A 54,581-nucleotide genomic window follows, 5' to 3' on the forward strand; every position below is an offset into this window, starting at 1 on the left:
CGGCTGCAAAGCGGCCGCGCCGGTCCATTTTTCACCGGCTTTTTGCCCCATAGCTACGGCTATGAGGCTGCAAACCCGGCAAAAACTGTCCTCGCCGGGGCCACTTTTCGCTTCGACGCCTTCTGCCGCCCAGACTCCTAGAGGGGCTGCTGGCGGCTGTGGGCCAGCAGCGATAATCACGCCTTATCTTTTGGAGCGTGCGTGGACATCACATTGCTGATCAAGGCGGCCATCATGGGCATCGTCGAGGGCCTGACCGAGTTTTTGCCGATTTCTTCCACCGGCCACCTGATCCTGGCCGGCGCGCTGCTCGGTTTTGACGACGCCAAGGCCAAGGTCTTCGACATCGCGATCCAGACCGGCGCCATTTTTGCCGTGATCCTGGTCTACTGGCAGAAAATCCGCGACACGCTGGTGGCCTTGCCCACCGAAAAACAGGCGCAGCAGTTCGCGCTCAACGTCTTCGTGGCTTTTGTGCCGGCGGTACTGCTTGGCCTGCTGTTCGGAAAAGCCATCAAGGCCAACCTGTTCACGCCGGTGGTGGTGGCGACCACCTTCATCATCGGCGGCTTCATCATTTTGTGGGCCGAGCGTCGTCAGCAGAACAACCCGGCAGCGGCGCGTATTCAGGAAGTAGAAGCCATGACGCTGATGGATGCGCTCAAGGTCGGCCTGGTGCAGTGCCTGGCCATGATTCCCGGCACCAGCCGCAGCGGCGCCACCATCATTGGCGGCATGCTGCTGGGCCTGTCGCGCAAGGCAGCGACTGATTTTTCGTTTTACCTGGCGATCCCCACGCTGATAGGCGCGGGGGTCTACAGCCTGTACAAAGACCGCGCGCTGCTGTCGCTGGCCGACGTTCCGATGTTTGCCGTCGGACTGCTGTTTTCCTTCATCAGCGCCTGGCTCTGCATACGCTGGCTGCTGCGCTACATCGCGACGCACAGCTTTGTGCCCTTTGCCTGGTACCGCATCGTGTTCGGCATCGTGGTGCTGGTCACGGCGCAGATGGGTTGGGTACGCTGGGCGGGCTGAAGCCTGCGCCTTCACTAACGCCTGACTTACGCCATCAAATTGCGCAGCGAGGCCTCGATGGCGGCCGCCGTGGCCAGCGGTTTTTCCATGGGGAACAGGTGGCTGCCGTCCAGCATCATGATGCGGCCTTTGGTGACCTTTTCAGTCATCGCCATGCCGACCTGCTTCATCTCGGCCGACTGGCGCCCGCCGATGAAGGCCACCGGGCATTTGAGTGGGTGCCGCTTGAGGATGCCTTCGAGGTTGTGCGGCAAGGTGTTGTAGATGGCGGTTTCCACATCGCGGTCAAAACTGAGCATGCGCTGGTTGTCGCCTTCACCCTGCGCGTCGTGCGTGCCGTGTTCGATGTAGTCGAGCAGCACCTGTTCGTCCCACTGCGCAAACGCCTTCTTGCTGCGAAAGTGCGCCAGCACCTCGGCCTGACCCAGCCACTGGTGTTTGCGCTTGCGGCTGATGGCGCCGGGTGAGATCGAGCCCACGAGCTGCGCGCGCTTGGCGACGCTGAGCGCTGCGGCGCGCCAGCCGCCCAGAATCGGCGAGTCGATCAGCAACACCCCGCGCACCGGCTGGCCGCCGAGTTCGGGGTTGCGCGCTGCGCACATCAGGCTCAAAAAACCGCCCAGCGAGTGACCGACCAGGAACACCGGCTGGCCGGTTTTTTCCACCGCATCAGCGCTGAAGTCGGCCAGTTGCTGCACCAGGTGCGGCCAGTTGCTGGTGACTGGGTAGCGCGGGTCGTGACCGAATTTTTCAATCGCCCGCACCTGGAAGCCGCGCGCCTTCAGGCTCTGGAACAAGACGCCGTAGGTGCTTGCAGGAAAGCTGTTGCCGTGGGAGAAAACGATGATGGGTTTGGCGGAAGACGGCACTAAATCAGCTTTTCTTCAGGCGAGGTGATCTTCTTGAGCGGCTGGTTGCGCGTCAGCGGCGTCAGCAGCGGCACCTGGGTTTCGCCGCCGGTCCACATCGGGTCCTCGATGCTGTCGAAAACCTCGCGCAATTTTTTGCCCCAGTTGTTGTGCAGCATGCGGAAGTAGGGGTTTTCGTGGTCGATACACACCACCTTGTCGGTCTGCAGCGAATTGGCTTCATAGACCACCATGTCCAGCGGCAGGCCGACCGACAGGTTGGACTTGAGCGTCGAGTCCATGGACACCAGCGCGCACTTGGCGGCTTCGTCCAGAGGGGTCTCGGGTGTGATCACGCGGTCCAGCACCGGCTTGCCGTACTTGGACTCGCCGACCTGGAAGTAGGGCGTTTCGGGCGTGGCTTCAATGAAGTTGCCGGCCGAATAGACCTGGAACAAACGCATGCCTTCGCCGCGTATCTGGCCGCCGAAAATCAGTGAGACATTGAACTCGACACCGGCGTGTTTGAGGTCGTCAGCATCGCGCTCGTGCACGCGGCGGATCGCTGCGCCCAGCACACGCGCCGCGTCGAACATGCTTTTGGCGTTCCAGATCGTGATTGGCAGGCCGCCATCTGGATCCTTGAGCTGCTCGACTTGCAAAATCTCGCGCACCGACTGCGAGATCGACAAATTGCCGGCTGACAGCAGCACCATGAAGCGGTCTTCCGGCTTTTCATAAATGATCATCTTGCGGAAGGTGCTGATCTGGTCCAGCCCGGCGTTGGTGCGGGAGTCCGAGAGAAACACCAGTCCGGCGTTCAGTTTGATGGCGACGCAATAAGTCATGGAGAACAATAATCTGTAGATCAGCTTGCAGCAAGCTTTTTGAGTTGGTAAAGGGCGTCCAGTGCTTCACGCGGACTCAGCAGGTCGGGGTTAATGCCGCCCAGCGCTTTCTCGACGCGGCTGACTTCGGGCGCGGCTTGCTCGGGCGGCGGGGCAAACAGGTCGACCTGGGCGCGTGTCGCATCCTGCTGGGTCTCCAGCGCGGCCAGTGCATGGCGCGCATGGTTGACGACGCCGGCCGGCACCCCGGCGAGTTTGGCCACGGCGATGCCGTAACTCTTGCTGGCCGGGCCGGGCTCAATATGGTGCAAAAAAACGATGTCGGCGCCGGACTCGACCGCGCTGACGTGCACGTTGACAGCGGCATGGTGGCGCGCCGGAAATTCGGTGAGCTCGAAGTAATGCGTGGCAAACAGCGTGAAGGCCTGGGTCTTGTTGTGCAGGTGGGCAGCGATGCCGCCGGCCAGCGCCAGGCCGTCGAAGGTCGAAGTGCCGCGGCCGATTTCGTCCATCAACACCAGCGAGTGCGGTGTGGCAGCGTGCAGAATCTGCGCGGCTTCCAGCATTTCGAGCATGAAGGTGGACTGGGCGTTGGCCACATCGTCGGCAGCGCCTATGCGGGTCAGGATGGCGTCGATGGGGCCGAGCCGGCAACTCGCGGCTGGCACATACGAGCCCATGCCCGCCAGCAACACGATCAGCGCCACCTGGCGCATATAGGTCGATTTGCCGCCCATGTTGGGGCCGGTGATGATCTGCATGCGGGTCTTGCTGCCCATGTCACAGTCGTTGGCGATGAAGGCGCCACCGCCGGTTTCACCGAGCCGGGCCTCGACCACCGGATGCCGGCCGCCACGGATGGCTATGCAGGGCTCCTTCACAAACACCGGCGCTGCCCAGTTCAAAGTCAGTGAACGCTCGGCCAGCGCGCACAGCGCGTCCAGGTTGGCCAGCGCGCGCGCCAGCCGGCTCAGCGCCGGCACAAAGCGCTGGAGTTCGTCGAGCAGTTGTTCGTACAGCCATTTTTCGCGCGCTAATGCGCGTTCCTGCGCTGACAGGGCCTTGTCTTCAAAGGCCTTGAGTTCGGGCGTGATGTAACGCTCGGCGTTTTTCAGGGTCTGGCGGCGCCGGTAGTCGTCGGGTACCTTGCTGGCCTGGCCCTGCGTGACCTCGATGTAAAAGCCATGCACCTTGTTGAACTGCACACGCAGGTTGGTGATGCCGGTACGGGCGCGTTCGCGGCCTTCAAGGTCGAGCAAAAAATCGTCGCAGTGGGTCTGGATGCTGCGCAGCTCGTCGAGGTCGGCGTCGCAGCCGTGGTTGATCACGCCGCCGTCGCGAATCAGCGCGGCGGGCTCCTCCAGCACGTATTTGCCCAACAACGCCTCGCAGTCGGGTGGTGCCTGCAGGTCTTCGAAAATAGTGGTCAAAAGTGCATCCAGCCCTTGCTGGACGGGGGTTAGCTGCTCTGTTTTTTGTAGCGTCTGGCGCAGCGCCACGAGTTCACGCGGGCGTACCTGGCGCAGGGCGATGCGCGCGGTGATGCGTTCGACGTCGCTGCTGCCGCGCAATCCAGCGCGCAGTTTGTGGTGCAGGCCACCGCGCAGTGCCGTGATGGCGTCCTGCCGCGCCTGCGCCTGGCTGCGGTCACGGCGCGGACTCAGCAGCCAGCTTTTGAGGGCGCGGCTGCCCATGCCGGTGATGCAGGTGTCGAGCAGTGAAAACAGCGTGGGTGAGTCTTCGCCGCGCAAGGTTTGTATCAGTTCGAGGTTGCGGCGCGTGGTTTGCGGCAGCTCGATCAGCTCGCCCGAGCGCACGACCTGCAAGCTGTGCACATGCGGCAAGGTGCGGCCCTGCGTGTGTTCCGCATACCCGAGCAGGGCCGAGGCCGCTGCGTGGGCGTCTGGCAAAGCGTCGGCGTTCCATGAGGCGAGCGAAGCGACCTGCAACTGCGCCAGCAGACGACGCGCACCGAGGGCGGCATCAAACTGCCAGGCCGGCCGCGCACTGACGGCGCAGCGCTGGGTTTTCAGGCGCTGCTCGAAGATCGGCGTGACCTCGACGTTGTACAACAGCTCGCTGGGCGCGATGCGCGCCACCCAGGCTTCAAGCTCGTCGGCCGGGCAGTGCGCCAGGTGAATCACACCCTGGGTCACGCTGAGCCAGGCCAGGCCGCAGCTGTTGCGCAGGCCCTGATGCACTGCCAGCAGGATGGCTTCGCTTTTGTCGCTGAGCAGCTCGGTGTCGGTCAGCGTGCCAGGCGTGACGACGCGCACCACCTTGCGTTCGACCGGCCCCTTGGCCGTGGCGACATCGCCGACCTGCTCACAAATCGCCACCGATTCACCGAGCTTGATCAGTTTGGCCAGGTAGCCTTCCAGCGAATGGAAGGGCACACCGGCCATCACCACCGGCTCGCCGGCCGACTGGCCGCGCCGGGTCAGCGTGATGTCGAGCAGGCGCGCTGCTTTTTCGGCATCGGCATAAAACAGCTCATAGAAGTCGCCCATGCGGTACAGCAGCAGCGTGTTCGGGTAGTCGGCCTTCAACCCCAGGTACTGGACCATCATGGGCGTGTGTTTTCCGCCCGCAGCGGGGGCGGTGTCGGCAATCTCCGCAGGCGCGTCGGAAGGGGAAAGATTCACGGAAGGTTCAGGCGTGGGTTCAGGCTGGGACGGAGGGGCCGGCAAGGCGGCGCGGCGGCAGCGCGACCAGTGAAAATAATAGCACTTGCGCTGAAGCGGATGCTCCGCTTGCGCCCCAGAGCCGGGGTTTACAGGCGAGACGGGGCTGTGTAAAGCGACATTTCACTACAAATATTTGCCCTCGGTGGCGCTTAAACTCATTGGAGGCTACCGCACACAGGCGCGATAGCTGCCGTTTTCAACCAAGGACCTGTCCATGCCCGAGCCCCACTCGCCGACTTCCTCCAGCAGCGTAGCGCATGCCGAATGTGATGTGCTGGTCATAGGCGGCGGGCCCGCTGGCGCGACGGCAGGTGCCCTGCTGGCTCAATGCGGCCACAAGGTGGTGCTGCTTGAAAAAGAGCATCATCCGCGTTTTCACATCGGCGAGTCGCTGCTTCCGGCCAATTTGCCCTTGCTTGAAAAACTCGGTGTCGCCGACGCCGTCAAAGCCATTGGCATGGAAAAGTGGGGCGCCGAATTTGTCTCGCCCTGGCATGCGGTCAAAAGCCAGACCTTTGAATTTGCCGACGCCTGGGACAAGTCCATGCCCTTTTCCTACCAGGTGAGGCGTTCCGAGTTCGATGAAATTTTGATCCGCAATGCGGCCCGGCTCGGTGCCGAGGTGATTGAAGGTTGCCGCGTCAAGGGCGTGGATTTTTCGCCTGACGGAAGCGGCACCACGGTGCTGGCGCAGCACGAGGACGGCCGCACCGCAAACTGGCGCACGCGCTTTGTGGTTGATGCCTCGGGGCGCGACACCGTACTGGGCAAGCAATTCGACATGAAGCGCCGCAATCCCAGACACAACAGCTCGGCGCTGTACGGCCACTTCACTGGCGCGACGCGGCACCCCGGCCAGGCCGAGGGCAACATCACGATTTTCTGGTTCGACCACGGCTGGTTTTGGTTGATCCCGCTGGCCGACGGCTTCACCAGCATAGGCGCGGTGGTCTGGCCGCATTACCTCAAGAGCCGTACCAGGCCGGTGAAGGATTTTTTCCTCGACACCATCGCCATGTGCCCGGCGCTCGCCGAACGACTGTCCGGTGCAACGCTGGCGTCGGACGTGGAAGCCACCGGTAATTTTTCCTACGCCTGCGAGCGAACGCATGGCCCCGGCTACGTGATGATTGGCGACGCCTTCACCTTCATCGACCCGGTGTTTTCATCGGGCGTGATGCTGGCCATGCAGGGCGGCTTTGTCGGCGCCGAGACGGTGGACATTTGTCTGCGCCAGCCGGCCAAAGCCGCTGAAGCGCTGGCCCACTTCGACCGCCAGGTGCGCAAGGGTCCCAAGGAGTTTTCGTGGTTTATCTACCGCGTGACCAACCCGACCATGCGCGACCTGTTCATGGCGCCCAGCAATGTCTGGCGCGTCAAGGAAGCCCTGCTGTCCATGCTGGCAGGTGATATTTTCGGCAAGACACCGATTTGGCGATCACTGGCCGCGCTCAAGGGGATTTTCTACGTCGCCTCGGCGCTGAACTTCAAGCGCTCCTGGCACGCGATGCGCTTGCGCAAGGCCAATATCCGTGTCGTGGATGCCGTGGATGGCGCCGGGCCACCAGCGCACGGGGCGCCTGCCACGCGCTGACTTATGGACTACAAACCGCAAATTCTGCTCGATGAACCGTTGAAGATGCACGTCGGGCGTACCCGCCTGCACGAGAGCCTTCGCATGTACCTGGGCTACCTCGTGCTCGGCCTGATCTGCCTGAGCGTCACGCTGCTGGCTTTTCCGCTGCGTGCGCTGCTGCCACGTGTGCTGAGCAAGCGCCTGGGCCGCAAATTGGTCACGCTCACCACGCGGACTTACTTGCAGTTTCTGGCGCGCATGGGCGCTTGCCGCTTTGATCTTTCAGCACTGGATGCGCTCCAGGACGGCCCGGCCATGGTGATCGCGCCCAACCACCCCTGCCTGCTTGACGCGGTGATGATTCTCTCGTGCCTGCCCGATGCGGCCTGCATCATGAAGGCGGAACTGGTCAACAGCGTTTTTTTCGGTGCGGGCGCCCGGCTGGCGGGCTATATCCGCAACACGCCGCTTCGCACCATGGTGCAGCTCGGCGTCGACGACTTGGCCAACGGCAGTCACTTGTTGTTGTTTCCCGAGGGCACGCGCACCACGCGCTTTCCGGTGGGCGCGATGCAGGGCACGACCGGCCTGATCGCGAAAAAGGCCGGTGTGCCGGTGCAGACGGTGTTCATCGAAACCGACTCTGCTTTTCTCGGCAAAGGCTGGTCCTTGCTGTGGACACCCAAAATGCCGATCACTTACCGTGTGCGGCTCGGCAAGCGCTTCGACCCGCCGCGGGACACGGCACAATTCGTCTGCGAACTCGAACACTACTTCCAGTCCGAACTCGCGCACGCGCAGTTGCCGGATTTTCCTGTCAAGGCGCCGCCGGCCTGAGCTGCCGTTCCCTGACTTTCACCGCCCCCCCCGTTGATGCCGATGACCGCCTCTTCACCCTGTCCCCCATCCCGCAGCGCCTCGCTTTCCCATCTCGTCCTGATTCCCAGCTACAACCCCGGCCCCAAGGTGTATGAGACCGTGCGCTCTGCGCGCGCGCAGTGGACGCCTGTGTGGGTGGTGGTCGATGGCAGCACCGATGACAGTGCCGCCGGTCTGCGGGCCCTGGCCGCGCAGGACCCAGGTCTGCATGTGATCGTGCTGCCGCGCAACGTCGGCAAGGGCGCTGCAGTGTTGCACGGCATTGATCTGGCTTTTCGGCAAGGTTTCACGCATGTGTTGACGATGGATTCTGACGGCCAGCACCCGGCGCATTTGATTCCCCAGTTCATGGCGACATCCGCCGCCCAGCCTGCGGTGATGGTGCTCGGTGTGCCGGTGTTTGCGGCCGATGCGCCGCGCCTGCGCGTGAACGGCCGCAAGGTGTCCAACGGTTGGGCCAACCTGGAAACCCTGTGGGCTGGCATCGGCGACTCGCTGTTTGGTTTTCGCGTGTACCCGATTGAGCCGCTGCGGCGCGTGATGCACGGCCAGCGCTGGATGCGCCGTTTCGATTTTGACCCCGAGGCGGTGGTGCGCATGTGCTGGCTGGGCATCCAACCGGTCAACCTGCCGGCCACCGTCAAATACTTCCGCGCCGATGAAGGCGGTGTTTCGCATTTCAACTACCTGCGCGACAACCTGCTGCTGAGCTGGATGCACTCGCGCCTGTTCCTCGGCTTTGTGATGCGCTTGCCGCTGCTGCTGTGGCGGCGTGTCAAAGGCTAAATCATCCCGCCATTGATCGAGATGATTTGCCCGCTGATGTAGGCGGCTTTTTCTGATGCCAGAAAACCCACCAGGTCAGCAACTTCTTCAGCCTTGCCGGCGCGTTTCATGGGCACCATGGTGTTGATGAGTTCGGGGCTGAAACTGTCCTTGGTCATGGCGGTGTCTATGATGCCGGGCGCCACGGCGTTGACGGTGATGCCGCGGCTGGCGACTTCGAGCGCCAGCGATTTGGTGGCGGCATGCAGCGCGCCCTTGGCGGCCGAATAATTGACCTGTCCGCGGTTGCCGGCCACGGCGGCGACCGAGGTGATGGTGATGATGCGGCCCCAGCGCGTGCGGATCATGGGCAGGGTCAGCGGCTGGGTCACATGGAAAAAACCATTGAGCGACACATCGAGCACGCGCTGCCATTGGGCCAGTCGCATGCCCGGAAACACGGCGTCGTCGTGGATGCCGGCGTTGTTGATCAACACCTGGATAGCGCCGTCCTCCAGCAAGGCGGCTAGCGCCGTGGCCGTTGCTTGCGCATCGGTCACGTCAAAGGCCACCGCCTGGGCCAGCCCGCCGTGTGTCACGATGTCGGCCGCCACGCCCTGTGCTGTAGCCTGGTTGCCGTTAGCGTGGACGATGACGCTGTAACCGTCGGACGCGAGCCGCCGGCAGATGGCCGAACCGATGCCACCGCTGCCGCCGGTGACGAGTGCGCGTTTGGGGAGGGTGCTCATGGGTTTCTCCTTGGGGTAGCCCGGTTCAGCCGGGGGCGGCGGGCGGCAATGAAAGCGCGGAGGCATCGAGCACCACCACGGCACGCCCGCTGAGCAGCGCTGTGTCGCCGGCCGTCACCGCAAAGCTGTACAGCACGGTGTTGTCGTCGCCGGTGATACGTTCAGCGCTGACCTGCAGAGGCGCAGCGAAGGTGTCCAGGCGATCCACATGCAGGATCACGCTGCGGATGCTGGCCAGGTAACCGGCGCGAGGGACAGCGTCGGCATCAAAACCGTCTGCCGTGCTTTCGGCCATCAGCGTGCCGTGAACCGCCATGGCCTGCGCCGCGTATTCGACGCCGCAGGCGGCACCGAGTCGGCCCTGCGCCCGCAGCGGGTTGTCGGCGGCCTGGTGGCTGCTGGCCTGGCACTTGATGCGGTCGCCGTCCCAGTCCGTGACCGTCTCCAACAGGCCCATGGCGCCCTGGTGCGGGATGCGTCGGGCAATCTCGTCGTGGTTCAGTGTGCGGGGCGGGTTCATGGCGGCGCAACTTCCATCGCCAGTTGCATATCGTCCAGATAATCGAGTGCAACCGTCGCCGCTTGCGGGCTCGCGATGAGCCGCAGCAAAGGCAGGGCGCGCGCAGCCGGTATGGTCTGGCGCAGGAACTCCAGCGCGGGATCAACCATGCTGTCCGCCGCCGCGTCGGTCAGGCCATCGGCACCGGACAGCGTGATGCGGGCCAGACTGCGCGCGCTGCGCTGCGGGCTTAACACCAGTGCAACGCCCAGCGTGTCGGAGATCGGCCGTTTGCTGTGCAGGGGTTCGGGGTAATGGGTGTCGTAGGCCACCAGCAGCACCGGCGTGTCGTCGACCACGGCCTGGGTGATGGCTTCCAGCAGGCCGGCGGAAAAACTGCCATCGTGCGCGCAGAGCACCGACGAGGTCGGCGTGGCGCCGGTTGAAATGCTCCAGTAGCCCGATGCCGCGTTGTGCACCGAGTTGTGAAAACGCGTCGGTGAAATCAGCCGGTCGTTCGAGGCCAGTGCCGAGCAGATGTCGTGGCAGTTCACGCCATCACCCCCGGAAGACGTGAAGACCGAGGGCAGGCTTGACGCCTGCAGCCCGGCGGCGTTGACAGCCTCCTGGCCGACCGCCAGCGACGCCTTGATGACGGCGCCGGCGCGGCGGCGCTCTGCGGCCGGCAGCGACATGGGTGAGGGCAACACGGTGGCGGCAGACACATAGGCAGATTGGCCCAGCAGTTTGTCCCGGCCGTCTTCCCAGCTGGACAGGCCGGGGCCGACCAGACCGATGCCTTCCACAAACACCGTGAGAGCGGAAGTGTTGCTAGCGGTCATGTCGGGCTCCTCAGGGCGCGCGGCCGAGAACAAGGCTGCAATTGGTGCCGCCAAAACCAAAGGAGTTGCTGAGCACATGGTGCGGCGCTTCGTCGCGGTTGTGCAGCAGGTAGGCCACCGGCAACGCCGGGTCCACGGTTTGCGTCTGCACGCCGCCGGGCATGAAGCCCTGCTGCAGCGCCAGGGCGCTGATCACGGCCTCAAGACCACCAGCAGCGCCCAGGGTGTGGCCGGTCGCGCCCTTGGTCGAACTGCAGGGCAGGGCATGGTCGCCAAACACCGCAGCGACCGCCTTGCCTTCGACGGTGTCATTGGAGGGCGTGGCCGTGCCATGCAGATTGATGTAGTCGATCTGACCGGGCTGCAGTCCCGCGCTGTCCAGCGCCTGCCCCATGGCGCTGATGGCGCCCCGGCCTTCGGGGTGCGGCGCCGACATGTGGTGGGCGTCGCTCGACTCGCCGATGCCGCGCAGCAGGACCGCACCCGCGTCCAGACTGTCAGGCAGCTTTTCAAGCAGTACAAAAGCCGCGCCTTCACCGATGGAAATACCCTTGCGCTCCGCGTCAAAGGGCTGGCAGGGCTGGCGCGAGAGCAGGTCCAGCGAGTTGAAGCCGTACAGCGTGGTCAGGCACAGCGAATCCACGCCCCCGACGACCGCGGCATCAATCAGCCCGGCAGCCATCATGCGGCGCGCCGAGGCAAACACCTTGGCGCTGGAGGAGCAGGCCGACGACACCGTCATGGCCGGCCCTTCGAGGCCGAAGTAGCCGCGAACGAAAGCTGTGACTGAAAACGGATTGTGGCTGCCGGCGTAAACAAAAGAAGCCGGCAAGGCGCCGGTGACCGGATCACGCGCACGGTAGGCGAGTTCGGTTTCCAGAATACCGGAGGTGCTGGTCCCCAGAAACACACCAATGCGTCGTTTGCCGTAGCGGCCTGCAGCAGCCCGCACCGCTTGTTCAAAACCGTCCTGACGCAGCCCGAGCTGGGCCAGGCGGTTGTTGCGGCAGTTAAAGGCGCGCAGGTCGGGGCGCAGCACCTGCCCGTCAACATCCTTGACCTCGCCTATCCATGTGGCGAGGTCGGTCGAGTCAAAGTCGCAGGGCTTGAGGCCGCTGCGCTCTGCGCGCAACGCGGTCAATGTGGCCTCAAGTCCGGCGCCAATACAACTGGTGGCGGTGAAGTGCGACAGCAGCAGCGCCTGCATGACGCCAGTCGATGAAGGAGGAGCAAGGGTCATCAGGGGCCTCGGGATGATCATGAAACAGGGCGCAGGCGGGCCGCCAGCAGGACGTTGGCAAACGGCGTGCCCTGGCTCATGGACTGCGCGTCCACCACAAAGCCGAGCTGGTGCAGAGAGTCCTGCCAGGCGGCAAGCGGCCGACAATAGAGGGTGCCGAGGCGGTGCCCGCGCAAGGTGGTCACCACATGGTCCACCCAGTTGCTGATGGAAAAACGCAGGCCGCCTGCGGCATCACCGACACGCAGCAGCAACACGCCGCCCGGTGCCAGGCTGCGGCGCACACGCGCCAGCACCTCGTCCTGCGCGGCCAGCGGAACGTAGTGCAGCACATCGAGAATCACCACCGCATCGGCCTGGCCGAAGTCCGCGCTGCACATGTCGGCTTGTACAAAACTGGCGCGGCCTGCGCTGATCGCTGGCGCCAGCGCGCTGTCGGCCCGAGCCACGTCGTGCGCCATCAGCTCGACCCCGCGCAGGTGCGCTGGTTGCGGTGCGGGTGGCCAGCTCGCGGGCCAGGTTCCGTTGGCACTGGCAGCCTGCGCGGCGAGCAGCCACGCGCTCAGCAAGCCCTGACCGCAACCGATGTCGAGGATGCGCCCGCGCCCTGTGAGCAGTCCGGCAGCCAGCAGATGCGCAAAGACCGGGTCGCCACCGAGCTTGCCGCGTGCGAAAAACCAGGTATACAGTCCGACCGCCCGGTAGGGTGCCGCCGCCCTGGAGATCAGGTGTTTGACGAATGCGGTGGGGGTGGCCGTCATGTCAGGGCCTCACGAAGGGTGACGGGCCGCAGGCCGGCTTGCGCGATGGCTTGCAGCAGGGGTGGCAAGACCTCCAGAATCACCGGCACCCCGTTCGGCGTGAGGGCCGCATGGCGGTCGTGCAGCAGCAAAATGTCGCCCGCCTGCAGCGAGGTGCAGAGTTTGCGCAGCACGGTGGCGGGGTTGCCCACCCGCGTGTCATAGGCACGCCGCGTCCAGCTCGCCAGACGCAGGCCGCTGCGCTGCAGCGCCGGATCCAGAAAGGGGTTGCGCAAACCGGCCGGCGCGCGGAAAAATTGCGGGCGGTCTCCAGTGATGGCGGTCAGCGTGGTCTGGGCAGCCTCCAGCTCACGCCGGAAGCCGCCGGGACCGAGCAATGAAAAATTATGGCGGTGTTGCTGGCTGTGGTTTTCAATTCGGTGACCGCGCCGGACGATGTCGCGGCAAATTTCGGGATACAGCGCGGCTTGCTGGCCCACGCAGAAAAACGTGGCTTTGGCGCCATGGCGGTCCAGCAGTTCCAGCACGGCGGGTGTCACCACCGGGTCCGGCCCATCGTCAATGGTCAGCGCGATTTCTCCGCGCGCTGCGGCGGCCTCGGGCAGCCGGGTCCAGTTGGCGCCCAGCCAGTGGGTGCGCGGCAGCAGGCCGACTGTCGCCAGCAGCGCATGGTTGAGCACCAGTGCCGCCAGCGCCCACGGCCACCCGGCCGGGACGGCCAGGACGGCCAGTGCGGCGGCAGCGTGCACGCCCAGAGAAATCTTCACCAGGGCAGGCATGTCCCAGCGGCCGTTCACGGTGTTTGGAGTCAGCGGCGCGCTCATGGCTTGATGTCCCTGGCCGGTGCCGTCAATGTCGAGGGCTGCCGCGCCGCAAAAATGGCAGAAAACAGCAGCACCAGTACCGAACCGGGGCCGACCGTCAAACCGATGGCTTGAAACACCGGCACGCTGGAGATCGCCAGCACGCCGAAACCGGCCACTGTGGTGAGGTTGGCAAACAGCAGCGAGGCCAAAGTGCGCGGCGTGATGCCGGACGCCTCGCGGTCCTCACGCGCTGCCTTGTCTTGGGGGCCGGACCGGCGCGGGCCGCTGTTGAAAAACAGCGCGTAGTTGGAGCCCACCGCCACCACCAGCAGCAGGCCGATCAAATGAAGAAGGGTCAAACGGTGACCGGCCAGTGCCAGGCCGCCCAGCACCACGATGATGGCGGCTGCCGGCGGCGCCAGCACGCGCAGGGTTTGCACCGCCGAACGCAGGTTCAGCAGCAGCAGCAGCGCCACGGCGGCCAGGCCGGCCAAGGACAACACAATCGCCTCGCGCAGGTAGCCGCTGTACAGGCGGTCGGCCTCGCCCTTGAGGTCCACGAACAGGGCGCTGCCGGTGGCACGCTTGCCTGGCGCGTCAGCCAGTGCCTGCCTCACGGCGGCGGCATCAATGATGCCGTTGGCAGGCGCGTGCAGTGGTAGCAGCGCGCTCCAGCCGCCCGGCCGGCCGGGCGAGGCGCCGCGTTGCATCAGCATGCCATCGACGGCCACGGCCAGCGTGGTGCCGGTGAGGTCCGCCCGCTGCAGCGGTCGGCTCTGGCGGGCTGCCTCGGCATCGACCAGAAAAGGTGCCAGCCGATCGGCCTGGATGGGCAAGTCCTTCACGGCCTGGGCCAGGCTTTCCTTGAGTTGCGCCGCAGGGGGCAGGCTGGCCAGCCGGGCCTGTTGGGTCGCCATGCTGGGCAAAAACCGCGTCGGCGTGTCCACGCCGGTGATCACCTGCCGCTCGATCAGGCCCTGCAGTGCCTGCACGGTGCCCTCTGCAGCCTGCAGCACCTGTTCCTGGGTGGCTGCGCTGATGACCACCAGGTAACGCACGTCGGGCGCGCCGAGGTCGGCGCGCAAGGCGGTGTCCTGCATCTGGTCGGCCAGTGCGATCGGGCTCAGGCCCGACAGCTCATGGTTCCACAACTTGTCGCGGTGCATGGCCAGCGGCACACAGGCCAGCAGCATCAGTGCCAGCGCGGCCCATTTCAGGCGCGGTGCAAAACGCACCCAGACCGCCAGCCTTTCGCCCAGCGCGGAGACATCACGCACGCGAAAACCCGCAGGCAGCAGCAGCGGCATGACAAAACGTGTAACGGCCGCCGCCGTCAGCAGGCCGACGATGGAGTACAGGCCCAGTTGCGCCAGCCCCGGAAAGCCCGAAAACAGCAGCGAGGCGAACCCGGCGACCGAGGTCAATACCCCCAGGCGTATGGTCGGCCAGAAGCGCCGCACCCAGTCGGTTCTGGATGTTGCCGTGCGTTCTGATTGCACAAACAGGTAAATAGAATAGTCCACCGCCTCGCCGATCAGCGTGGTGCCAAAACCCAGGGTGATGCCATGCACTTCGCCGAAGCCGAGGCTGACGGCAACGATGCCGGCCACGGTGCCCGACACCACCGGCACCATGCCCAAAGCCAGCGTGGTCAGCGAGCGGTAGATCACGATCAGCAGTGTCAGCATCAGCACCAGGCTGATGACCGAGGTGCGGGTCACTTCGCGCTTGATGATTTCGCGCGCCTGCACCGCGAAGACACCGGGGCCGGTGACCACGAGCTGCAGTTTTGGGTCCGGGGTGCCGCCGGCCTGTTGCGCCTGTGCGAAGGCCGTGCGCACGGCGCCAATCGCCTCTTCCTGGGCATCGGTGTCCGAACCAGCCGCCTCGGTTTGCACCAGCAACAGGGCGCGCTGGCCATCGCGCGAGGCCCAGACGCCGCCGGCCACGTTGGGGCGGTTCGCGCCACTGCTGCCATCGCCCGAAAACTCTTCAAGCAACAAGGGGATCTCGCCGGTCGGATCGCGTGGCAACAGGGACTTGGTCAGCAAACCGGCCGGCGAGGCCAGCAGGTCCAGCGTTTCGCCAAGCGCAGCGCGCAGACCTTCGACGCTGAAGCGCGCCGGCGTGACGGCGGGGCTGAGCAGGTAGCGGTGCTCGAACAGAAAGGCCTGGTCGCGCTGCATGCCGCCAGACTCGCCGTTGCTGACGGTGGTGAAGCGTTTGTCGCCGCGTAACTGGCCGGCCATGGCGCCGGATGCGGCGGCGCGGCTGGCGGTATCGCCGCCTTCAACGGCGACCAGAATCAGGCGTGATACCAGCCCGTCGCGCAATTGGTCCACCAGCAGTTGTTGCTCCGGCGTGGGCGAGCGCGGCAAAAAGGCCGACATATCGGCGGTGAAGTGTGTGCGCGCCACCAGCACGCCGCACAGCAGCAGGGCCGTCAGCCAGATCCAGACCGGCAGCAAGCGCCCCTGCAAAAACCTTTTTGTCATGGCGCCAGCGGAGCGATGACCATGACCGAGCGGTCCTTGTCGGTCTGCTCAATCTCGATGGTTTTGACCTCGGCGCGGCTGCCGCCGATACGTATGCGCTGCACCACCTCCAGCATTTTGGTTTCGATGGGGCGCAGCGTCAGTGTCCAGCGCTCCTCGCTGCCTTCCAGGTCCAGGTTGTAAATGCGCCTGAGCGCGGCAACATCGCCGGCCAGCGTGCCGCGTATGCTTTCGGTGAAAGCCACCAGCTCCGGGTAGTCCTGCAGGCGCAAGGTCATGCGGCGTTTGCCGCGCTCCACCGTCAGCATGCCGCTTTCAATCAGCATGGACTCAGGCCTGGGTTTGAGCGTGCGTTTTTCGAGCCGATCCGGCGCGGTGTACAGCAGCTCGCCCGACGATTCCACCGGTTTGTCGAGCAGCGCAATATATTTTTTCTCGACAAAGCTGGCGCGGCCCGACTTGTTTTGCGCCAGGCCCTGCATCAATTGTGCGACGTCCCACGCGGCCAGGGCTGGGGTTCCGAACAGGCCCAACAGCAGGCCGGCGGCTGCCAGCCCGACGGAGAAACGGGATGAGAAGCGGGAAGAGAAAGAGGAGGAAAGCGGGCGCGCTGCGTCAAGCATGGGGAGGTACCGGGGTTGCGGCGGGCGTGCGCCTGGCGGGCTGCCAGAAGTCAAAAAAGTTGAACCAGTTGTAGGGTGCTGCGCGGCAATGAGTCTCCAGCAGCGCGGCGTAACGCGCCATCGCGGCTTGCACGGCGGCTTCACGCCCGCCTGCGGGGATGTTGGAGAAATCGGCCAGCGTTTCAAAGTGAATGTCGTAGCGATTGCCACCCCCGTAAAGCCCGACCATGAACAGCACCGGCCGCCGCAAAATCGCCGCCATGCGAAAAGGGCCGACCGGAAACTCGGCCGATTCGCCCAGAAACGGCACGGGCCGCGTGCTGTCGTGGTTCAGGCAGCGGTCGGCCAGCATGCCGACCACGCTGCCGCCTTCGATCAGTTCATGCACCTTGAGCATGGAGTCGGCATGGCCCAGCGCCACGATGTCCTGCTGCGCCGCCGGGTTGATGGCACTGAGCGCGGCGTTGATCTTGCGGGCATTTTCTTCAAACATCACCATCGCCACCCGCAGGCCGGGCCTGCGCCGCCCGATGGCGCGCAACACCTCGAAGCTGCCGACATGTGCGCCCATCAGGAACACGCCTTTTTGATCGGCAGTCAGCTCGGAGATCAGGTGTTCCTGGTGAATGCGGATGTCGAAGAGCTGGAATTTGTCGTTGATCAGGTAGACCCGGTCGTGAATGCACGATGCAAAACTCAGGAAGTGCCGAAAGACATGGCGCCAGCCGACCTGCGGGACATCCCCGACCCGGCGCAGGTAGTCACGCGAAGCGCGGCGCGCGGCGGCGTTGGCGAGTAAAAAGTAGGCGGCGATGCCGTAGAGCACGCAGCGGCCCGCGCGGCGGCCCAGGCGCAGGGAGATCCAGGTCATGACCCGCAGCATCAGCATGTTGCTGCGTTCCGGCCGCTGCCGCCAGGCGGCCTGGGCGGGGGAGGTGTTGCTGGCGTCGCTCATGGAGGACCAAAACCCAGGACACCGGTCGCCACCTGGCGGCCGCTGCCCGCGATGTCAAAACGGACCTGGCCCTTGCCGGTGTCGCGCCATGAAAGGGTCAGGCTCTCGTCCGGCGATACCGGGCTGAGAAATTTGGCCGAGCTGACCTGGCAGGTGGCGCTGCCGCTATCGGCCCCCTGACGAGCTTGCAGCACCGCGTGGATCGCTGCATCGAGCAGCAGCACGCCTGGCACGATGGGGCGGCCCGGGAAGTGGCCGGCAAACGCGGGGTGGCCGGCTGCAAAGCTCAGGCTGGTTTCACCCTGCATCCGGGCCACCTTTCGGACGCGCGGGCACCTGCTGCGCTTTGGCCAGAGCCAGCAGCGCTTCGCGCGGCAGCTTGCCGGTGCTGTTGCGTGGCAAGGCGTCGAGCAGCACCAGCGGGCGCGGCAAAAAGGTGGGGTCGATGCGTTTTTTCAGTGCCGCCTGCAGATCGGCCGGACTCATGCCCGGCGCCACCACAAAGGCCATCAGGCGCACCACCGCTTCATGGTCGCTGTCGTCAGGCATGAAAAATGCGCCGTCCCGCACGCCTTCGATGCTGAGCAACTGGTGGTTCAGGTAGTCCAGCGAGTTGCGCTTGCCGGCGATATTGATCAGGTCTTCCAGGCGCCCGTGCAGAAAAAACCGATGGTTGTCGATGGGTTCGAGCACATCGTTCATGGGCATGACTTGCTCGACGTGGCCGCCGCAGGCCCACATGCGCTCATCGTGCGGCGTCAGCGTGACCAATGGAAACAGCTCCCACTGGTCGGTTTGCGCACTGCGTCGCGACGCGATTTGTCCGGTTTCGGTGGAACCATAAATCTCGAACAGGGGCGCTGAAAAATGCGTTTCACAAGATTGGGCCAGCGCCAGTGGCATGGGTGCGGTCGCCGACAGCACCAGATCCAGCGCAGGCAGGCTCACCCCGGAGGACATCAGCACGCGCAAGTGCACCGGCGTGGTTACCAGAAGGCGCGGGCGCGGCATGGCCTGCAGGGCGCTGACGATGTCTGCCGGATAAAAAGGCTGGCCGGCGTGAAGCGCTGCACCGCTTTGCAGGGGCAGCAGCACGGTCGACTCAAAGCCGAACATGTGCTGCGGGGGCACCGTCCCCATGATGCTGTAAGGCCGTCCTTTTGTCAGCTCCAGACTCAGATCCACGCCCAGGCGCAGCGCTTCGGCCCGTGCGCTGTGCACCAGCGAACCCCAGGTTTTGCGGTGCGGCTGTGGCAGGCCGGTCGAGCCGGAGGTGAACACATCCGCCACGGGCTGGTTACCCGGTATCAGCGGTATCTCGCAGGCCTCGTCAAGGTCAACGTCGGCCGGTCCCTGGGCAAACGCGTCCTGGTAAACAAAGCCCGGCAGGTTGATCGCGTGCGGCGCGTCGGACAGGCAAAAAACATCGGGTGCCAGCACCTGCAGCTGGCCGATCATTTCCGGCGTATGGGTGGGCGGCAGCAGGCAAATCTTGCGCGTCAGCAAGGCGGCGCCCAGCCCGACGGTGAAGTGGTAGCGGTCGCTGCAGGCGTTGAGCATGTGGTCGCCTGCGGGCAGGGCTGCGGCCAGCCGCCGCACGTCGGCCAGAAACTGGCGCACACTGATGCTTTGACCATAGCGCCAGGCCACGATGTTGTCGCCATGTGCGTGGGAAACAAGAGCAAAGTGGGTGACAGCCATGGGCGGCGATCAGGGCGGAGGCGGCGCGGCGCGTGTGCCCGCATGCCGGTAGGCGCGTATCGCCTCTAGCGGCCCGGCACGGTCCGAGGGTGCGAGAAAGTACAGGCGCGCGCCGTACTCCGCCGCGAACATCAGGACGAGCAGTGGCAGGTTCAGCAAATTGGCCAGGACCGACCAGACCGCCACCGGTGCCAGCCAGAAGAGCAGCAGCGACAGTGTTGTCATGACGGCGAAATAAAGAGTCCAGGCCCAGGTGACCTGGCGCGTGTAACGCGCGAGCGCCGGCGACAGACTGCCGTGAACCACCGCCGCAAAACGCGACACCATGGGCACCTGCCCCGCACGCAGGCTGCGGGCGAAAGCCAGGCCCAACAATGCCTGCATACCGGCATGCTGCAGCAGAAAAACCCAGTTGAAATGCTGCACCAGCCAGTCGCTGGCCGCATAAAGGGCAGCGGCGCTTGCCATACACATCAGCAGCATCCACGGCCGCTGCGGTGAACGCCAGGCCAGCAGCACGGCCAGCGCCAGCAACGGGGCGATGGCAACGGCAGCGTCGAACAGGTCGGGGTGGGGGTTGGCGGCGGCGAAGTGGGCCAGCACCGAATAAGCGACACCGAGAGCGGCAATGGCTGCCCAGCGAGCGCCAAGCAGCAGTTTCGCCGTCAAGCCGGGTTTCACTTCGTTCTTTGCAGCGCGATGTGATTGCTCAGGCTGCGCAGCGACTGGAAGATGACAGAGTTGTCCTCGTGGTCGGCGCGCAACTGCAGGCCATAACGCTTGGAGACCACCAGCGCGATTTCCAGGATGTCGATCGAGTCGAGGCCCAGGCCGTCGCCATACAGGGGATCGTCAGGCTGGATGGCGGCGGCGGCTGTCTCGAGGTTGAGCGAAGACACCACCAGTTCGGCGACTTCGCGCATCAATGCCGAGTCGGCGGCTGGTAGAACAGATGTTGTTGAAGAGTCGGGCATCGTGGGCATGGACATGTTTGGAGGATTTTCGGGTGCTGCGCCATCGCTGCCGCCCCGGTTTCAGTGATGTTTTGATGGTAACTGACATTGTTTAGGCGCAGGCTTGCCGCTGTAGGCGCACAGCCCTGCAATGCGTCAGCCGCTAGCGAAACAAGATGTAAATTCGCCCCGCCATGCAGCGCGCGCTGGCAGGCGGCAGTGGCGCTACGTCAGGCCTGCCGCCATCCGCAGAAATTAGTATCAAACAGGGCTTCAGCCCATGCTAAGCGGGCGCACGCAGCTATGTTTTTAATAGCGGAAGCTGCGGGAGCAGGTGTTGCCAAGCCTCAGAGCGGCGCATCAGGCAGGTTCTGGGGCGGTGCCTGGCCTGGCGTCACCAGCCTGGATGCGTTTGGACTTGAGCGTGGCTTTCACGGGGGCAGCCGCAGCGGCCGCGCCGTCTTCCGCTTGCACACCAAAGGCTGCGTTGTCGAGCACCGCCTGCCGCACCGTGGCCTTGTCGCCGGCGCCAGCGAACTTGCTGTACTTGCCGAGGGTGCCGACCAGTTGGCCGTAAATGCGCGGGTTGCCGGCTACACATTCGCCGTGGTCGATGAAGTCGGACTCGCCGGTGAAGTTGCCGATCAGGCCGCCAGCCTCGGTCACCAGCAGCGAGCCGGCCGCCACGTCCCAGGGCTTGAGGTTGGCTTCGAAAAAGCCGTCGCTGTAGCCGGCCGCCACATAGGCCAGGTCCAGAGCGGCTGCGCCGGGGCGGCGCACGCCGGCGCACTGGCTCATGACTTCGCCAAGCATGTTGAGGTAGGTCTTGAGCTTGTCGCCGGGGCGGTAGGGAAAGCCGGTGGAGATCAGGCACTCCTGCAGGCGGGTGCGTTTGGCCACGCGGATGCGGCGGTCGTTCTGGTAGGCGCCTCGACCCTTGGTGGCGCAGAAGATGTCGTTGCGGGTCGGGTCATAGATCACCGCCTGCTCGACCTTGCCCTTGACGGCCAGCGCGATGCTGACGCAGTACACAGGAAAGCCGTGGATGAAGTTGGTGGTGCCGTCCAGCGGGTCGATGATCCACACGAAGTCGGAATCCTTGGCGCCGTGTTCGCTGCCCGATTCCTCGGCCAGGATGCCGTGGCCGGGGTAAGCGGTCAGCAGGGTTTCGATGATGGCGGCTTCGGCGGCCTGGTCGATCTCGGTGACGAAGTCGTTGGTCTGCTTGACCGAGACCCGGACCGATTCCACGTCAAGCGCGGCGCGATTGATGATGGCGCCGGCGGCGCGCGCAGCCTTGATGGCCACATTGAGCATGGGGTGGAGATTGCTGGACATATAGGACTAAGAAAGAGCACAAGGGCTGCGGCCCGGCAACCGGGGGCAGGCGACAATAACGCCATTTTACCGGCTCGCACGGGTCGTCTCCCCCTTTAGCCATGAAAACGCGATTTGTCCTGATCCACACCAGCCACGCCGGCAACGTAGGCGCCACCGCGCGGGCCATGAAAGTCATGGGTTTTGGCGACCTGGTGCTGGTGGCGCCGCGTTGGGCCAATGTGCTCAGGCGCGAGGAAACCATACAGCGCGCCAGCGGGGCGCTGGACGTGCTGAACCAGGCGCGCATCGTGGCCACACTGGACGAGGCGCTGGACGGCATGACGCACCTGTGCGCCACCGCCATGACGCCCCGCGACTTCGGCCCGCCGACACGCGCGCCGCGTGAGCACTTTGCAGCGTTGCTGGGCGCACCAGATTCGCTATTAAAAAAGGAGCTGCTTGCGCCCGCCGGTCATGGGCTAGAGGCCGATTTGGCTTCAAAACCAGAGGGTGTGGCCTTTTTGTTCGGTTCCGAGCGCTTCGGCATGCAAAACGAGGATGTTTACCGCTGCCACGTGGCGCTGAGCATCCCAACCGACCCGAACTTCGGCTCGCTCAACCTGGCAGCGGCGGTGCAGCTAATCGCCTACGACTGGCGCGAGGCGCTGGGTGGGTTTGCGGTGCAGCCAGCCACGCCCGAGCCGCAACTCGCCGATGCGGCCGCAGTGGCCGGCATGCTGGCGCATTGGGAGCAGTCACTGGCCGACATCGGCTTTCTGGACCCGGCCTCGCCGAAAAAACTGATGCCGCGCCTGAACCAGCTGTTCAACCGCGCCGGGCTGAGCCCGGAGGAGATCCACATCCTGCGCGGCGTGGCCAAGGCCATGCGGCAGAAAGCCGTGCAAGCTGCTGCCAAAAACACCGCGCCAGCAGACACGCCCGCCAGGCCATAAACTCGCAGCATGTTTTCCCGACTCCGCTCCGACATCCAGTGCATCCTCGACCGCGACCCTGCCGCGCGCAGCGCCTGGGAAGTGCTGACCTGCTACCCCGGCCTGCACGCCATCTTGCTGCACCGGCTGGCACATGCCTGCTGGACCAGCGGTCTCAAATGGCTGGGGCGTTTCATCTCGCACATTGCGCGCTGGCTGACCGGCATTGAAATCCATCCCGGCGCCGTCATCGGCGAGCGCGTGTTTTTCGACCATGCGATGGGTGTGGTGGTCGGTGAGACCGCCGAAATCGGCGACGGCTGCACGATTTACCAGGGCGTGACCCTGGGCGGCACTTCGCTCTACAAGGGCACCAAGCGCCACCCGACCTTGGGCAAAAACGTGGTGGTCAGCGCCGGCGCCAAGGTGCTGGGCGGCTTTGTGGTCGGCGACGGCGCCAAGATCGGCAGCAACGCCGTGGTGATCAAGCCGGTGCCGGCCGGCGCCACGGCGGTCGGCATTCCGGCGCGCATCATCCCGTCCAAAACCGGCGAAAGCGCCGACGTGACCACGGCGCAGGGCAAGTTCTCGGCTTACGGCATCACGCTGGAAGACGACCCGGTGTCGCAGGCCATGAAAGGTCTGATCGACAATGCCTCCTCGCAGGAGCACCAGATCGCGCTGCTCTGGCAGGCGATCGAAAAACTCTCAAGCAGCGGCCATACGCACCGCGACTGTGTGCCCGATGACGCGGCGCGGCAGGAGACCTTTGAGGCCGACAAGCTCAACCAGTTGATGGGGAAATAGCGCTTCCTTAGCTGCTCTGCGTTTTGGAGACGGCTTCAGGCCTTCGTAGAAAAAACTGGTCAAACAGCGCGGTCAGCGGCCCGAAGTCTTCGGTAAAACGCGGCCGGCTCACGAAATAGGCCTCTGAGGCCACAGCGAAGAACTCTGCCGGGGAAGTGGCGCCGTAGGGGTCCAGCCAGGTCGGCTCGCCGCCGAAGCGTTCGGCGATGGCGACCTTCTCGCGAAAACCGTCGTAGGCGGTTTGCATGGTGTCATGCCAGAGCGTGCGCGCGGCGCGCGAGGGCAGGGGTGGGCAGCCGTCGGCGGTGCCGTCGCGCATGTCGATTTTGTGGACGAACTCGTGAATCACCACGTTGTAACCCTTGCCGGCTGAGTGCCCGGCCTCGGCCACGTCCTGCCAGCTCAGCGCAACTGGCCCGCCTTCCATCGCTTCGCCGGCGAGCACCTCGCTGTAGCGGTGCACCACGCCGATGTCGTCGGTCTGTTCGCGGCGCGCCAGCATGTGGCCGGGATGCACCACGATGCCGACAAAGTCGTCGTACCAGGCCAGGCCCAACTGCAGCACCGGCAAACAGGCCTGCGCGGCAATCGCCACGGCGATGTTGTCGGTGATGACCATGCCCTGCGCGCCGTGGAACTCTTTGTGTGCCAGGAAGCGGCTGCTCAGCAGACGCAGGCGGCTTTGCTGCCCAGTGGGAAGCTGCGCCAGAAACGGGTAAAGCGTCAGCGTGGCTTGCCACAAGGCGTCGGGAATCTCGCGTTCGGGCGCCTTGCCTTTGAAAAGCCGCTGCAAGCAGTTCAGCATGGCAGGTGGTCAGGCCAGCGTGATGCGCTGAAGGCCAGCCGCGCTCAGGCGCAGGACTTCTGCGCGCGGCGCTTGCGCGGTTGCGTCCCAGTCGCTGAGCACCACGCGTTCCAGCCCTGGCCCGAGCGCGTGGACGGCCGGTTGGTGGGTGTGGCCGTGAATCAGTGTGGGCGCATTCGCGGCCTGTAGCCACAGGCGTGCGGCGTCGGCGTTCAGGTCGATGTACGGCTCACCCGACTGCCCGCGTTTTTCATGCTGCTCGCGGCTTTGTCGGCGCAGGCCGCGCGCGATGGCTTGCCGCTCGGGCAGCGGCTGGCCCAGAAAGGCCTGCTGCCAGTCGGCCCTGCGTACCTGCTTGCGAAAATGCATGTAGTCCACATCGTCCAGGCACAACGCGTCGCCGTGGCTCAGCAGCCAGCGACTGCCGGCAAAACCCAGCACGGTGGGGTCGGCCAGCAAGGTGCTGCGGCAGCGCGCCATCAGTTCGGGGCCAACCAGGAAGTCGCGGTTGCCATGCATGAAAAACAGCGCCAGGCGTTCGCCGGTGTTTTGCAGCACGTGTACACACGACGCGTCAAAGTCCGATGCCGCGTGGCCCGCAGCATCGTCGCCGACCCAGACGTCAAACAGGTCGCCGAGGATAAAGACCGCATCCGCCGGCGTGCTTTGCATGTAGGCCTGCCAGGCCGCGAAGTTGGCAGGCTCGCCGGACTTCAAATGGATATCGGAAATGAAATCGACCGTGCGCCAAGCCGCCGGAGCAACAAGCTCGGCGATCTGGGGCACGGTCGGGGTCATAGGCAGGTTGTGGCCAGAACCGTGTCTAGAGGGCTACCGCTTTTTCGATCACCACATCGGTCTGCGGCACATCGCTGTGGCCGCCCTTGCTACCGGTCTTGACAGCTTCGATCTTGTCGATCACATCGGTGCCCGCGACCACCTTGCCGAACACAGCGTAGCCCCAGCCCGACGGTGTCGGCGATGTGTGGTTCAGGAAGCCGTTGTCGGAGGCGTTGATGAAAAATTGCGCGGTGGCCGAATCAGGCACGCTGGTGCGCGCCATGGCGACGGTGTACTTGTCGTTTTTCAAGCCGTTGGCGGCTTCGTTGGCAATCGGTGCGTCCGACGGCTTTTGTTTCATGCCGGGCGTGAAACCGCCGCCCTGCACCATGAAGCCGGGAATCACGCGATGAAAGACGGTGTTGTCGTAGTGGCCCTTGGCGACATAGCTGAGGAAGTTGGCGACCGACTTTGGGGCTTTGTCCTGATCCAGCTCAAGGGTGATGACGCCGTGACTGGCAATATGAAGTTCGACTTGGGGATTGCTCATGATGCTTTTACTTGAGGAGAGTTGCGGAGTTGATGAGGATCGGTGTTTTCGGCACATCGCCGGGGAAGGGGCCGCCTGCGCCAGTCGGCACGGCCTTCATCTTGTTGACCACGTCCATGCCGCTGATCACCTTGCCGAACACGGTGTAGCCGAACAACTGCGGTGCGTTGACAAGCTGAGCGCGCGGCGTGTTTTCGTAAACACGGCCCTGGTAGTCGAACTTGGGCACCGGATCGCCAGGCGGAATCAGGGTCGGATTCAGGAAGTCGTTGTCCTTGACGTTGATGAAGAACTGCGATGACGCGGAGTTGGGGTCGTTGGTGCGCGCCATGGCCACGGTGCCGATGGTGTTTTTGTCGCCACCTTTGGCCAGCGCCTCACGGCCTTCGTGCGGCACCGGCGCGCGGGTTTTTTTCTCGGCGAAGCCGGCATCGTAGCCGCCGCCTTGGACCATGAAGTTGTTGATCACGCGGTGAAACACCGTGCCATCGTAGTGTTTGTCCTGCACGTACTGCAGGAAGTTCGCCACTGTTTTGGGCGCCTTGTCGGGATAGACCTCGAGCACAAAATCGCCGGCGGTGGTGGCAAATTTCACACGGGGTGAGACGGCCGTGGCCTGGGACCAGGCCTGGCCGGCGAGCAGGCTCAGAGCGGCCAATGCCAGGCAGGCGCGTCGTGTCTGTTTGCTGGGCGTCATCCAATCACTCCTTCAAAAAATATCTTCCACTGGTTGCCCTGGCGCACCCAGTACTGGCGGCGGGTCGGGCCGGTGCGCGAGCCGCTGACGACCTCGCCAAAGGTGACCACCATGGTGTCGTTGGTATCGGTCCAGCGCAGGTAGGACAAGTCCTTGAGTTGCACCGAGCGGCCGGCCCGTTTGTCCAGATCGGCACGCAGCACGGTGGTCCAGTCGCTCAGCGTTTTGCCATAGCTGCTGAAGTCGCTGCTGTACAGGCTGGTCAGCGCGGCGAGGTCGCCGCTGGAGCGAGCCTTGTGCCAGCTCTGCAGCGCGTCCTCGAAGGTCTTGCCTTCGGCCTTAGCGCTTTGCGGCGCAACCCATTTGAGGCTTTGCGCGATCACCACGGGCGTGGTGCGCACTTCCACGGTGCGGATGATGCGTTCGAGGTCGGGGTTGGCCAGCACCACGCAGCCGTCGCTGGCCAGCGGCGCGCGCGCAAACTGCGTGGGTGGCGTGCCGTGCAGCCAGATGCCGCTGCCGGTTTTGCCGCGCTTGAGGTCCAGCGCATTGGGGTAGTTGATGGGCAGCGCGCCGGAGCCGTAGAAGTCTTTGAGCGACTTCGGGTCCAGGTTGCTGGTCACAAAATAAACACCGAGCGGCGTGCGCGAATCGCCTTCGACGGACTTTTCAATGCCAGCTTTGCCCACCGAGATGTAGTAGTCGGCCAGCAGCTTGAGGCCAGTGGCGGTGTTTTCAAACAAGTAAAGCCGCGCACGCGAGGTATCGACGGCGATTGCATGTTTGTTGCGCGGTGACAGCGCCAGGAACTGTGAGGGAATGGTCCCCGCTGCCGGTCGTTCGCGCAGCGCTTTCAGGCGCAGCAAGGATTCCTGGCGCAGATCGCCGAGCATGCCGGCGCCGGCTTTGGCTGTGTCGTCGGGCACATCGCCCAGAGTGCGCAAAGGGCGCGCCTGAGCCGCCAGCAAGTCGCCGTACACCAGTTGCGCGAGCTGGAAGTTGGGATGGGCATGGACCAGGCGCTCGGCTTTGGCGAGCGCTTCCCGTCCCTTGGCTTGACCCGCAAGTTTATAAATCTCGATCAGTCGCGCCTCGGCTTCACCGTCCCGGACTTCCGGTCGAGCCGGCGGGCGTGGAGCGCTTTTGCGTTTTTTTTCAGCCACCGCGTTTTGCGGCGGATTTTTGTTGTTGTTTTTGGAGGAGCTGTCAGCGCCTGTCACGGTGCTGCACATCACCGAGAAGGCGACAAGAAGGAGAGCGGCGGCGGCCCGTTGCATGGGGGTGATCAGAAGAATGAGTCAGTGGTGCGTCTCAAGGCGCGCGTACCGGGTCCGGCGCCCGTCATTCGCATCAGCCACCAGTCGATTCCCTGACGATGAGCCACCGCTCGCCGGCCTTGGCCATGTCCAGCGTTTTGCGGCTGGACACGTTCAGCGCGTCGGCACTGTAGTCCTGCTTGAATTTAGCGGTGGCCTTGCTGCCCTTGACCGCCACGGACACGTTGCTGAGCTTCACGGTGATGCGCGATTTGCCGACGATGCGGCTGCGCCGCTCTTCTTCCCAGGCTTTGCGCGGCTGGTTGCCGGGGGTGTCGAAGTCCTTGCCATAGGCGGCCAGGTAAGCGCCCATGTCCTTGGCGGCCCAGGCGCTGGCCCAGGCGCGCACGGCGGCTTCGACTTCTTTTTCAACGGCGCTGACCGGCACTGCAGTCGGTGGCGCGACCGGCGCTGCCGGAGGGGCCACAGGCGCCGGGGCGGGCGGCGCCGCAGGCACCACGACGGCCGGGCGTGCGGGAGCGGCGGGCGGTGGTGTGGTCACGGGCCCGGAGGCGGCATTGCTGGCCGCAGGTTTTTGTCCTTTGGGCTCGGCGCTGAAGAGGGTGCGGATCAGGGCCAGCTTGGGCTGCACGCCGGCGTTGCCACCGTCGAGCTGCAGCGCCTTGCTGTAAGCCTGACTGGCTAGCTGGGCGTAGACATCGCCCAGGTTTTCATGCGCGGTGGCGTAGCTCGGGTTGGTGCGAATCGCCATCTCCAGCGCGGCTCTGGCCTTGTCGAACTGGTTCTGGCCAGCGTAGAGCACGGCCAGGTTGTTGTAGGGCTCAGGCAACTCGGGATAGTCCTGGGTGATCTTCGTGAAGGTGCTGATGGCATCGGCCGGCTTGCCGGCTTCAGTCTGGATCACGCCCTTGATGAAGCGCATCTGCGGGTCACGTGGCTTGCCGGCAAGGTACTGGTCGGCCTTGGCCATGGCTTCCGTCAGCTTGCCCGAGCGGACCAGGCTATTCACATCGGTGTAGTCGTCGGCATGGGCCACCGACAAGGACAGCGCGGCGGCCAGGGCCAGCCAGCGCAGGGCGGCCGACAGGGGTGTGCTCGAAACTGAAGCGGACTTGAACATATTTCCTCTGGGACGCATTGGGTGGCTGGCTCGAAACATGGGCCTGCAAGCCGACGTTGCAGCGCACTGCACGGGCTCTGACCAGCTGGATATACTGGGCGATTGTATCTGAGGGGTATAGTTTAGGCTTGGCCCCGCTTCCCGCATTTTCACTGGCCCGGCGACTCAAGCCGGGCTGAAATTCCAGACATTCATGAGCCTGCGCATTTACAACACGCTGTCGCGTGCCGTGGAAGATTTTTCGCCTTTGGTGCCCGGTCAAGTCCGTATGTACGTGTGCGGCATGACGATTTACGACCTCTGTCACATCGGCCATGCGCGCATGATGATGGCTTTCGACGTGGTACAGCGCTGGCTCAAGGCCAGCGGCTTTGAGGTCACCTATGTGCGCAACATCACCGACATCGACGACAAGATCATCAAACGCGCGGTTGAGCGCGGCATCAGCATCCGCACGCTGACCGACGAGATGATCGTGGCCATGCACCAGGACATCGGTGCGCTCGGCATCGAGCCGCCGACGCTGGAGCCGCGCGCCACCGAATACGTGCCGCAGATGCTGTCCATGATTGCGACGCTGGAGCAAAAAGGCCTGGCCTATCGATCCGGCAATGGCGACGTGAACTTCGCGGTGCGCAAGTTTGAAGGTTACGGCAAGCTCTCGGGCAAGTCGCTCGACGAGCTGCGTGCCGGCGAGCGCGTGGCGGTGCTTGACGGCAAGGACGATCCGCTGGACTTTGTGCTCTGGAAGTCGGCCAAACCTGCCGAGCCGAACGACGCCAAATGGGCCAGTGACTATGGGGCCGGCCGGCCCGGCTGGCACATCGAATGTTCGGCCATGAGCTGCCAGACCTTGGGCGAGACTTTTGACATCCACGGCGGCGGCGCCGACCTGCAGTTCCCGCACCATGAAAACGAAATCGCACAGAGCGAGGCGGCCAACGGCAAGCCGCTGGCCAGGTTCTGGATGCACAACGGCTTTGTGCGTGTGGACAACGAAAAGATGTCCAAGAGTCTGGGCAACTTTTTCACCATCCGCGAGGTGTTGGCCCAATACGACGCCGAGACCATTCGCTTTTTCATCGTGCGTGCGCATTACCGCAGCGCGCTGAACTACAGCGACGCGCACCTGGACGACGCCCGCAACTCGCTCAAACGCCTGTACACCGCGCTGAGTCTGGCCAAGCCAGCCGATGTGGCGACCGACTGGTCGCATCCGTTTGCTGCCCGCTTCAAGGCCGCCATGGACGAGGACTTTGGCACACCGGAGGCGGTGGCCGTGCTGTTTGAAATAGCGGGGGAGGTCAACAAAACCGCGTCGGCCGAATTGGCCGCCTTGCTGAAAAACCTGGGCGGTGCGCTGGGTCTGCTGCAGGGCGATCCGGCTGCGTTTTTGCAGGCCGGTGCCGGGCTCGATGCTGCAGCCATAGCCGCCCTGATCACCCAGCGCGCTCAGGCCAAAGCCGTCAAGAATTTTGCCGAGGCCGACCGCATCCGGCAGGACCTGCTGGCTCAGGGCATTGTGCTGAAAGATGCTGCCGGCGGAACCACCTGGGAAGTGCAGCCTTGACTTTATTTTTAAGCGATTTTGGCCTTCAGCCCATAACCGGCGGGCGCAAGCAGCTATGAAAAAGATAGTAAAAAGCGGACCGTCCAGCACCGAACTGACGGAAGTCGCCGAGCCTGCCCTGACCAGCGTGCCCGAGTACTGGGCCGAGGCCTGCAAACACCTGGTCAAAAAAGACCGGGTCATGAAACGCCTGATTCCGCAGTTTGGCGACGCCTGCCTGCAGTCGCGCGGCGACGCCTTCAGCACGCTGGCGCGCAGCATCGTCGGCCAGCAGATTTCGGTCAAGGCCGCGCAAACTGTCTGGCACCGCTTTGCAGCCCTGCCCAGAAAAATGACGCCGGGCAATGTGCTCAAACTCAAGGTGGACGACATGCGTGCCGTCGGCCTGAGCGCGCGCAAGGTCGAGTACTTGGTGGATCTGTCCATCCACTTCGACGCCGGCACGGTGCATGTGAAGGACTGGCAGGCGATGGACGACGAGGCCATCATTGCTGAACTGATCGCCATTCGCGGCATCGGCCGCTGGACCGCCGAGATGTTTTTGATCTTTTACCTGCGCCGGCCCAATGTGCTGCCGCTGGACGATGTTGGCCTGATCAACGGCATCAGCAAGAGTTATTTTTCCGGCGAAGCGGTCAGCCGCAGTGATGTGCGTGAAGTCGCCGCCGCCTGGGCGCCTTATTGCAGTGTTGCAACTTGGTATATTTGGCGCTCACTGGACCCCTTGCCGGTTCTGGGTGCCGAGCAAAGTTAAGTTAAAAGCCTGAGGAGCAGAAATGAGCCCCCACATTCACTTTCGTTCACTGCCCCCCGAGGGGGCGCATGCCTCCTTAGAGGCGGCTCGTCAGGAGGCATGACATGGCCAAAAAGACCTTCCTCGATTTCGAGCAGCCGATTGCGGAGCTTGAAGGAAAAATAGAAGAGCTGCGTTATGTGCAGACCGAGTCGGCGGTCGATATTTCCGAAGAAATCGACCAGTTGGCCAAGAAAAGCCAGCAGCTTACCAAGGACATCTACAGCGACCTGACGCCCTGGCAGATCACCAAGATCGCGCGCCACCCCGAGCGGCCCTACACGCTCGATTACGTCAACGAACTGTTCACCGATTTTGTCGAGTTGCACGGCGACCGGCATTTTTCAGACGACCTGAGCATCGTCGGCGGCCTGGCGCGTTTCAACGGCACGGCCTGCATGGTGCTGGGCCACCAGAAGGGCCGCGACACCAAGGAGCGCGGCCTGCGCAACTTCGGCATGAGCAAGCCCGAGGGCTACCGCAAGGCGCTGCGCCTGATGAAAACCGCCCAGAAGTTCAAGCTGCCGGTATTCACTTTTGTTGACACGCCGGGCGCCTACCCCGGCATTGATGCCGAAGAGCGCGGCCAGTCCGAGGCCATCGGCCGCAACATTTTTGAGATGGCGCAGCTCGAAGTACCCATCATCACCACCATCATCGGCGAAGGCGGCTCCGGCGGTGCGCTGGCGATCTCAGTGGCCGACCAGGTGGTGATGCTGCAGTATTCGATCTATTCGGTGATCAGCCCAGAGGGTTGCGCTTCCATTCTTTGGAAAACCTCCGAGAAGGCCGAGGAAGCCGCCGAAGCCCTGGGCATCACCGCGCACCGCCTCAAGGCGCTAGGCGTGATCGACAAGATCGTTAACGAGCCAGTAGGCGGCGCACACCGCGATCACAAGCAGATGGCGGCTTTTCTGAAGCGTGCGCTCAACGACGCCTTTCGCCAGGTCGGTGACCTCAAGGTCAAGGAACTGCTGGACCGCCGCTACGAGCGCCTGCAAAGTTATGGCCGCTACACCGACACCAAAGCCGACGCCAAGTAAGCCGACCCTAACTGAACTGTACGGCTATCGCGACCAGTTTTTTGGACACCGGATCGGGCTGGAAAATGATCGTGGTGATTGCATCGAAGGCGTTCATGTTGTCGGGGTCAAAGGTCTTTTTCTTGTAGACCCATTTCACGGCCTCACCGGATTTTTCTTCCGACTCAGGTTTGCCTACCTTGTCGGCCACCACCTCCTGCGTCTGGTCGATGACATAGCCTTGAAACAGGCCGCGCGAGTAAGTGCTGTCAATGCAGCCCGCCAGCAGGGCGCCAGTTAACAGGACGGCAGCAAACCAGCCCAGGCGTTGAATGAAATTCATGGATTTGTCTCCTTTGTGTGACGGTTTCAGTATCCATGCTGTACTGACGCCTCTCTGACAATGCGGGCGCCGGATTTGCCAGAGGAAAACCCTCGGGTTTTGCCAGTCCGCACGTCGATAATCACTGCATGCGTTGCCTTCAGGCCCCTTCCTGTCCTGCTTTCCCCGGCGAAACCGCATGGGTTGCAGCAACTCGCCGCGCCGGCCAGGGAGCCGCTGTGTGACTACCACCGTTGATGACGCGCTGCGCGTGTTTTCCCCGCTGTTGCCGCTGGCTGTGGCTTACAGCGGCGGCGCCGACTCCACCGCTTTGCTGCTGGCCTGCGCCCAGAAGTGGCCGGGGCAGGTGAGGGCGATCCATGTTCACCACGGCCTGCAGGCTGCGGCCGACGACTTTGCCTGCCATTGCGCAGCCGTTTGCGCCGGCTTGCAAGTGCCTTTGCAGGTCAAGCGGGTACAGGCCGGCCATGCCCTCGGCGAGAGCCCGGAAGACGCCGCCCGCAAGGCGCGTTATGAGGCCATTCGGGCTCTGGCCCAGGAAGATCAGGCGCAACCAGCTATTAAAAGCATAGCGCTTGCGCAACATGCCGACGACCAGGTGGAGACCCTGCTGCTGGCGTTGAGCCGTGGCGCCGGTTTGCCGGGGCTCAGTGCCATGCCCGCCCGTTGGCAGCGCGGCGGGCTGGATTATTACCGGCCTTTGCTGCAGGTGCCCGCCGCCGAGATTCGCGCCTGGCTGGCGCGGCGCGGCGCCGCCTTTGTTGAAGACCCTAGCAACACCGACGAGCGCTTCACGCGCAACCGCATCCGTGCGCGCTTGCTGCCGGCGCTGGCCGAGACTTTTCCGCAGTTCCGCGAGACCTTTGCACGCAGCGCCCAGCATGCGGCGCAGGCGCAGGCCTTGCTGCTCGACATGGCGCGCGACGACCTGGCCGGCACGGGCATGCCGCCGGCGATCAAGGCTTTGCAAGGTTTGTCCACCGCGCGGCAGGCCAATGTGCTGCGGCACTGGCTGCTGGAGGCCCACCGCGCCACGCCCACTGCCGCGCAACTCGCGCAGTTGCTGGCGCAGGTTGCGGCCTGCACCACGCGCGGCCACCAGATCCATCTCAAGATTGCTGCCGGGCATGTGACGCGCAGCGGCGACCATTTGCACTACGCTGAGAAGGCCGTCTAGGTAGTTATCCTAGGTATAATTGAGGGCTTTGCTGGCGGCCCAAGCCTTCTGTAGGGGTGGAAAGCGGCCACAGGCACTGTTTGCAACCAACCCTGGATTGACATCCGCAATGGCATTGATCGTTCATAAATACGGCGGCACCTCGATGGGCTCGACTGAGCGCATCCGCAACGTTGCCAAACGCGTTGCCAAGTGGGCGCGCGCCGGCCACCAGATGGTGGTGGTGCCCAGCGCCATGAGCGGCGAAACCAACCGCCTGCTCGGCCTGGCCAAGGAACTCGCTCCCTCCCACGCCGCCGACGCCTACCACCGCGAACTCGACGCTCTGGCCGCCACCGGTGAGCAGGCCTCCAGCGCCCTGCTGGCGATTGCGCTTCAGGCCGAGGGCATGCCCGCAGTCAGTTATGCCGGCTGGCAGGTCGCTATCAAGACCAACAGCGCCCACACCAAGGCCCGCATCGAGTCGATCGACGACAAACGTGTGCGCGCCGACCTCGACGCCGGCAAGGTGGTCATCATCACCGGCTTTCAGGGCGTGGACGAAGGTGGCAATGTCACCACGCTCGGCCGTGGCGGCTCCGACACCTCAGCCGTGGCGATTGCCGCTGCGCTGAAGGCACACGAGTGCCTGATTTACACCGACGTGGACGGCGTCTACACCACCGACCCGCGCGTCGTGCCCGAGGCGCGCCGTCTGCAGACCGTGAGCTTTGAAGAGATGCTGGAGATGGCGTCCATGGGTTCCAAGGTGCTGCAAATCCGCTCGGTTGAATTTGCCGGCAAGTACAAGGTGCCGCTGCGCGTGTTGTCGAGTTTTACCGACTGGGACATCAACATCGACGAAGAGGCCAAGTCCGGCACCCTGATCAGTTTTGAGGAAGATGAACAAATGGAACAAGCCATCGTATCGGGCATCGCATTCAACCGCGACGAAGCCAAAATCTCCATCCTCGGCGTGCCCGATAAGCCCGGCATCGCCTACCAGATCCTGGGCGCTGTGGCCAACGCCAACATCGAAGTCGACGTGATCATCCAGAACGTCAGCAAGGACGGCAAGACCGACTTCAGCTTCACCGTGCACCGCAACGACTACACGCGCGCCGTCGAGCTGCTGCGCACCAGCGTGCTGGGCCCGCTTGGCGCCGAAGAGATCACCGGCGACGCCAAGATATGCAAGGTCAGCATTGTCGGCATCGGCATGCGCAGCCATGTGGGCATCGCCAGCAAGATGTTCCGCGTGCTCAGCGAGGAGGGCATCAACATCCAGATGATCTCCACCAGCGAAATCAAGACCTCGGTGGTGATCGACGAAAAATACATGGAACTCGCTGTGCGGGCCCTGCACAAGGCCTTCGACCTGGACCAGTCCGCCGCCTGAGAAGCTTCGCGCTGGACAGGGGCGCAAGTCGTGAGATAATCGCGGCTAGCCAAAAATCAGGAAACGTGACCGAGTGGCCGAAGGTGCTCCCCTGCTAAGGGAGTATGGGGTGTAGAGCCTCATCAAGGGTTCGAATCCCTTCGTTTCCGCCAAGATGCCTCTGAGGGTTTTACTCTCAGGGGTTTTTTGTTTTCTGGGGCCTCATCTGTCTCCGGTGGGAAGGCGTTCAGCATGGCCTGCAGCGATTCCTTTGCGGCATGTTCATATGCGTCTTTTTCGTCCAGCGAGTCGACGAAATATTCAAAGATCGTTCTCACGCGATCAACCCCTGCTATCTCTGCGATTTTGATCCGGGTTTTTAGCCCACATATCCGTGCGCCTGACTTGAAGCTGCTGATGTGTTGCGGTGTTGCGCCTATCAGCTCGGCAAGTGCTGTTTGGCTTCCGGCTACTTCGGCGGCCTTCTTGATAGTTGTTTTCAGTGACATGCGAATTCCTGCTGGTTGACTTGTGCCAAATAAATGGTACATTTAATTACTCATTTAAATGGAAATAACCATTTAAAAGGTAATTATCAACTCAAAGGGGCCACCAATGAACAATGTCAGGCATTCACTCCGAGTCTGCATGCAGTGTCGCAATCACCTCACCTCAGATCGTGAATATTGCGCGCTGTCGTCTTGCACTCCCCCTGTCGAAAATTTCAACCCTGAGGGTGGCCCCGAGGGCGCGGATGGGCAGGGGGTGTGCACCTCTCACTCAGGGTCGCTGCGCTCGTACCAAGGCTTAGGCGGTGCCGGTGGCTTGCCGTCCTTGTCAACTTTGACGAATCGCCAACCAAACATCGATGCTATCCAGAAAAAAAGGATGTTGCCAATAACGGCAAACGCTAAATCCCAAAGTGGGGTGGTGCATACGAGCATTTGCGTGGCCTCTGTTGATTCAGTCAACCCATTAGGCCATGCCAATCGCGACAGAACCGGCGGCGCATATGTCAAAAAAGGCTCCATCGTTGACTTTGACGGCCTCCGCTTCCGTGTTCAACGTGTCCGGCTCGGTACTGTCTACGGCGAGACCCTGTACATGAAGGCTCCCATCGTTGCGCGTTGCTCGCAGCTACGTGTAGTCGGATGACCTTTACGCCTCATGCCTCGCGAGTCGTGGCATCGGGCGGCAAGTTCTGAGCCGCTAACGGTAATTAATTAAAGGAAAAGCATCATGGATTTCTTCTCAACAATTCAAGTTCTCAAGGTCGATATGCCTGTTACCAAAAAGGGCAAAGACGGTTCCGACTACACCATCTACGCTGCGCAAACGGCTCTGCTCGATGATAACGGTGAATTGCAAAAAGTTGGTCGGCTGCGCATCCCCGAGTCGATGCGTGAAAAGGTGAAGGTCGGCATCTTCCGCGCGTCGTTTTCTCTTGAAGTTGCGGCTTGGGGTCAGAATAAGGGTGACGTGATCGCAAGCCTCACCGACCTCGTACCCGTTCCTCCGGGTGCATTTAAACGCATGCAGTCCTCCGCTGCTGCTACCTAAGGGGTATCACATGGCGGGCCCTGACGACTACTATGAGGACGGCGAGAACGATGGTCCGGATTGGGAACAGTGCACTCACTGTGACACCTACGTCAACCTCGAAGAGTCTTTCGATGGTCTCTGCGACCAGTGTCGTGAAGCTCGAATCGAGGACTAGGTCAGACCATGCGCTCTGAAGTCGTTCTGCTCCTGGCACTTGCCCTGTCCTCCTGTGGGGTCACCTCCACGTGGGAGACCGATTCGCACCACTGGCGTGATCGCGTCGTCAAGGGTCTCTGATGCTACCTGCATGCACTACGGGCCAAAACGTCTATCAGGCTATAAGCCCATTTAACGCGGCCCCATATCCCAGTTATGTAGGCGATGACGTGGGCGGTGTCTGCGCCCTAATTGCGGCTACTTCTCCCAGCGGCACTTACGTCAGTTCGCTGGGCTCTGGTAGCTGTGTTCTCTCCAACGCGCCGTATGTCTATCCGGTCGTAAGGGTCTGCGAGCCGCCTACAAAGTCCCCCTTCACCATGACCCTCGCGGACGGCATACAGCTATCTGGGTTGGTCATTGCAGTGTGGGTATCAGCGGCAATATTTCGCTGGCTCGTCCGAGCATTAGGAGACAAGGGGGAAACCGAGTAATGAGATTGCGACGGCAAGACGGCCAGCGTTGTGAAACGTCGTCGTCTTTCCGGTGCGATTTTGCACCGTTTGATCTGGAGAATTCCATGCTGAAAAATCTGAAAAGCTACGTTCTGGCCATGATGGCATTTGCGCTCTCGGCCCTGCAATCCGCACACGCCGCGCTCGATACTGCGGTGACCACGGAACTGACCACGGCACGCGCCGACATCATCACCATCGGCGGCATCGTCTTCGGCATTGCCGTTGCGATCGTGCTTTACAAGTGGTTCAAACGCGCCCTGTAAGCGCTGGCTGAGTCGTGCGCTGTGGCTCACCCTACAGCGCACCTCTCAACCTTCACAAAGGCCGCTCATGTTGCTCGAAATAGCAGAGGAAATTATGGCTGAAATCTCAGGTATTTGGGTCATCGTTGCACTATTGGGAGGCGCATGGATATTGCTCTCTTGATACGCCGCACGCTAGCGGTATTCGCGCTGGCCTTCATTGCCAACGCCCATGCGAGTTTCCCCGCCACCACGGAGTATCTGTATAACGCCCGTAGCGGCTGGCACCCAACACCCGCTGCGGCATGTCAAGCAGAGCTGGCGATTGCTGGTCCTCTGTACGCATTTGATCGTATCGAGCTTCTCGCTTGTTACTACAGATATAACGGCGGCGCGTCGTCTTTTTTTGGTAACGCAAACACACGAACAGTTTGCCCTTCAAACAGCACCTTGGCTGGTGGACAGTGCACATGCGCCGCGCCAACGTACGTACAGGACGGTAACGCGTGTATCTCAGTTCAGGATTCTCAAAATAAAAACTGTAAGGCGCTCGCTGACGGTCTCAACATCTTGGGCGCTCCTATGGTCCATCACGGCTCCCCAGGTGTCACAGCGTGTTTCGGCGGCTATGTCATAAAGGGCAGCGGCGGCGCTGGTGGGTCCATCGGTGGTGTCGCATCTCAGTCAGAGCTATACGGCCCTTTCGCCTGCTCTGGTGAGAACGCATCGGCATGCAGCGTCATTCCTAAGCCCACTGCAATTACAGCCACATGCGCGCCTGGCAGTTTCCCCGGCGATGTTAACGGCGTGCAAGTCTGCATCCCGCCTTCCTCGACTGTGCAAGCACCGAAGACAACAACGTCTCAACCTCCCGCTGCCGGTGGTACGGCCCCCCCCCTTCCCGGTGCTCCTCCTGGCACCGTTGAAAGCTCTGAACAGACAACGTGCGCAAAAGGCACTTGCACGACTACCACGACGAACAAGGACGGTACGGGCGCATCTACTGGAACCACGGTTAAAACCGAATCTCAAGGTGAGTTCTGCGCGCGCAGTCCTGAGTCCGCTGGGTGCGACAAAAAATCGGATTCGACGTTTTCTGGTAGTTGCTCTGGTGGCTTCGTCGGCACTGGCGATGCGTTGCAAAAAGCCGTAGCTGAGGCTGTCAACAAAACCAAATGTTTGCTCGACCCTGGCACCGCGCTTGATGGCACCGTGTCGGCTCTCGCTGCAGGGACGTTCGGCCCTGAGCTCACCAACGCAAGCCGCGCAATAGGTCAATTTGATCAATCCAACCCTCTCGGCGCTACCTGCCCTGCCGATATGACTATCAGCGTTATGTCCGCCAGCGTAACTATCCCCTTCTCGCAGGTCTGTTGGGCTCTCCAAGCCCTCGGCTATATCGCTGTCACCTTCACCCTTCTCTACTCGACGATCTTCGTCGTGAAAGGCTTCTGATGCCGTTTCCTGCCGTCCTCGCGTCCGGCCTTGCTGGCGCTGTTGTCGCTGGCCTGGCATCAGGTGCAGTCCAGATCGTTCTAAAGGTGCTGTCGGCCCTCGGCTTCGGCTATCTCACCTTCACCGGTATTGACTACCTCACTACTCAGAATCAAGCGCAGATATTCACGTTGATTGCGATGTTGCCGCCGCTCGCCCAACAACTCTTAGGCGTGCTCCAGGTTGGCACCTGTATAAAAATTCTGTTTTCCGCGCTTGTCATGCGGCTTACCGTCTTCGGCCTCAATCAAGGCGTTATCAAACGCATGCAGGTTGTCCCCACATGATCCTGATGCACACGGGCCTACCTGGTGGCGGTAAGACCCTCCGCTCGGTGTCCCTAATCGAGAAACGCCGCATCGCTGAGAACCGCACGGTCTACTACAGCGACCGATTAGAGGAAGTCACGCTCGAAGGGTGGCTACCGATGCCTGACCCGCAAAAGTGGTACGAGCTGCCGGCGGGTTCAATTCTCTATTTCCCCGAGGTCCAAAAGACCTGGCCAAAACGCGCTAACGGTGCGCCGGTTCCGGAATCAGAGGCGAGATTTGAGACACATCGGCACCATGGGTTTGATGTTTATTTCGATACTCAAGACCCTACCTTTATCGATTCGCACCTCCGCAAGCTGGTAGATGTTCACTACCACATGATGCGGAAATTTGGCTCTCCTTGGGTCAGCGTTCATGAGTTCAAGGGCACCAAGGACACCGTTTCCAAAACCCGCAAAGATTCTATAGAGACGCAATGGCTCAACGACAAGGCCATGTACGGCAAGTTCAAAAGCGCTGAGATACATACCAACAAAATCCGTATTCCGCCAAAAATCATTCTCGCGTCCACGCTCCCGTTCATCATCATCGGCCTCGCTTACTCGTTTTATCAAAGGCGAATCAATGATCAACAACCCGACAAGCCGCCTCCTGCTGTCGGCGCTCCTATGGCTGGCGCTGCTTCTCCTTCCAGCGTTACCCCTGCTGTCAAGCGTACGTACGATCTAGCCGCCTTTGCGCCCCGCCTGGACGGCTTGCCTCACACCGCCCCAAGGTACGACGAACTGACAGCACCCGTTCGCGTTCCTACCGTCGCCGGCTGCGTCTGGTTTGAAAAGACGCAACGAGGCCATTGCTATACGCAACAAGGCACGCTACTGACCCCGCCAAACGACTTCATAAAGCAGTACATCCAGCGTGGCATGTTTGAAGACCACGAACGCGGCCCCGGCTTGGCCAATGTCGTGCAAGGTAACAAGGCGCCCGATGAATCCAAACCGCTCACGCGTCCCCAAGCGCCTGCTGCGACCGTTGCAGCTCCTTCATGAGCTCTGTTGCTCTCGCCTTCATGTCACGTACCCATTTCGGTACTGGCGTGACGCCCCGAATATCTGCATGCGCTGCGTAGTAACGATGAACCAAGTTTCTCCACGCCGCGCCACCTTTTGTCCGGATGGCCTGAATCGTCGCCACGGCACTGTCCAGTGCCAGTTCAAATTGGTACAGCATGGCTTCGGGATAGCGGCGGTAGTTGCGGGCGATCATGGTATTTAAAAAATATCCTCTCGCTCGTCGTTCCCTCGCTCCCCCGAGTAGGGGGCGGGGGGGGCTGCTGGTGGTGCCACAAGAAAAAACCGGGCTGACCCGGTATCGATGTATTAAAAATCCCCCCACAAGCGCCCCTCGCACGCCGACGGGGTCTTGTGGGGGGATTCATCGATGCCGGGGCAGTACGGTTTTTTCAGAGCGAGGACAAGCGTTCGCACCCGACGTGACAGAGGACCAACGGGACGGCAAGCGAAGCGACTGGCACCAAAGGGTGCAGCTTGTCCGGGTTCATAGCTGCGGCGTTCATGGTCACTCTTTGAACGTCAGCGTGACCGATGGCGTTCGGGGCGGCGGGGCGACGGCGGCGCGAAGCGACGCCTAGCAAGCCGCCTAGATTTATCCAATAAACACTTTGGTACATCAGACAAATTTCGGGAATTTTCAGTCAGTCGATTTCCACATCTGAAATAAAAAATCCCCGCGTGCATTAGCGTGCACCGGGGACATGACAAGTAAAAAGGGGTTACCTGTGCTAAGAATCATAGACGGGATCGCGTATCGCGGTCAACCGGGCCAACAACTTCGGGTCACGGCCCACGATCTGGGCAACGGACACCTCGAACTGTCAGCGGTCCGAGTTACCGAGTGGAAAGAGTTAGAGCTAGACGCCTTTGCGCTTCAAGACTACCTTGACATGCTCCGCGAAAACGAGGCCGACCCCGAACTTCAGGCGGAGCGGCAAGCCCGGAGGGTCAAGATTGCCGCCAATCGCGCCAAAACAAAGGTCAGGAGGCTTTGTAAGGCGCTCGGGGTCACTACCCTACTTACCTTGACTTATCGCGCCAATGAGACCGATTTGCACCAGGTCAAAAAAGACCTCAAAGAATTTAACCGGCGAATGCTCCGCGTGATGCCCGAATTCCGCTTTGTCGCCGGCTTTGAGCGGCAAGAAAGGGGTGCGTATCACGTTCACATGGGGACGGCTGGCATACCTACCGTTTTCCTCCAGAAAAACGCGGCTGGAGTTCCGACCCGCGTCAAGTCTTTTGACGTTATACGGGCCGTGTGGCGCTCCGTGACCAAAGAACGAGGGGGTAACATCGATGTATCGCGTAGAAAGCGTCACAGCACCTCTACGCCTGCCTCAATCGCTAAATATCTCGCCAAGTACATCACCAAAGAATTTGAGGACGGCGAGAAGCACTCCAACCGGTACACCTCATACGGTGCTGCATCCGCTGCCAAAGGCCTAGATTTCGGCAAATTCAACACTGCCCGAGAAGCGGTTGAGTTCTGCTACTCGCTTCTGAGCGGCCATGTTGTGTTCGATCAGCATTTCAGTCGATGGGGAGACTGGTTTTTCATGCACTGTGAAAAGCCTCTCGCGCCTTCGTCATCTGCTAGCACATAGATCGCCATGTGCATACTGTTTTATCTGTGAATGTTTACCGTTGCTGAACGGTAATCTGCGCAATAGATTTTTTCCTCAACTAATAAGGAAAATTTCATGCTGATTGGATATGCGCGTGTGTCTACAAAAGATCAGGAGACCGATTTACAACTTGACGCCCTTCGGCGTGCCGGTGTAGTGAAGATTTTTGAGGAAAAAGATAGCTCTGTTGGTGTGCGGCCTCAATTGAGGTTGTGCCTGGCATCTCTTCGCACTGGGGATGTTTTCGTTATATATAAGCTTGATCGTGTAGCCAGATCGCTCCCTGACTTGCTGGCAATCCTTGCCGATATTAAGGCTGCCGGTGCTCTTGTAAAGAGCCTGACTGAGCCGTTAGACACGACTACTGCCATGGGGTCGTTTGTGATTCAGATTCTCGGTGCCGTTGCTGAGCTTGAGCGGGGAATTATTAGGGAGCGTTCCATGGCGGGGCAACTGGCTGCACGGGACCGTGGCGTGCATCCCGGTCGGCCTCGCGCCTTATCGCCTGATGATGAAGCTGAAGTGGTCCGTTTGTATATCGCAGGTGGCTGCACCATTGATGGTTTGGCGCTTCGGTTTGGCGTGTCAGATTCCTCCGTCAAGCGGGCGCTGTATCGGGTAAGCAAGCCTGGACATTCAAGTCTGAAATAGGCGTAAAAAAACCCGGCTGGCCGGGTGGTTGCGTGGTGCGGAACCTTTCGTTTCCGCCAGGACAGAAAACAAAAATGCCGCCCTTGGGCGGCATTTTTGTGGGCGCAAGTTTCTTCTTTCAACCATTGGCGCGCTGCAGCAGGGCTTCGCCGATGAATTTGGCTCGGTCGCGCGGGAAGGTGAAGAATATCCAGCCGAAGCCGAGGTGGCGCAGCCCGAAGCTCACATGCCGCTCCGGTGTTTGAGTCTGGGCGACAGCAAAGTCGGCGTCGTTCTGCACCAGCACCGGCATGTCGGTAGTCACTTCCTCCTGGACGGGCGGCTGCATCTGGTTGCGGGCCTGCGCAAGCCGGTGCATCAGCTCTTCAACCTGGCGCGTGCTCAGTTGCTGGCCCAGGACGGTGAGGGTGCCGTCGGTGTTGGGTGTCATGGGTGCCCTTTCAGTGGCGATGGATGGGGTGGTCAGGCCGGAAGACCGGCCTCGGGCATGGGCGCGATTTTATCCTGAGCGTTTGACGTCCTGCGCCACGCAACCAGTCGTAAAAAAGCGGGTCTGACCGGTCTTCACACGGTATGGTGAAGGTTTTGTTCACGGAGAAAACATGGCTTTGAAAATCATTCTCACCAGCGCAGCGTCATGGCTACTCGTGGGCTGTACCACGCCCGCACCCCCTCCGACTGGCACGGGCACCGCCCCGACCGGGCCGACTACGGGCGTATGCAATGCGCAGGGCGCGCAGTTTGCTGTCGGCAAAACGGCGGGCGCCAGCGTGGTCGAGGAGGCGCGCCAGCGGTCGGGCTCCTACATGGCACGGGTGCTGCGGCCGGGCCAGATGGTCACCATGGAGTTCAATGCGCAACGGCTGAACCTAGATATTGACTCGGCCAGTGTGATTCAGCGCGTTCGCTGCGGTTAAGGCTAGTCGGCGGAAGCAGTCGTCGCCAGATGCTTCACACTGGCCAGTCAGGCCCAGTTTCTGTGAAATTGCGATCCCGGCTTTGTTGCCGAGCCAAAGAGTCGCCGTCGCGCGGCTCCATGCAATTTTGACGTGCTATTGAAACACTTGTGCTATATTTTATAGATACAGATACAAATGTTTCATGCTCGGCGCTTCCATCTTCTCCAACATCCCGCTTGACGGCCTGAGTCCGGAGTTGCTGCGTGCGGCGCGCTGGGTTGAGGCGCATTCGCGCGAAGTGGCGCTGCATTCCATGCGTGAGTGCGGCCGGCGCGCCGGCCTGGCGCCTGCCACATTGACACGGCTGTCGCAGGCCCTGGGCTTTCAGGGTTTTGAGGCGATCAAGCATCTTTGCCAGGAGTCTTTTTCCGCGCAGGGCGGTTACGCCGGGCGCGCCGAGATTCTGCAGGCCAGCGCGCGCCGTGACAAGGACTGGCTGGCACTGCTCAATGAAGCGCAACATGCCAACACGGCTTCGGTGGGCGGTCTGAACCAGACGGCGCAGCTCGAAGCGGCGGCCGATGCCATGCTAAAAGCGCGCCGCGTCTATTTTCTCGGTCTCCGCGCCAGCCACGGTTTGGCCTTGCATCTGCACTACACCTATGGCCTGCTGGCGTCCAACGGGGTGCTGGTGCAGGGGCTGGGCGGCACGCTGGATGACCAGGTGGGCGATATGGGCCCTGGTGACCTGCTGGTCGTGACCTCGTCGGCTTCCTACACGCGGCAGACCGTGCACGCCGTGGCGCAGGCGCGCGGGCAGGGTGCCGGCGTGGTGGCCCTGACCGACAGTGCGCTGTCGCCGATTGCCCGCTCGGCGACACACACGCTGCTGTTTCGCACCGACAGTCCCTCGTATTTTCATGGCATGGTCGGCGCACTGGCGCTGACGGAGGCCCTGGCCGCTGCCGTCGCGGTGCGCGGCGGTCGCAAGGTCCTGACCCATCTGCAGAACCGGCAGGATCGCCTTGACCGCGAAGGCGCGTACTGGAACGGGCGCAGCGACAGATCTGTGGGCGGCCGTTCAAATTCTTCATCAGAAAAACAGCCTCTATGACCGCAGCAACCACCCATGTTTTTCACCGTCACTTGCAGCGCAGGCCGCCGGTGGCCGTCAGCGGCCAGGGTGTTTACCTGACCGATGCGCAGGGCAAAACTTATATCGATGCCTCTGGCGGCGCCGCCGTGTCCTGTCTGGGCCACAGCCACCCGGACGTGCTGGCCGCGATGCATGCGCAGATCGACAAGCTGGCTTATGCGCATACCAGTTTTTTCACGACCGAGGTCGCTGAGGAACTGGCCGACAAACTGATCGCCAACGCGCCCGAAGGCATGAGCCATGTGTATTTCGTCAGTGGCGGTTCGGAAGCGGTCGAGGCTGCGCTGAAAATGGCGCGCCAGTATTTTGTCGAGATCGGTCAGCCGCAGCGCACCCACTTTATCGCGCGCAAGCAGAGCTACCACGGCAACACCCTGGGCGCGCTGGCCATAGGCGGCAACCAGTGGCGGCGCGAGCCGTTTGCGCCCCTCCTCATTTCCGCCACCCATGTGTCGCCATGTTACCCCTACCGTGAACAACAAGCCGGTGAGACGCCGGAGCAGTACGGCCTGCGTCTGGCGCAGGAACTTGAAGACGCGATTCTCGCAAAGGGCGCGGCCAGCGTGATCGCCTTCGTTGCCGAGACCGTGGGTGGCGCCACGGCTGGTGTGCTGGCCCCGGTGCCGGGTTACTTCAAGGCGGTGCGCGAGGTCTGCGACCGCTACGGTGTGCTGTTGATTCTTGACGAGGTGATGTGCGGCATGGGCCGCACCGGCACCCTGCATGCGTGTGAGCAGGAGGGTGTGTCGCCCGATCTGCTGACCGTGGCCAAGGGCCTGGGTGGTGGCTACCAGCCGATTGGCGCGGTGCTGGCGCAAAAGAAAATTGTCGACGTGATGCGCGCAGGCTCCGGATTTTTCCACCACGGCCACACCTATCTGGGCCATGCGATTGCCTGCGCGGCGGCGTTGGCGGTGCAGCAGGTGTTCGAGCGTGACCAGCTCTTGGGCCAGGTGCGCGAACGCGGCGATTTTTTGCAGCGGCTGATGCACGCGAGCTGGGACAGCCATCCCCATGTGGGTGACATTCGCGGGCGTGGCTTGTTCTGGGGCATCGAGCTGGTGCAGGAGCGTGGCAGCAAGAAGCCTTTCGATCCGGCACGCAATGTGCACGCACGTATCAAGCAGGAGGCCATGGCACGCGGATTGATGGTTTACCCGATGGGCGGCACCGTCGATGGCCGCTATGGTGACCATGTCCTGCTGGCGCCACCGTTTATCAGCAGTGAAGCTGAACTGACGATGGTGGTGGAGCGCCTCGGTTCGGCCATGGATGCCGCGATAGCTGCGGTGTGAAAAAATTGTTTTACAACCTGGAGAAATTGAAATGAGCAAGAAGTTTGCGTTGAATGTGCTGGGTGCCGCGAGTGTCGGTATCGCGATGGGTGCGGCCCTGATGTCTGCGCCGGCTGTCGCCCAGCAGAAGTTTGTGACCATTGGCACCGGCGGCGTGACCGGCGTGTATTACGCAGCCGGCGGCGCGATCTGTCGCCTGGTCAACAAGGACCGCGCCAAACACGGCATCCGCTGCTCGGTGGAGTCGACCGGCGGCTCGGTATTCAACGTCAACACCATCAAAGCCGGCGAGCTTGATTTCGGCTTCACCCAGTCCGACGTGCAGTACAACGCCGTCAAGGGCCTGAATCAGTACAAGGACGGCGCCTTCAGCGATTTGCGCGCGGTGTTTGCTGTGCATCCTGAGCCTTTCACCGTGGTGGCCCGCAAGGAAGCCAACATCACCAAGTTCGAGGACTTCAAGGGCAAGCGTTTCAATGTCGGCAACCCCGGTTCCGGCACACGCTCGTCGATGGAAGAGATGCTGGCCACTATGGGCTGGAAGCTGGGCGATTTTTCGCTGGCCTCCGAGCTCAAGGCCGACGAGCACGGCCCCGCACTGTGTGACGGCAAGATCGACGGATTTTTCTTTGGTGTGGGCCATCCTTCGGCCAACATCCAGGACCCGACGACCTCTTGCGGGGCCAAGCTGGTGTCCCTCACCGGCCCGGTGATCGACAAGCTGGTGGCCGACAAGCCCTATTACGCCAAGGCCACGATTCCCGGCGGCCTTTACCCGAACAACCCGCAACCCACCAACACCTACGGCGTGCTGGCCACGGTGGTGACTTCCAGCAAAACACCGGCCGAGACGGTTTACCAGGTCACCAAAGCGCTGTTCGAGAATTTTGACGAGTTCAAAAAATTACACCCGGCGCTGGCCAATCTCAAGCCTGAGAGCATGGTCAAGGACGGCCTGAGCGCGCCTTTGCATGAAGGTGCAGCGCGCTACTACAAGGAAAAAGGCTGGATCAAATAAACACCTTCAGGTGTGCGTGAACAGGGGCTGGGGCCGTTATGGTACCCGGCCCTTTTTAATACAAGACAAAGATCAGCTCTGGAAGGCCTCTGATGGCGCAACTCGAAAAATACTCGACCGAAGAACTGGACCAGCTCGTCAAGGAAGCCGACCTCGGCGGGCGTGAGCCTGGCGGCAAGATTGGTCTGGGCCTGGCCGTACTGGCGGGCGCCTGGTCGCTGTTTCAGGTCTGGTATGCCTCGCCATTGCCTTTCCTTTTCGGCTTCGGCATTCTCAACGATACCGAGGCACGCGCCATCCACCTGGCGTTTGCGATTTTTCTGGCCTTCTGTGCTTTTCCCGCTTTCAAACATTCTTCGCGCAGCGTGATCCCCTGGTCGGACTGGCTGCTGGCGCTGGTCGGGGCTTTTTGCGGCGCCTACCTTTTCCTGTTTTACAACCAGTTGGCACTGCGTCCGGGCTCGCCGACCACGATGGACATCGTGGTCGGTGTGGTCGGTGTGGCCATCATGTTGGAGGCGACGCGCCGCGCCATGGGTTTTGGCATGCTGGTGACCACCGGTCTGTTCATGGCTTTTGTGTTCCTCGGGCCCTACATGCCCGAGGTGATCCAGCACCGCGGCGCGTCGCTGCCTCGTTTCATCTCGCACATGTGGTTGACCACCGAGGGTGTGTATGGCGTGGCGCTGGGCGTGTCAGTGCAGTTCATCTTTTTATTCGTGTTGTTTGGCACCTTGCTCGACATTGCCGGTGCTGGCAATTACATGCTGCAGGTCTCGTTGGCCACGCTGGGCCATTTGCGCGGCGGGCCGGCCAAGGTGGCGGTGGTGTCTTCGGCGCTCAACGGCGTGGTGTCTGGCTCCTCGGTGTCCAACGTGGTCTCGGGCGGCATCTTCACCATTCCGCTGATGAAACGAACCGGTTATTCAGGCGTCAAGGCCGGCGCCATCGAGGCGGCGGCGTCCATCAATGGCCAGATCATGCCGCCGGTGATGGGTGCGGCGGCTTTCCTGATGGTCGAGTACGTGGGCATCCCCTATTCGGAAATCGTCAAGCATGCTGCGCTGCCGGCCGTCATTTCTTACATGGCCTTGTTTTACATCGTGCACCTGGAAGCGCTCAAGTACGACCTGCAGCCGCTGATGCGGGATCGCCAGCCGACCTGGCGCGAAAGGGCGTTGGGCTGGGCGCTGGGCCTGTCGGGCACGCTGGTTGCCTTCGCGGCCATCTATTACGCCATCACGGGTGTGCAATACATTGCGGGCGACGCCGCCGGCTGGGCGCTGGCTGCGCTGGCCGGCGTGACTTATGTGCTGCTGATGGCCTACTCGTCACGTTACCCTGACCTCGCCATTGACGACCCCCTGGTCAAGGAGGTCAAGCTGCCCTTGCCTTGGCCGACCGTGCGCGCGGGCTTGCATTTTTTCATTCCGATTGTGGTGCTGCTGTGGTGCCTGATGGCCGAAGAGCTGTCGCCCGGGTTGTCGGCCTTCTGGGCCACCGCCACTGTCATGGTGATGGTGGTGATGCAGCCGCTGATGCTGTCCATTTTTCGGCCCGATGGCAAAGCGGAAGAGGCGCTGTGTGCCCTGCGGCGCGGCTTGTCTGATTTGTGGCGCGGGTTGGTGCTGGGCGCGCGCAACATGATAGGCATTGGCGTGGCCTGCGCCAGTGCCGGCCTGATTGTCGGTGTCATCACCCTGACCGGCATGGGGCTGATGATGACCGACTTTGTCGAACTGGTCTCGGCCGGCAACATCATCGTGATGCTGCTGCTGACGGCTGCGATTTGCCTGATCATCGGTGCCGGGGTGCCGACCACGGCCAACTACATCCTGGTGGCCACCCTGATGGCGCCGGTGATTGTAGAACTCGGTTCCCGCAGCGGCTTGGTGATTCCGCTGATCGCGGTGCATCTGTTTGTTTTTTACTTCGGCATCCTGGCCGACGTGACGCCGCCAGTGGGGCTGGCCTCGTATGCGGCTGCCGCGATTTCGGGCGATGACCCCAACAAGACCGGATTGCAGGCCACCTGGTACAGCCTGCGAACGACGGTGCTGCCTTTCGTGTTTATTTTCAACCCGCAAATTTTGTTGATCGGCCTGGGCTCCTGGGTCGATGTGGTGCTGGTGTGCGTGACGGCGGTGGCGGCATCGCTGCTGTTCGCCGCCGCCACAATGAAATGGTTTCGCGCCCGCTGCACCTGGCCGGAGGTGGCGGTGCTGCTGCTGGCCACCTTTCTGTTCTTCCGGCCCGACTGGGTGATTGACCAATTTGCGCCCAAATATGTGAGTGCGCCGGCGAGCGACATCTACAAGGTCGCCGACGGCCTGCAACCCGAACAATGGCTGGTGGTGGGAATGGCCGGCGAAACGCTGAACGGTGAGGTGGTGACCAAAACCGTGGCCTTGCCCATGGGTGAAGGCGCCACGGGCCGCGAGCGTCTGCGCGACGGTGGCGTGACGCTCAGCCAGCTCGGCGCGGACCTGGAGGTGGCGGCGGTCAAGTTCGGTAGCCGCGCCAAAAAGCTGGGCGTGGAGCAGGGCTACAAGCTGGTGGAGCTGAAGCTGCCGAACCCGGCGCGGCCCTCATCGCACTGGGTTTTTATTCCGGCGGCGCTGCTGGCTTGGGGGGTGTGGTGGCTGCAGGGCTTGCGGCTGCGGCGTGGACGGCCCTGAACAGGTCCGGGGTCTGAACCAACTTTTTTTGAGACAAATCGGCCTCCACCCCATGACTGGCGGTCATAGATAGCTATCAAAAGAGGAGCTAATCAGGAATCCACCGAGGCGCTCCAACGGTCGCCCCAGTTCTTGCCCCCGGCTTTGTCCATGCTGCGGCGGTCGCGTTTGGTCGGGCGGCCGTGTTCGATGCTGGCGGCAGGCTCGTTGTTCATCCGGCGCTGCTCGGCGGCGGCTTCCCGCAGTCGCAGGCTCTCCGGCGTTTCTTCATAAAGCTGCTGCGCGACGGGTGCTGCGCCGCGTTGCTGGCTCAAGCCCCGGATCACGACCGTGCGTGTCACTGGTCCCTGGCGCATGGCGACGGTGTCGCCGGCCTTGATGTCGCGCGCCGGCTTGGCCTCCAGGCTGTTGACCCGGACCCGGCCCTTGGCGATTTCGTCGGTGGCGAGAGAGCGGGTCTTGTAGAAGCGCGCGGCCCAGAGCCACTTGTCAAGGCGCATAAGGAGGAGCCCTTAGCGGACTGCTGGGATAACTAAGCTGCTTTTTCTTCATCAGCCAACATTGTGAACCAGCGGCAGCCGCACCGTCGCATCCAGCCCGGCAATACGCCCATGGTCTTCGCGGTTTTCCAGCGTGATGCTGCCGCCCAGCGCCTGGGTGATCTCACGGCAAATCGCCAGGCCCAAGCCTGAGCCCTGGCGCACGTCGCCGGCAGAAAACGGCTCGTACAAGCGGGCGGCCAGTTCGGCGCTGATGCCCGGCCCGCCGTCGCTGACGGTCAAGGCCGCGTACGAGTTGTCGCTGACCAGGCGCACGCTCAGTGCGCCGCCGTGCGGGCTGTGCTTGATGGCGTTGTGCAGCAGGTTGCGCGCCAGCTCGCGCAGCATCCATTCATGGGCGTGCACGGTCGCTGGCTGGGTGATGATTTCAAAATCAATGTCCTTGTCGGCCAGCAGTGGCGATACATCGACCACGACCGCGCGCAGCAGCGCTGGCCAGTCCTGGGCCTGTGCATCGGTCTGTTGGCGCAACTGCTCAACCTTGGCCAGCGCCAGCATCTGGTTGGCCAGCACGGTGGCGCGCTCGACGGTGCCTTCAATCTCCTGCAGTGCCTGCTGCGGCGCCACGTCACCGCGCAGCGCCGACTGCACCTGGGTCTTGAGCACGGCCAGCGGCGTGCGCAACTGGTGCGAGGCGTCACGCACAAAACGCTTCTGGTGCTCGGTCAGATTCTGCAGGCGCTGCATCACCTGGTTGGTGGCTTCGATCAGCGGCAGCAACTCGCGCGGCGCGTCGGGCGCGGCCACCGGCGTCAAATCGCCTTCGGGTCTGGCCTTGAGCTCGCCGCTGAGCCGGCGCACCGGCCGGGTGGCGCGCTGCACCACGACGATCACGACCAGCACAATCACGGCGATCAGCAGCGCCTGCCGCCACAAGGTGTCGAGCAGCACCTTGCGCGCCAGCGTCTCGCGCAGCGCCAGCGTCTCCGCCACCTGCACCACCGCCATGCCACGGCCCTGCGCGCTGGCCACGGGCTGCAGCAGCACCGCCACCCGCACCTCGTCGTTGCGGAAACGGTCGTCGTAAAAAGCCACCAACGCCGCATAGGCGCCCTGGTCGGGAATGCGGCCGCGCCAGAAAGGCAGCTCGCCAAAGCCCGAGATCACCTCGCCTTGCAGGTTGGACACGCGGTAGACCAACTGACTGCGGTTGTCGGCCTCAAAGGCTTCGAGAGCGGAGTAGGGCACGGTGGCGCGCAGCACCGACAACTCGTCATAACCTTCAACATCAAGTTGCTCGCCGATGGTCTTGGCCGAGGCCAGCAGCGTGCGGTCGTAGGCAATATTGATGGCGCCCAGGGTCTGGCGGTACAGGCTGACGGTGTTGATGACGATCAGGATGCCGATGGGCAGCAGGATGCCGAGCAGCAAATACCGGCGCAGCGACATTGCCCCCACGCTTGTCGCTTCGCGTAATACGCTGCCCCCCGAGGGGGCCGTGCTTGCTCGGGGCGGCCCTTCGCTGCGCACACTCACCCCCCGTGCTTCTTGGAGTTCTGGTGGCGGTTGCTCAGGCATCGGTCTTGAGCAGGTAACCGAGCCCGCGCAGCGTCATTAGCGTCACGCCGGTGTGTGCGAGTTTTTTGCGCAGGCGGTACACCACCACCTCAATCGCTTCGTAAGCGACCTCGACCTGGCCGGGAAAGACCAGGTCGAACAGCCGCTCCTTGGTCACCGCATGGCCTTTTTTCTCAAGCAGGGCCTTGAGCAGCGCCAGCTCGCGCGGCGCCAGGTCCAGCACCTGGTCTCGGAAGTAGATCGCACCGCTCTCTTTTTCATAGCTGATTGCGCCCGCTGCATAAGGGCTGGAGGTCGATTCGGCTGTGGATCCGGGACGGCGGCGGTGCAGGGCGCGCAGCCGGGCTTCGAGCTCGTCGAGGTCAAACGGTTTGGGCAGGTAGTCGTCGGCCCCCAGGTTCAGGCCCATGATGCGGTCGCCGACGGTGCCGCGCGCGGTCAGGATCAGCACCGGTGTGTGCAGCCCGCCGCGCCGCGCTTGCTCCAGCACCTGCAGGCCGTCCAGGCCAGGCAGGGTTAGGTCCAGCAGGATCACGTCGAAGGTGGACGACTGCCACTTCTCCAGGGCCACCCGCCCGTCGCCGCAGGCCTCGATCTGGATGCCGCGCCGCCCCAGCGCGCGGACCAGCGTAGTGCGCATGGCGGCATCATCCTCGACCAAAAGCAGTTTCATGGGCCGGACATTAGCACCTTATTTCACGTTTTTGGACAGCCGTTTGACAGCTAAGCGGCGCATGATGCGTTGGTCAGCAAAACACAAGGAGACATTCATGCGTCGCGACACCTTCCTCAAATCCATGGCTGCCCTGGCGGCCGCCGCCACCCTTCCGCTGCCGGCCCTGGCCTCGGCCAATGTCAAGATGATGATTCCGGCCAACCCCGGCGGCGGCTGGGACACCACCGGCCGCGCCCTCGGCAAGGCGCTGCAGGAGTCCGGCGCGGCCTCCACCGTGACCTACGACAACAAGGGCGGCGCCGCCGGCGCGCTGGGGCTGGCGCAGTTCATCAACGGCAGCAAGAACGACCCGAACGCACTGATGGTGATGGGCGCCGTGATGCTGGGCGGCATCATTACCGGCAAGCCGCCGGTCAACCTGAGCCAGGCCACGCCAGTGGCGCGCATCACCAGCGAGTACAACGTGTTTGTGCTGCCCGCCAACTCTCCGTTCAAGACCATGAAGGACGTGGTCGAGCAGCTCAAGAAAGACCCCGGTAGCGTGAAGTGGGGCGGCGGCTCGCGCGGCTCCACCGAACACATCGCTGCGGCCATGATCGCGCGCGAAGTCGGTGTCGATCCGTCCAAGATCAACTACGTCGCCTTTCGCGGCGGCGGCGAGGCGATTGCGGCCATCCTGGGTGGCAACGTCACCATAGGCGGCAGCGGCTACAGCGAGTTTGCCGAGTACATTGCCAGCGGCAAGATGCGCCCTTTGGCCGTCACGTCGGCCACCCGCCTGAAGGGCGTCAACGTGCCCACGCTGAAAGAGCAGGACATCAACGTGGTGATTGGCAACTGGCGCGGCGTCTACGGCGCACCCGGCATCACTGCGGCGCAGCGCAAGGAGCTGACCGACAGGGTGCTCAAGGCGCTCAAGTCCAAGGCCTGGGCCGAGGCGCTGGAGAAAAACAACTGGACGCCGGCTGTGCTGACCGGCGCCGACTTCGAGAAGTTTGTGGACGACGACTTTGCCAGCCTGCGCGCAACCATGGTCAAGTCGGGCATGGTCTGAGCGGACCGGTTTTAACCAACCCAATCAACACGTCCCTTCCCGGCTGTCATCCCCGGACCTGATCCGGGATCCATGTCAGCTGAGCCTCCGTCCGTGGGGTACAGCCGGCATGGATGGCGGGTCAAGCCCGCAATGACAGCGTGTGGTGTGCAGCCCTTCCAGCGAGGCCGTCCATGACTCCCCACCCCCTTTCCCCGGCGCAAAGCCGCCTGCAGGCTCTGGTCGGCGGCGGCGTGTTGCTGCTGGCGGCCGGCCTGGCTTTCGGCGCCGTCAGCATTCCTTCGGCCGCCGGTTATGCCGGCGCCGGCCCCAACTTCCTGCCCTGGGTGGTGTCGCTGGCGCTGGCCGTGTGTGGCGGCTTCCTGGTGTGGGAGGCGCTGAGCGGCGGCTTTCGCGAGATGGCGCCGCCCAGCGACACGGCACCGGCTTACTGGGCCGGCTTCGCCTGGGTCTCGGCCGGGCTGCTGACCAACGCGGCGCTGATCACGACCATCGGATTCATTTTGAGCTGCACCTTGTGTTTTGTGCTGGCGGTGCAGGGCCTGCGCGGCGCGGAAGGGCACACCGGGCTGGAGCCCAAAACCTGGCTGAAAAACGCCGCCATCGGCCTGGCGATTTCAGCGCCGGTGTACTGGGCCTTCACGCAGTTCCTGGCGATCAATCTGCCGGGCCTGACTTCCACCGGGTGGCTCTGAGTCAGAACAATGATGGACATCTTCAACCAGCTTCTGCAGGGCTTCGCCACTGCAGCTACACCGATCAACCTGCTCTGGTGTTTTGTCGGCTGCGCGCTCGGTACCGCCGTCGGCGTGTTGCCCGGCATCGGCCCGGCCGTCGCGGTGGCCATGCTGCTGCCCATCACCGTCAAGGTCGAGGCCACGGCGTCGATGATCTTTTTTGCCGGCATTTATTACGGCGCCATGTACGGCGGCTCCACCACCTCGATCCTGCTGAACACGCCGGGCGAGACCGCCAGCATGGTCACGGCCATGGAGGGAAACAAGATGGCCAAGAGCGGGCGCGCGGGCGCGGCGCTGGCTACGGCCGCCATCGGCTCGTTTGTAGCGGGCACGATTGCCACGGTGATCGTCACGCTGTTTGCGCCCATCGTCGCGGAGTTTGCCGTCAAGCTGGGGCCGCCCGAATACTTCATGCTGATGCTGCTGGCCTTCACCACCGTCAGCGCGGTGCTCGGCAAAAGCGCGGTGCGCGGCCTCACGGCGCTGTTTGTCGGCCTGGCAGCGGGCTTGGTCGGCCTGGACCAGATCACCGGCCAGGCGCGTTACACCGGCGGCGTGCCAGAGATGCTGGACGGCATCGAAATCGTGCTGGTGGCAGT

At 62.7% G+C, this 54,581-nt stretch carries 56 protein-coding genes and 1 tRNA gene (1 of these 57 running past the window's edge); 27 read left to right on the forward strand and 30 right to left on the reverse strand.

The genetic code is table 11. The features are described from left to right. The first annotated feature begins 201 nt into the window (after positions 1–201). Positions 202–1,035: an undecaprenyl-diphosphate phosphatase gene (locus tag Q8O29_RS08355; protein WP_305561742.1), complete on the forward strand. Its 834-nt coding sequence runs from the start codon at positions 202–204 to the stop codon at positions 1,033–1,035. Between the two features lie 26 nt (positions 1,036–1,061). Here the strand turns inward: Q8O29_RS08355 and Q8O29_RS08360 are convergent, their stop codons facing one another. Genes Q8O29_RS08360 through mutS form a run of 3 tightly spaced genes read right to left on the reverse strand, consistent with a single transcriptional unit; the run spans position 1,062 to position 5,301 of the window. After that, complete coding sequence (locus Q8O29_RS08360) at positions 1,062–1,904, reverse strand: alpha/beta fold hydrolase (protein ID WP_305561744.1); 843 nt, start codon at positions 1,902–1,904, stop codon at positions 1,062–1,064. Beyond that, a complete protein-coding gene (locus tag Q8O29_RS08365) occupies positions 1,904–2,731 on the reverse strand; it encodes a proteasome-type protease (protein ID WP_305561746.1) in 828 nt (275 codons plus the stop codon). The genes Q8O29_RS08360 and Q8O29_RS08365 overlap by 1 nt, the downstream gene beginning before the upstream one ends. Positions 2,732–2,751: 20 nt before the next feature. Continuing rightward, positions 2,752–5,301, reverse strand: coding sequence for a DNA mismatch repair protein MutS (gene mutS, locus Q8O29_RS08370; protein WP_305562012.1), 2,550 nt, complete (start codon positions 5,299–5,301; stop codon positions 2,752–2,754). Between the two features lie 331 nt (positions 5,302–5,632). Here mutS and Q8O29_RS08375 point away from each other — a divergent pair, with 331 nt between their 5' ends. From Q8O29_RS08375 to Q8O29_RS08385, 3 genes are read left to right on the forward strand one after another with little or no spacing between them, the layout of a single operon-like run. Further along, positions 5,633–7,012, forward strand: coding sequence for an NAD(P)/FAD-dependent oxidoreductase (locus Q8O29_RS08375; protein ID WP_305561748.1), 1,380 nt, complete (start codon positions 5,633–5,635; stop codon positions 7,010–7,012). 3 nt (positions 7,013–7,015) lie between these two features. After that, positions 7,016–7,831, forward strand: a complete 816-nt coding sequence (locus Q8O29_RS08380; RefSeq protein ID WP_305561750.1) for a 1-acyl-sn-glycerol-3-phosphate acyltransferase — start codon at positions 7,016–7,018, stop codon at positions 7,829–7,831. Between the two features lie 36 nt (positions 7,832–7,867). Then, positions 7,868–8,659 carry a glycosyltransferase family 2 protein gene (locus tag Q8O29_RS08385; RefSeq protein WP_371134185.1) on the forward strand — a complete coding sequence of 264 codons (792 nt, stop codon included), beginning with the start codon at positions 7,868–7,870 and terminating at the stop codon, positions 8,657–8,659. Here the strand turns inward: Q8O29_RS08385 and fabG are convergent. From fabG to Q8O29_RS08455, 14 genes are all read right to left on the reverse strand, one after another. Next, positions 8,656–9,387, reverse strand: coding sequence for a 3-oxoacyl-ACP reductase FabG (gene fabG / locus Q8O29_RS08390; protein ID WP_305561754.1), 732 nt, complete (start codon positions 9,385–9,387; stop codon positions 8,656–8,658). The two genes, Q8O29_RS08385 and fabG, sit on opposite strands and share 4 nt — an antisense overlap. A gap of 25 nt (positions 9,388–9,412) precedes the next feature. Continuing rightward, positions 9,413–9,907: a 3-hydroxylacyl-ACP dehydratase gene (locus tag Q8O29_RS08395; protein ID WP_305561756.1), complete on the reverse strand. Its 495-nt coding sequence runs from the start codon at positions 9,905–9,907 to the stop codon at positions 9,413–9,415. Next, on the reverse strand, positions 9,904–10,728 hold the full coding sequence (locus Q8O29_RS08400; RefSeq protein ID WP_305561758.1) for a beta-ketoacyl synthase chain length factor: 825 nt from the start codon (positions 10,726–10,728) through the stop codon (positions 9,904–9,906). The genes Q8O29_RS08395 and Q8O29_RS08400 overlap by 4 nt, the downstream gene beginning before the upstream one ends. Positions 10,729–10,738: 10 nt before the next feature. After that, the gene (locus tag Q8O29_RS08405; protein ID WP_305562014.1) at positions 10,739–11,935 is read right to left on the reverse strand and encodes a beta-ketoacyl-[acyl-carrier-protein] synthase family protein; all 1,197 of its coding nucleotides are present in this window, start codon (positions 11,933–11,935) and stop codon (positions 10,739–10,741) included. Between the two features lie 50 nt (positions 11,936–11,985). Beyond that, a complete protein-coding gene (locus Q8O29_RS08410) occupies positions 11,986–12,729 on the reverse strand; it encodes a cyclopropane-fatty-acyl-phospholipid synthase family protein (RefSeq protein ID WP_305561760.1) in 744 nt (247 codons plus the stop codon). Beyond that, positions 12,726–13,553, reverse strand: coding sequence for a polysaccharide deacetylase family protein (locus Q8O29_RS08415; protein WP_305561762.1), 828 nt, complete (start codon positions 13,551–13,553; stop codon positions 12,726–12,728). The genes Q8O29_RS08410 and Q8O29_RS08415 overlap by 4 nt, the downstream gene beginning before the upstream one ends. Continuing rightward, the gene (locus Q8O29_RS08420; RefSeq protein WP_305561764.1) at positions 13,550–16,030 is read right to left on the reverse strand and encodes an MMPL family transporter; all 2,481 of its coding nucleotides are present in this window, start codon (positions 16,028–16,030) and stop codon (positions 13,550–13,552) included. Before Q8O29_RS08420 ends, Q8O29_RS08415 begins: the two co-directional genes overlap by 4 nt. Next, positions 16,027–16,653 (reverse strand): LolA-related protein, encoded by a 627-nt coding sequence (locus Q8O29_RS08425; protein WP_305561766.1) that lies wholly within the window; start codon positions 16,651–16,653, stop codon positions 16,027–16,029. Before Q8O29_RS08425 ends, Q8O29_RS08420 begins: the two co-directional genes overlap by 4 nt. Continuing rightward, on the reverse strand, positions 16,646–17,608 hold the full coding sequence (locus Q8O29_RS08430) for an acyl-CoA synthetase (protein ID WP_305561768.1): 963 nt from the start codon (positions 17,606–17,608) through the stop codon (positions 16,646–16,648). The genes Q8O29_RS08425 and Q8O29_RS08430 overlap by 8 nt, the downstream gene beginning before the upstream one ends. Beyond that, positions 17,605–17,916, reverse strand: a complete 312-nt coding sequence (locus Q8O29_RS08435; protein ID WP_305561770.1) for a 3-hydroxyacyl-ACP dehydratase FabZ family protein — start codon at positions 17,914–17,916, stop codon at positions 17,605–17,607. The genes Q8O29_RS08430 and Q8O29_RS08435 overlap by 4 nt, the downstream gene beginning before the upstream one ends. Then, on the reverse strand, positions 17,906–19,309 hold the full coding sequence (locus Q8O29_RS08440; RefSeq protein WP_305561772.1) for an AMP-binding protein: 1,404 nt from the start codon (positions 19,307–19,309) through the stop codon (positions 17,906–17,908). Before Q8O29_RS08440 ends, Q8O29_RS08435 begins: the two co-directional genes overlap by 11 nt. 9 nt (positions 19,310–19,318) lie before the next feature. Beyond that, a complete protein-coding gene (locus tag Q8O29_RS08445; protein WP_305561773.1) occupies positions 19,319–19,978 on the reverse strand; it encodes a hypothetical protein in 660 nt (219 codons plus the stop codon). Positions 19,979–19,986: 8 nt separating this feature from the next. Then, positions 19,987–20,298 carry a phosphopantetheine-binding protein gene (locus Q8O29_RS08450; RefSeq protein ID WP_305561775.1) on the reverse strand — a complete coding sequence of 104 codons (312 nt, stop codon included), beginning with the start codon at positions 20,296–20,298 and terminating at the stop codon, positions 19,987–19,989. Positions 20,299–20,622: 324 nt separating this feature from the next. Next, positions 20,623–21,600: an inositol monophosphatase family protein gene (locus Q8O29_RS08455; RefSeq protein ID WP_305561777.1), complete on the reverse strand. Its 978-nt coding sequence runs from the start codon at positions 21,598–21,600 to the stop codon at positions 20,623–20,625. Between the two features lie 101 nt (positions 21,601–21,701). Between Q8O29_RS08455 and Q8O29_RS08460 the strand changes: the two genes are divergently transcribed. Together Q8O29_RS08460 and cysE are read left to right on the forward strand one after the other, a co-directional pair. After that, on the forward strand, positions 21,702–22,535 hold the full coding sequence (locus tag Q8O29_RS08460; RefSeq protein ID WP_305561779.1) for an RNA methyltransferase: 834 nt from the start codon (positions 21,702–21,704) through the stop codon (positions 22,533–22,535). Positions 22,536–22,544: 9 nt separating this feature from the next. Continuing rightward, complete coding sequence (cysE, locus tag Q8O29_RS08465) at positions 22,545–23,321, forward strand: serine O-acetyltransferase (RefSeq protein ID WP_305561781.1); 777 nt, start codon at positions 22,545–22,547, stop codon at positions 23,319–23,321. A 7-nt stretch (positions 23,322–23,328) separates the two neighbouring features. On the opposite strand, the gene Q8O29_RS08470 is transcribed toward cysE, so the two are convergent. The 6 genes from Q8O29_RS08470 to Q8O29_RS08495 all read right to left on the reverse strand — a co-directional run bounded on the left by Q8O29_RS08470 (position 23,329) and on the right by Q8O29_RS08495 (position 28,550). Then, positions 23,329–24,126, reverse strand: a complete 798-nt coding sequence (locus tag Q8O29_RS08470) for a zinc-dependent peptidase (protein ID WP_305561783.1) — start codon at positions 24,124–24,126, stop codon at positions 23,329–23,331. 9 nt (positions 24,127–24,135) lie between these two features. Then, positions 24,136–24,924: a UDP-2,3-diacylglucosamine diphosphatase gene (locus Q8O29_RS08475; protein WP_305561785.1), complete on the reverse strand. Its 789-nt coding sequence runs from the start codon at positions 24,922–24,924 to the stop codon at positions 24,136–24,138. Between the two features lie 25 nt (positions 24,925–24,949). After that, positions 24,950–25,456 carry a peptidylprolyl isomerase gene (locus tag Q8O29_RS08480; RefSeq protein WP_305561787.1) on the reverse strand — a complete coding sequence of 169 codons (507 nt, stop codon included), beginning with the start codon at positions 25,454–25,456 and terminating at the stop codon, positions 24,950–24,952. A 7-nt stretch (positions 25,457–25,463) separates the two neighbouring features. After that, positions 25,464–26,153 (reverse strand): peptidylprolyl isomerase, encoded by a 690-nt coding sequence (locus Q8O29_RS08485; protein ID WP_305561789.1) that lies wholly within the window; start codon positions 26,151–26,153, stop codon positions 25,464–25,466. Further along, on the reverse strand, positions 26,150–27,430 hold the full coding sequence (locus Q8O29_RS08490) for a L,D-transpeptidase (protein WP_305561791.1): 1,281 nt from the start codon (positions 27,428–27,430) through the stop codon (positions 26,150–26,152). Before Q8O29_RS08490 ends, Q8O29_RS08485 begins: the two co-directional genes overlap by 4 nt. A 73-nt stretch (positions 27,431–27,503) precedes the next feature. After that, positions 27,504–28,550 carry a tetratricopeptide repeat protein gene (locus tag Q8O29_RS08495; protein ID WP_305561793.1) on the reverse strand — a complete coding sequence of 349 codons (1,047 nt, stop codon included), beginning with the start codon at positions 28,548–28,550 and terminating at the stop codon, positions 27,504–27,506. Positions 28,551–28,743: 193 nt separating this feature from the next. On the opposite strand from Q8O29_RS08495, the gene cysS reads away from it, so the two are divergent. From cysS to Q8O29_RS08510, 3 genes are all read left to right on the forward strand, one after another. After that, positions 28,744–30,120, forward strand: coding sequence for a cysteine--tRNA ligase (gene cysS, locus Q8O29_RS08500; RefSeq protein WP_305561795.1), 1,377 nt, complete (start codon positions 28,744–28,746; stop codon positions 30,118–30,120). A 55-nt stretch (positions 30,121–30,175) separates the two neighbouring features. Next, positions 30,176–30,874, forward strand: a complete 699-nt coding sequence (locus tag Q8O29_RS08505) for a DNA-3-methyladenine glycosylase (RefSeq protein ID WP_305561797.1) — start codon at positions 30,176–30,178, stop codon at positions 30,872–30,874. A 104-nt stretch (positions 30,875–30,978) separates the two neighbouring features. After that, positions 30,979–31,956 (forward strand): acetyl-CoA carboxylase carboxyltransferase subunit alpha, encoded by a 978-nt coding sequence (locus Q8O29_RS08510; protein WP_305561799.1) that lies wholly within the window; start codon positions 30,979–30,981, stop codon positions 31,954–31,956. Between the two features lie 7 nt (positions 31,957–31,963). Here Q8O29_RS08510 and Q8O29_RS08515 read toward each other — a convergent pair whose 3' ends face one another. Continuing rightward, positions 31,964–32,278: a hypothetical protein gene (locus tag Q8O29_RS08515; RefSeq protein ID WP_305561801.1), complete on the reverse strand. Its 315-nt coding sequence runs from the start codon at positions 32,276–32,278 to the stop codon at positions 31,964–31,966. A 220-nt stretch (positions 32,279–32,498) separates the two neighbouring features. Here Q8O29_RS08515 and tilS point away from each other — a divergent pair, with 220 nt between their 5' ends. The 3 genes from tilS to Q8O29_RS08530 all read left to right on the forward strand — a co-directional run bounded on the left by tilS (position 32,499) and on the right by Q8O29_RS08530 (position 34,985). After that, a complete protein-coding gene (tilS, locus tag Q8O29_RS08520) occupies positions 32,499–33,455 on the forward strand; it encodes a tRNA lysidine(34) synthetase TilS (RefSeq protein WP_305561803.1) in 957 nt (318 codons plus the stop codon). A gap of 109 nt (positions 33,456–33,564) precedes the next feature. Beyond that, positions 33,565–34,833: an aspartate kinase gene (locus Q8O29_RS08525; protein ID WP_305561805.1), complete on the forward strand. Its 1,269-nt coding sequence runs from the start codon at positions 33,565–33,567 to the stop codon at positions 34,831–34,833. A gap of 59 nt (positions 34,834–34,892) precedes the next feature. Then, a tRNA-Ser gene (locus tag Q8O29_RS08530) sits at positions 34,893–34,985 on the forward strand. Here the strand turns inward: Q8O29_RS08530 and Q8O29_RS08535 are convergent. Next, on the reverse strand, positions 34,956–35,321 hold the full coding sequence (locus Q8O29_RS08535; RefSeq protein ID WP_305561807.1) for a helix-turn-helix transcriptional regulator: 366 nt from the start codon (positions 35,319–35,321) through the stop codon (positions 34,956–34,958). The genes Q8O29_RS08530 and Q8O29_RS08535 overlap by 30 nt on opposite strands. Positions 35,322–36,051: 730 nt before the next feature. Between Q8O29_RS08535 and Q8O29_RS08540 the strand changes: the two genes are divergently transcribed. The 5 genes from Q8O29_RS08540 to Q8O29_RS08560 all read left to right on the forward strand — a co-directional run bounded on the left by Q8O29_RS08540 (position 36,052) and on the right by Q8O29_RS08560 (position 40,085). Beyond that, positions 36,052–36,372 carry a hypothetical protein gene (locus tag Q8O29_RS08540; RefSeq protein WP_305561809.1) on the forward strand — a complete coding sequence of 107 codons (321 nt, stop codon included), beginning with the start codon at positions 36,052–36,054 and terminating at the stop codon, positions 36,370–36,372. 718 nt (positions 36,373–37,090) lie between these two features. Further along, positions 37,091–37,291: a major capsid protein gene (locus tag Q8O29_RS08545; protein WP_305561811.1), complete on the forward strand. Its 201-nt coding sequence runs from the start codon at positions 37,091–37,093 to the stop codon at positions 37,289–37,291. Between the two features lie 144 nt (positions 37,292–37,435). Further along, complete coding sequence (locus Q8O29_RS08550) at positions 37,436–38,725, forward strand: hypothetical protein (protein WP_305561813.1); 1,290 nt, start codon at positions 37,436–37,438, stop codon at positions 38,723–38,725. Then, complete coding sequence (locus tag Q8O29_RS08555; RefSeq protein ID WP_305561815.1) at positions 38,725–39,051, forward strand: DUF2523 family protein; 327 nt, start codon at positions 38,725–38,727, stop codon at positions 39,049–39,051. The genes Q8O29_RS08550 and Q8O29_RS08555 overlap by 1 nt, the downstream gene beginning before the upstream one ends. Further along, the gene (locus Q8O29_RS08560; protein ID WP_305561817.1) at positions 39,048–40,085 is read left to right on the forward strand and encodes a zonular occludens toxin domain-containing protein; all 1,038 of its coding nucleotides are present in this window, start codon (positions 39,048–39,050) and stop codon (positions 40,083–40,085) included. Before Q8O29_RS08555 ends, Q8O29_RS08560 begins: the two co-directional genes overlap by 4 nt. Here Q8O29_RS08560 and Q8O29_RS08565 read toward each other — a convergent pair. Next, positions 40,039–40,302, reverse strand: coding sequence for a hypothetical protein (locus tag Q8O29_RS08565; protein WP_305561819.1), 264 nt, complete (start codon positions 40,300–40,302; stop codon positions 40,039–40,041). The genes Q8O29_RS08560 and Q8O29_RS08565 overlap by 47 nt on opposite strands. A 508-nt stretch (positions 40,303–40,810) precedes the next feature. Here Q8O29_RS08565 and Q8O29_RS08570 point away from each other — a divergent pair. Next, complete coding sequence (locus tag Q8O29_RS08570; protein WP_305561820.1) at positions 40,811–41,716, forward strand: hypothetical protein; 906 nt, start codon at positions 40,811–40,813, stop codon at positions 41,714–41,716. Positions 41,717–41,812: 96 nt separating this feature from the next. After that, positions 41,813–42,388: a recombinase family protein gene (locus Q8O29_RS08575; RefSeq protein ID WP_305561822.1), complete on the forward strand. Its 576-nt coding sequence runs from the start codon at positions 41,813–41,815 to the stop codon at positions 42,386–42,388. Positions 42,389–42,506: 118 nt separating this feature from the next. On the opposite strand, the gene Q8O29_RS08580 is transcribed toward Q8O29_RS08575, so the two are convergent. After that, on the reverse strand, positions 42,507–42,818 hold the full coding sequence (locus Q8O29_RS08580; protein WP_305561824.1) for a hypothetical protein: 312 nt from the start codon (positions 42,816–42,818) through the stop codon (positions 42,507–42,509). Positions 42,819–42,990: 172 nt separating this feature from the next. Here Q8O29_RS08580 and Q8O29_RS08585 point away from each other — a divergent pair, with 172 nt between their 5' ends. The 5 genes from Q8O29_RS08585 (at position 42,991) to Q8O29_RS08605 (ending at position 49,434) form a co-directional block, all read left to right on the forward strand. After that, positions 42,991–43,305 (forward strand): I78 family peptidase inhibitor, encoded by a 315-nt coding sequence (locus Q8O29_RS08585; protein WP_305561826.1) that lies wholly within the window; start codon positions 42,991–42,993, stop codon positions 43,303–43,305. Positions 43,306–43,489: 184 nt separating this feature from the next. Further along, positions 43,490–44,401 carry a MurR/RpiR family transcriptional regulator gene (locus Q8O29_RS08590; protein WP_305561827.1) on the forward strand — a complete coding sequence of 304 codons (912 nt, stop codon included), beginning with the start codon at positions 43,490–43,492 and terminating at the stop codon, positions 44,399–44,401. Continuing rightward, positions 44,398–45,738 carry an aspartate aminotransferase family protein gene (locus Q8O29_RS08595; RefSeq protein ID WP_305561829.1) on the forward strand — a complete coding sequence of 447 codons (1,341 nt, stop codon included), beginning with the start codon at positions 44,398–44,400 and terminating at the stop codon, positions 45,736–45,738. Before Q8O29_RS08590 ends, Q8O29_RS08595 begins: the two co-directional genes overlap by 4 nt. 31 nt (positions 45,739–45,769) lie before the next feature. Next, a complete protein-coding gene (locus tag Q8O29_RS08600) occupies positions 45,770–46,756 on the forward strand; it encodes a TAXI family TRAP transporter solute-binding subunit (RefSeq protein ID WP_305561831.1) in 987 nt (328 codons plus the stop codon). Positions 46,757–46,848: 92 nt separating this feature from the next. Continuing rightward, entirely contained in the window at positions 46,849–49,434 is a 2,586-nt protein-coding gene (locus tag Q8O29_RS08605) for a TRAP transporter permease (protein ID WP_305561833.1), read from the forward strand. Positions 49,435–49,526: 92 nt separating this feature from the next. Here Q8O29_RS08605 and Q8O29_RS08610 read toward each other — a convergent pair whose 3' ends face one another. From Q8O29_RS08610 to Q8O29_RS08620, 3 genes are all read right to left on the reverse strand, one after another. Next, positions 49,527–49,934, reverse strand: coding sequence for an RNA-binding S4 domain-containing protein (locus tag Q8O29_RS08610; RefSeq protein WP_305561835.1), 408 nt, complete (start codon positions 49,932–49,934; stop codon positions 49,527–49,529). Between the two features lie 51 nt (positions 49,935–49,985). Continuing rightward, positions 49,986–51,383, reverse strand: coding sequence for a sensor histidine kinase (locus Q8O29_RS08615; protein ID WP_305562016.1), 1,398 nt, complete (start codon positions 51,381–51,383; stop codon positions 49,986–49,988). A gap of 121 nt (positions 51,384–51,504) precedes the next feature. Next, a complete protein-coding gene (locus Q8O29_RS08620; RefSeq protein ID WP_305561837.1) occupies positions 51,505–52,185 on the reverse strand; it encodes a response regulator in 681 nt (226 codons plus the stop codon). A gap of 97 nt (positions 52,186–52,282) precedes the next feature. On the opposite strand from Q8O29_RS08620, the gene Q8O29_RS08625 reads away from it, so the two are divergent. The 3 genes from Q8O29_RS08625 to Q8O29_RS08635 all read left to right on the forward strand — a co-directional run. Beyond that, positions 52,283–53,242, forward strand: coding sequence for a tripartite tricarboxylate transporter substrate binding protein (locus Q8O29_RS08625; RefSeq protein ID WP_305561839.1), 960 nt, complete (start codon positions 52,283–52,285; stop codon positions 53,240–53,242). 173 nt (positions 53,243–53,415) lie between these two features. Further along, positions 53,416–53,937: a tripartite tricarboxylate transporter TctB family protein gene (locus Q8O29_RS08630; RefSeq protein WP_305561841.1), complete on the forward strand. Its 522-nt coding sequence runs from the start codon at positions 53,416–53,418 to the stop codon at positions 53,935–53,937. Positions 53,938–53,949: 12 nt separating this feature from the next. Beyond that, on the forward strand, positions 53,950–54,581 hold the beginning of the coding sequence (locus Q8O29_RS08635; RefSeq protein WP_305562018.1) for a tripartite tricarboxylate transporter permease. 862 nt of this gene lie beyond the right edge of the window; the window shows 632 of its 1,494 coding nt (coding positions 1–632); its start codon is at positions 53,950–53,952; the stop codon falls past the right edge of the window.

It is taken from the genome of Polaromonas sp., assembly GCF_030689685.1.
Classification (GTDB): domain Bacteria; phylum Pseudomonadota; class Gammaproteobacteria; order Burkholderiales; family Burkholderiaceae_C; genus Polaromonas.

Bases quoted from the DNA above. Each gene is read 5' to 3' on its own strand.
- Q8O29_RS08560 (WP_305561817.1), top strand. From the start codon at position 39,048: ATGATCCTGATGCACACGGGCCTACCTGGTGGCGGTAAGACCCTCCGC.
- Q8O29_RS08485 (WP_305561789.1), bottom strand. From the start codon at position 26,153: ATGACGCCCAGCAAACAGACACGACGCGCCTGCCTGGCATTGGCCGCT.
- Q8O29_RS08545 (WP_305561811.1), top strand. From the start codon at position 37,091: ATGCTGAAAAATCTGAAAAGCTACGTTCTGGCCATGATGGCATTTGCG.
- Q8O29_RS08400 (WP_305561758.1), bottom strand. From the start codon at position 10,728: ATGACCGCTAGCAACACTTCCGCTCTCACGGTGTTTGTGGAAGGCATC.
- Q8O29_RS08620 (WP_305561837.1), bottom strand. From the start codon at position 52,185: ATGAAACTGCTTTTGGTCGAGGATGATGCCGCCATGCGCACTACGCTG.
- Q8O29_RS08555 (WP_305561815.1), top strand. From the start codon at position 38,725: ATGCCGTTTCCTGCCGTCCTCGCGTCCGGCCTTGCTGGCGCTGTTGTC.
- Q8O29_RS08535 (WP_305561807.1), bottom strand. From the start codon at position 35,321: ATGTCACTGAAAACAACTATCAAGAAGGCCGCCGAAGTAGCCGGAAGC.
- mutS (WP_305562012.1), bottom strand. From the start codon at position 5,301: ATGATGGTCCAGTACCTGGGGTTGAAGGCCGACTACCCGAACACGCTG.
- Q8O29_RS08630 (WP_305561841.1), top strand. From the start codon at position 53,416: ATGACTCCCCACCCCCTTTCCCCGGCGCAAAGCCGCCTGCAGGCTCTG.
- Q8O29_RS08565 (WP_305561819.1), bottom strand. From the start codon at position 40,302: ATGATCGCCCGCAACTACCGCCGCTATCCCGAAGCCATGCTGTACCAA.
- Q8O29_RS08405 (WP_305562014.1), bottom strand. From the start codon at position 11,935: ATGCAGGCGCTGCTGCTGTCGCACTTCACCGCCACCAGTTGTATTGGC.
- cysS (WP_305561795.1), top strand. From the start codon at position 28,744: ATGAGCCTGCGCATTTACAACACGCTGTCGCGTGCCGTGGAAGATTTT.
- Q8O29_RS08525 (WP_305561805.1), top strand. From the start codon at position 33,565: ATGGCATTGATCGTTCATAAATACGGCGGCACCTCGATGGGCTCGACT.
- Q8O29_RS08420 (WP_305561764.1), bottom strand. From the start codon at position 16,030: ATGACAAAAAGGTTTTTGCAGGGGCGCTTGCTGCCGGTCTGGATCTGG.
- Q8O29_RS08585 (WP_305561826.1), top strand. From the start codon at position 42,991: ATGGCTTTGAAAATCATTCTCACCAGCGCAGCGTCATGGCTACTCGTG.
- Q8O29_RS08430 (WP_305561768.1), bottom strand. From the start codon at position 17,608: ATGAGCGACGCCAGCAACACCTCCCCCGCCCAGGCCGCCTGGCGGCAG.
- Q8O29_RS08600 (WP_305561831.1), top strand. From the start codon at position 45,770: ATGAGCAAGAAGTTTGCGTTGAATGTGCTGGGTGCCGCGAGTGTCGGT.
- Q8O29_RS08410 (WP_305561760.1), bottom strand. From the start codon at position 12,729: ATGACGGCCACCCCCACCGCATTCGTCAAACACCTGATCTCCAGGGCG.
- Q8O29_RS08440 (WP_305561772.1), bottom strand. From the start codon at position 19,309: ATGGCTGTCACCCACTTTGCTCTTGTTTCCCACGCACATGGCGACAAC.
- Q8O29_RS08415 (WP_305561762.1), bottom strand. From the start codon at position 13,553: ATGAGCGCGCCGCTGACTCCAAACACCGTGAACGGCCGCTGGGACATG.
- Q8O29_RS08435 (WP_305561770.1), bottom strand. From the start codon at position 17,916: ATGCAGGGTGAAACCAGCCTGAGCTTTGCAGCCGGCCACCCCGCGTTT.
- Q8O29_RS08385 (WP_371134185.1), top strand. From the start codon at position 7,868: ATGCCGATGACCGCCTCTTCACCCTGTCCCCCATCCCGCAGCGCCTCG.
- Q8O29_RS08480 (WP_305561787.1), bottom strand. From the start codon at position 25,456: ATGAGCAATCCCCAAGTCGAACTTCATATTGCCAGTCACGGCGTCATC.
- Q8O29_RS08540 (WP_305561809.1), top strand. From the start codon at position 36,052: ATGGATTTCTTCTCAACAATTCAAGTTCTCAAGGTCGATATGCCTGTT.
- Q8O29_RS08570 (WP_305561820.1), top strand. From the start codon at position 40,811: ATGACAAGTAAAAAGGGGTTACCTGTGCTAAGAATCATAGACGGGATC.
- Q8O29_RS08455 (WP_305561777.1), bottom strand. From the start codon at position 21,600: ATGTCCAGCAATCTCCACCCCATGCTCAATGTGGCCATCAAGGCTGCG.
- Q8O29_RS08610 (WP_305561835.1), bottom strand. From the start codon at position 49,934: ATGCGCCTTGACAAGTGGCTCTGGGCCGCGCGCTTCTACAAGACCCGC.
- Q8O29_RS08515 (WP_305561801.1), bottom strand. From the start codon at position 32,278: ATGAATTTCATTCAACGCCTGGGCTGGTTTGCTGCCGTCCTGTTAACT.
- Q8O29_RS08615 (WP_305562016.1), bottom strand. From the start codon at position 51,383: ATGTCGCTGCGCCGGTATTTGCTGCTCGGCATCCTGCTGCCCATCGGC.
- Q8O29_RS08395 (WP_305561756.1), bottom strand. From the start codon at position 9,907: ATGAACCCGCCCCGCACACTGAACCACGACGAGATTGCCCGACGCATC.
- Q8O29_RS08595 (WP_305561829.1), top strand. From the start codon at position 44,398: ATGACCGCAGCAACCACCCATGTTTTTCACCGTCACTTGCAGCGCAGG.
- Q8O29_RS08575 (WP_305561822.1), top strand. From the start codon at position 41,813: ATGCTGATTGGATATGCGCGTGTGTCTACAAAAGATCAGGAGACCGAT.
- Q8O29_RS08470 (WP_305561783.1), bottom strand. From the start codon at position 24,126: ATGCTGAACTGCTTGCAGCGGCTTTTCAAAGGCAAGGCGCCCGAACGC.
- Q8O29_RS08425 (WP_305561766.1), bottom strand. From the start codon at position 16,653: ATGCTTGACGCAGCGCGCCCGCTTTCCTCCTCTTTCTCTTCCCGCTTC.
- cysE (WP_305561781.1), top strand. From the start codon at position 22,545: ATGTTTTCCCGACTCCGCTCCGACATCCAGTGCATCCTCGACCGCGAC.
- Q8O29_RS08365 (WP_305561746.1), bottom strand. From the start codon at position 2,731: ATGACTTATTGCGTCGCCATCAAACTGAACGCCGGACTGGTGTTTCTC.
- Q8O29_RS08375 (WP_305561748.1), top strand. From the start codon at position 5,633: ATGCCCGAGCCCCACTCGCCGACTTCCTCCAGCAGCGTAGCGCATGCC.
- Q8O29_RS08380 (WP_305561750.1), top strand. From the start codon at position 7,016: ATGGACTACAAACCGCAAATTCTGCTCGATGAACCGTTGAAGATGCAC.
- Q8O29_RS08590 (WP_305561827.1), top strand. From the start codon at position 43,490: ATGCTCGGCGCTTCCATCTTCTCCAACATCCCGCTTGACGGCCTGAGT.
- Q8O29_RS08510 (WP_305561799.1), top strand. From the start codon at position 30,979: ATGGCCAAAAAGACCTTCCTCGATTTCGAGCAGCCGATTGCGGAGCTT.
- fabG (WP_305561754.1), bottom strand. From the start codon at position 9,387: ATGAGCACCCTCCCCAAACGCGCACTCGTCACCGGCGGCAGCGGTGGC.
- Q8O29_RS08490 (WP_305561791.1), bottom strand. From the start codon at position 27,430: ATGCAACGGGCCGCCGCCGCTCTCCTTCTTGTCGCCTTCTCGGTGATG.
- Q8O29_RS08505 (WP_305561797.1), top strand. From the start codon at position 30,176: ATGAAAAAGATAGTAAAAAGCGGACCGTCCAGCACCGAACTGACGGAA.
- Q8O29_RS08550 (WP_305561813.1), top strand. From the start codon at position 37,436: ATGGATATTGCTCTCTTGATACGCCGCACGCTAGCGGTATTCGCGCTG.
- Q8O29_RS08625 (WP_305561839.1), top strand. From the start codon at position 52,283: ATGCGTCGCGACACCTTCCTCAAATCCATGGCTGCCCTGGCGGCCGCC.
- Q8O29_RS08580 (WP_305561824.1), bottom strand. From the start codon at position 42,818: ATGACACCCAACACCGACGGCACCCTCACCGTCCTGGGCCAGCAACTG.
- Q8O29_RS08495 (WP_305561793.1), bottom strand. From the start codon at position 28,550: ATGTTCAAGTCCGCTTCAGTTTCGAGCACACCCCTGTCGGCCGCCCTG.
- Q8O29_RS08475 (WP_305561785.1), bottom strand. From the start codon at position 24,924: ATGACCCCGACCGTGCCCCAGATCGCCGAGCTTGTTGCTCCGGCGGCT.
- Q8O29_RS08450 (WP_305561775.1), bottom strand. From the start codon at position 20,298: ATGTCCATGCCCACGATGCCCGACTCTTCAACAACATCTGTTCTACCA.
- Q8O29_RS08605 (WP_305561833.1), top strand. From the start codon at position 46,849: ATGGCGCAACTCGAAAAATACTCGACCGAAGAACTGGACCAGCTCGTC.
- Q8O29_RS08460 (WP_305561779.1), top strand. From the start codon at position 21,702: ATGAAAACGCGATTTGTCCTGATCCACACCAGCCACGCCGGCAACGTA.